The sequence below is a fragment of the Caenimonas sp. SL110 genome (assembly GCF_001044395.1).
Taxonomy (GTDB): domain Bacteria; phylum Pseudomonadota; class Gammaproteobacteria; order Burkholderiales; family Burkholderiaceae_C; genus Ramlibacter.
The window spans coordinates 1-55,503 of sequence record NZ_JANU01000023.1; the positions used below are offsets into that span (position 1 = coordinate 1).

The 55,503-nt window shown below is 64.5% G+C and carries 55 protein-coding genes (1 of these 55 only partly in view); 30 read left to right on the top strand and 25 right to left on the bottom strand.

Annotation, left to right across the window (positions count from 1 at the left end; genetic code table 11):
* The first annotated feature begins 108 nt into the window (after positions 1-108).
* The 3 genes from tcuA to AQ12_RS12440 are packed head-to-tail and all read left to right on the top strand — an operon-like array spanning position 109 to position 3,333.
* Positions 109-1,542: an FAD-dependent tricarballylate dehydrogenase TcuA gene (gene tcuA, locus AQ12_RS12430; RefSeq protein WP_048440246.1), complete on the top strand. Its 1,434-nt coding sequence runs from the start codon at positions 109-111 to the stop codon at positions 1,540-1,542.
* A complete protein-coding gene (gene tcuB, locus AQ12_RS12435; protein ID WP_048440247.1) occupies positions 1,529-2,680 on the top strand; it encodes a tricarballylate utilization 4Fe-4S protein TcuB in 1,152 nt (383 codons plus the stop codon). The genes tcuA and tcuB overlap by 14 nt, the downstream gene beginning before the upstream one ends.
* Positions 2,681-2,700: 20 nt before the next feature.
* On the top strand, positions 2,701-3,333 hold the full coding sequence (locus AQ12_RS12440; RefSeq protein ID WP_048440345.1) for a glutathione S-transferase: 633 nt from the start codon (positions 2,701-2,703) through the stop codon (positions 3,331-3,333).
* Here AQ12_RS12440 and AQ12_RS12445 read toward each other — a convergent pair.
* The 9 genes from AQ12_RS12445 to AQ12_RS12485 are packed head-to-tail and all read right to left on the bottom strand — an operon-like array spanning position 3,320 to position 13,215.
* Positions 3,320-5,107 (bottom strand): response regulator, encoded by a 1,788-nt coding sequence (locus AQ12_RS12445; protein WP_048440248.1) that lies wholly within the window; start codon positions 5,105-5,107, stop codon positions 3,320-3,322. The genes AQ12_RS12440 and AQ12_RS12445 overlap by 14 nt on opposite strands.
* The gene (locus AQ12_RS12450) at positions 5,104-5,493 is read right to left on the bottom strand and encodes a response regulator (RefSeq protein ID WP_048440249.1); all 390 of its coding nucleotides are present in this window, start codon (positions 5,491-5,493) and stop codon (positions 5,104-5,106) included. The genes AQ12_RS12445 and AQ12_RS12450 overlap by 4 nt, the downstream gene beginning before the upstream one ends.
* A complete protein-coding gene (locus tag AQ12_RS12455; RefSeq protein WP_048440250.1) occupies positions 5,490-7,244 on the bottom strand; it encodes a transporter substrate-binding domain-containing protein in 1,755 nt (584 codons plus the stop codon). Before AQ12_RS12455 ends, AQ12_RS12450 begins: the two co-directional genes overlap by 4 nt.
* Positions 7,245-7,286: 42 nt before the next feature.
* On the bottom strand, positions 7,287-8,063 hold the full coding sequence (locus tag AQ12_RS12460; protein WP_048440251.1) for an enoyl-CoA hydratase/isomerase family protein: 777 nt from the start codon (positions 8,061-8,063) through the stop codon (positions 7,287-7,289).
* A 17-nt stretch (positions 8,064-8,080) separates the two neighbouring features.
* On the bottom strand, positions 8,081-9,328 hold the full coding sequence (locus tag AQ12_RS12465) for a CaiB/BaiF CoA-transferase family protein (RefSeq protein WP_048440346.1): 1,248 nt from the start codon (positions 9,326-9,328) through the stop codon (positions 8,081-8,083).
* Entirely contained in the window at positions 9,325-10,251 is a 927-nt protein-coding gene (locus AQ12_RS12470; protein ID WP_048440252.1) for an acyl-CoA dehydrogenase family protein, read from the bottom strand. Before AQ12_RS12470 ends, AQ12_RS12465 begins: the two co-directional genes overlap by 4 nt.
* Positions 10,248-11,405 (bottom strand): acyl-CoA dehydrogenase family protein, encoded by a 1,158-nt coding sequence (locus AQ12_RS12475; protein WP_048440253.1) that lies wholly within the window; start codon positions 11,403-11,405, stop codon positions 10,248-10,250. Before AQ12_RS12475 ends, AQ12_RS12470 begins: the two co-directional genes overlap by 4 nt.
* On the bottom strand, positions 11,402-12,223 hold the full coding sequence (locus AQ12_RS12480; RefSeq protein ID WP_082151566.1) for an SDR family NAD(P)-dependent oxidoreductase: 822 nt from the start codon (positions 12,221-12,223) through the stop codon (positions 11,402-11,404). Before AQ12_RS12480 ends, AQ12_RS12475 begins: the two co-directional genes overlap by 4 nt.
* Positions 12,220-13,215, bottom strand: coding sequence for a tripartite tricarboxylate transporter substrate binding protein (locus AQ12_RS12485; RefSeq protein WP_048440254.1), 996 nt, complete (start codon positions 13,213-13,215; stop codon positions 12,220-12,222). Before AQ12_RS12485 ends, AQ12_RS12480 begins: the two co-directional genes overlap by 4 nt.
* 178 nt (positions 13,216-13,393) lie before the next feature.
* Between AQ12_RS12485 and AQ12_RS12490 the strand changes: the two genes are divergently transcribed.
* Positions 13,394-14,203 (top strand): IclR family transcriptional regulator, encoded by an 810-nt coding sequence (locus AQ12_RS12490; protein ID WP_048440255.1) that lies wholly within the window; start codon positions 13,394-13,396, stop codon positions 14,201-14,203.
* Positions 14,204-14,284: 81 nt separating this feature from the next.
* On the top strand, positions 14,285-14,533 hold the full coding sequence (locus tag AQ12_RS12495) for a hypothetical protein (RefSeq protein WP_048440256.1): 249 nt from the start codon (positions 14,285-14,287) through the stop codon (positions 14,531-14,533).
* A gap of 33 nt (positions 14,534-14,566) precedes the next feature.
* Here AQ12_RS12495 and AQ12_RS12500 read toward each other — a convergent pair whose 3' ends face one another.
* The gene (locus AQ12_RS12500) at positions 14,567-15,013 is read right to left on the bottom strand and encodes a hypothetical protein (RefSeq protein WP_152682779.1); all 447 of its coding nucleotides are present in this window, start codon (positions 15,011-15,013) and stop codon (positions 14,567-14,569) included.
* Positions 15,014-15,116: 103 nt separating this feature from the next.
* Positions 15,117-16,025 (bottom strand): LysR family transcriptional regulator, encoded by a 909-nt coding sequence (locus AQ12_RS12505; protein WP_048440258.1) that lies wholly within the window; start codon positions 16,023-16,025, stop codon positions 15,117-15,119.
* Between the two features lie 74 nt (positions 16,026-16,099).
* On the opposite strand from AQ12_RS12505, the gene AQ12_RS12510 reads away from it, so the two are divergent.
* From AQ12_RS12510 to AQ12_RS12530, 5 genes are read left to right on the top strand one after another with little or no spacing between them, the layout of a single operon-like run.
* On the top strand, positions 16,100-17,035 hold the full coding sequence (locus AQ12_RS12510) for a hydroxymethylglutaryl-CoA lyase (RefSeq protein ID WP_048440259.1): 936 nt from the start codon (positions 16,100-16,102) through the stop codon (positions 17,033-17,035).
* Positions 17,032-18,252 carry a CaiB/BaiF CoA-transferase family protein gene (locus tag AQ12_RS12515; RefSeq protein ID WP_048440260.1) on the top strand — a complete coding sequence of 407 codons (1,221 nt, stop codon included), beginning with the start codon at positions 17,032-17,034 and terminating at the stop codon, positions 18,250-18,252. Before AQ12_RS12510 ends, AQ12_RS12515 begins: the two co-directional genes overlap by 4 nt.
* Before the next feature lie 25 nt (positions 18,253-18,277).
* Positions 18,278-19,276 (top strand): tripartite tricarboxylate transporter substrate binding protein, encoded by a 999-nt coding sequence (locus tag AQ12_RS12520; RefSeq protein ID WP_048440261.1) that lies wholly within the window; start codon positions 18,278-18,280, stop codon positions 19,274-19,276.
* A gap of 35 nt (positions 19,277-19,311) precedes the next feature.
* Positions 19,312-19,620: a DUF6516 family protein gene (locus AQ12_RS12525; protein ID WP_048440348.1), complete on the top strand. Its 309-nt coding sequence runs from the start codon at positions 19,312-19,314 to the stop codon at positions 19,618-19,620.
* A 1-nt stretch (position 19,621) separates the two neighbouring features.
* On the top strand, positions 19,622-19,975 hold the full coding sequence (locus tag AQ12_RS12530; RefSeq protein ID WP_048440262.1) for a winged helix-turn-helix transcriptional regulator: 354 nt from the start codon (positions 19,622-19,624) through the stop codon (positions 19,973-19,975).
* A gap of 45 nt (positions 19,976-20,020) precedes the next feature.
* Here the strand turns inward: AQ12_RS12530 and AQ12_RS12535 are convergent, their stop codons facing one another.
* Entirely contained in the window at positions 20,021-21,694 is a 1,674-nt protein-coding gene (locus tag AQ12_RS12535; protein WP_048440263.1) for a thiamine pyrophosphate-binding protein, read from the bottom strand.
* 68 nt (positions 21,695-21,762) lie between these two features.
* Here AQ12_RS12535 and AQ12_RS12540 point away from each other — a divergent pair, with 68 nt between their 5' ends.
* Entirely contained in the window at positions 21,763-22,692 is a 930-nt protein-coding gene (locus tag AQ12_RS12540; protein ID WP_048440264.1) for a LysR substrate-binding domain-containing protein, read from the top strand.
* Here AQ12_RS12540 and AQ12_RS12545 read toward each other — a convergent pair.
* The 3 genes from AQ12_RS12545 to AQ12_RS12555 all read right to left on the bottom strand — a co-directional run bounded on the left by AQ12_RS12545 (position 22,689) and on the right by AQ12_RS12555 (position 25,406).
* Positions 22,689-23,672 carry a tripartite tricarboxylate transporter substrate binding protein gene (locus tag AQ12_RS12545; protein WP_082151570.1) on the bottom strand — a complete coding sequence of 328 codons (984 nt, stop codon included), beginning with the start codon at positions 23,670-23,672 and terminating at the stop codon, positions 22,689-22,691. The genes AQ12_RS12540 and AQ12_RS12545 overlap by 4 nt on opposite strands.
* Before the next feature lie 48 nt (positions 23,673-23,720).
* Complete coding sequence (locus AQ12_RS12550; RefSeq protein WP_048440265.1) at positions 23,721-24,653, bottom strand: TauD/TfdA family dioxygenase; 933 nt, start codon at positions 24,651-24,653, stop codon at positions 23,721-23,723.
* Positions 24,654-24,758: 105 nt separating this feature from the next.
* Positions 24,759-25,406 carry a helix-turn-helix domain-containing protein gene (locus tag AQ12_RS12555; RefSeq protein ID WP_053076705.1) on the bottom strand — a complete coding sequence of 216 codons (648 nt, stop codon included), beginning with the start codon at positions 25,404-25,406 and terminating at the stop codon, positions 24,759-24,761.
* A 217-nt stretch (positions 25,407-25,623) separates the two neighbouring features.
* On the opposite strand from AQ12_RS12555, the gene AQ12_RS12560 reads away from it, so the two are divergent.
* The 5 genes from AQ12_RS12560 (at position 25,624) to AQ12_RS12580 (ending at position 31,400) form a co-directional block, all read left to right on the top strand.
* Positions 25,624-26,373: an acetoacetate decarboxylase family protein gene (locus AQ12_RS12560; RefSeq protein ID WP_048440266.1), complete on the top strand. Its 750-nt coding sequence runs from the start codon at positions 25,624-25,626 to the stop codon at positions 26,371-26,373.
* A gap of 69 nt (positions 26,374-26,442) precedes the next feature.
* Positions 26,443-27,492 (top strand): ABC transporter substrate-binding protein, encoded by a 1,050-nt coding sequence (locus AQ12_RS12565; protein ID WP_048440267.1) that lies wholly within the window; start codon positions 26,443-26,445, stop codon positions 27,490-27,492.
* Positions 27,493-27,551: 59 nt separating this feature from the next.
* Positions 27,552-28,601, top strand: coding sequence for an ABC transporter ATP-binding protein (locus tag AQ12_RS12570; protein WP_238587712.1), 1,050 nt, complete (start codon positions 27,552-27,554; stop codon positions 28,599-28,601).
* On the top strand, positions 28,598-30,388 hold the full coding sequence (locus tag AQ12_RS12575) for an ABC transporter permease subunit (protein ID WP_053076706.1): 1,791 nt from the start codon (positions 28,598-28,600) through the stop codon (positions 30,386-30,388). Before AQ12_RS12570 ends, AQ12_RS12575 begins: the two co-directional genes overlap by 4 nt.
* 25 nt (positions 30,389-30,413) lie before the next feature.
* A complete protein-coding gene (locus AQ12_RS12580; RefSeq protein WP_048440268.1) occupies positions 30,414-31,400 on the top strand; it encodes a 3-hydroxyacyl-CoA dehydrogenase NAD-binding domain-containing protein in 987 nt (328 codons plus the stop codon).
* A 9-nt stretch (positions 31,401-31,409) separates the two neighbouring features.
* Here the strand turns inward: AQ12_RS12580 and AQ12_RS12585 are convergent, their stop codons facing one another.
* From AQ12_RS12585 to AQ12_RS12595, 3 genes are read right to left on the bottom strand one after another with little or no spacing between them, the layout of a single operon-like run.
* Complete coding sequence (locus AQ12_RS12585; protein WP_048440269.1) at positions 31,410-32,921, bottom strand: aldehyde dehydrogenase family protein; 1,512 nt, start codon at positions 32,919-32,921, stop codon at positions 31,410-31,412.
* Positions 32,918-34,153, bottom strand: a complete 1,236-nt coding sequence (locus AQ12_RS12590) for a PLP-dependent aminotransferase family protein (protein ID WP_048440270.1) — start codon at positions 34,151-34,153, stop codon at positions 32,918-32,920. The genes AQ12_RS12585 and AQ12_RS12590 overlap by 4 nt, the downstream gene beginning before the upstream one ends.
* Entirely contained in the window at positions 34,150-35,433 is a 1,284-nt protein-coding gene (locus AQ12_RS12595) for a VOC family protein (RefSeq protein WP_048440271.1), read from the bottom strand. The genes AQ12_RS12590 and AQ12_RS12595 overlap by 4 nt, the downstream gene beginning before the upstream one ends.
* 106 nt (positions 35,434-35,539) lie before the next feature.
* Here AQ12_RS12595 and AQ12_RS12600 point away from each other — a divergent pair, with 106 nt between their 5' ends.
* The 4 genes from AQ12_RS12600 (at position 35,540) to AQ12_RS12615 (ending at position 37,992) form a co-directional block, all read left to right on the top strand.
* Complete coding sequence (locus AQ12_RS12600; RefSeq protein ID WP_048440272.1) at positions 35,540-36,457, top strand: LysR family transcriptional regulator; 918 nt, start codon at positions 35,540-35,542, stop codon at positions 36,455-36,457.
* An 11-nt stretch (positions 36,458-36,468) separates the two neighbouring features.
* Positions 36,469-36,699: an HNH endonuclease gene (locus AQ12_RS12605; protein ID WP_048440273.1), complete on the top strand. Its 231-nt coding sequence runs from the start codon at positions 36,469-36,471 to the stop codon at positions 36,697-36,699.
* 369 nt (positions 36,700-37,068) lie between these two features.
* Complete coding sequence (locus AQ12_RS12610; RefSeq protein ID WP_048440274.1) at positions 37,069-37,461, top strand: hypothetical protein; 393 nt, start codon at positions 37,069-37,071, stop codon at positions 37,459-37,461.
* 99 nt (positions 37,462-37,560) lie between these two features.
* A complete protein-coding gene (locus AQ12_RS12615) occupies positions 37,561-37,992 on the top strand; it encodes a hypothetical protein (RefSeq protein ID WP_152682780.1) in 432 nt (143 codons plus the stop codon).
* 101 nt (positions 37,993-38,093) lie between these two features.
* Here the strand turns inward: AQ12_RS12615 and AQ12_RS22145 are convergent, their stop codons facing one another.
* From AQ12_RS22145 to AQ12_RS12640, 4 genes are all read right to left on the bottom strand, one after another.
* Positions 38,094-38,945, bottom strand: coding sequence for a glycine zipper domain-containing protein (locus tag AQ12_RS22145; RefSeq protein ID WP_053076708.1), 852 nt, complete (start codon positions 38,943-38,945; stop codon positions 38,094-38,096).
* Positions 38,946-39,092: 147 nt separating this feature from the next.
* On the bottom strand, positions 39,093-39,497 hold the full coding sequence (locus AQ12_RS12630) for a group III truncated hemoglobin (RefSeq protein ID WP_048440275.1): 405 nt from the start codon (positions 39,495-39,497) through the stop codon (positions 39,093-39,095).
* Positions 39,498-39,512: 15 nt separating this feature from the next.
* Positions 39,513-41,816 (bottom strand): nitric-oxide reductase large subunit, encoded by a 2,304-nt coding sequence (locus tag AQ12_RS12635; protein ID WP_048440276.1) that lies wholly within the window; start codon positions 41,814-41,816, stop codon positions 39,513-39,515.
* A gap of 13 nt (positions 41,817-41,829) precedes the next feature.
* The gene (locus AQ12_RS12640) at positions 41,830-42,345 is read right to left on the bottom strand and encodes a hemerythrin domain-containing protein (protein WP_053076709.1); all 516 of its coding nucleotides are present in this window, start codon (positions 42,343-42,345) and stop codon (positions 41,830-41,832) included.
* A 138-nt stretch (positions 42,346-42,483) separates the two neighbouring features.
* Between AQ12_RS12640 and norR the strand changes: the two genes are divergently transcribed.
* Positions 42,484-44,040, top strand: coding sequence for a nitric oxide reductase transcriptional regulator NorR (gene norR / locus AQ12_RS12645; protein ID WP_048440277.1), 1,557 nt, complete (start codon positions 42,484-42,486; stop codon positions 44,038-44,040).
* Here norR and AQ12_RS12650 read toward each other — a convergent pair.
* The gene (locus AQ12_RS12650; protein ID WP_161799028.1) at positions 44,030-44,926 is read right to left on the bottom strand and encodes an NAD(P)-dependent oxidoreductase; all 897 of its coding nucleotides are present in this window, start codon (positions 44,924-44,926) and stop codon (positions 44,030-44,032) included. The genes norR and AQ12_RS12650 overlap by 11 nt on opposite strands.
* Before the next feature lie 121 nt (positions 44,927-45,047).
* Here AQ12_RS12650 and AQ12_RS12655 point away from each other — a divergent pair, with 121 nt between their 5' ends.
* Genes AQ12_RS12655 through AQ12_RS12675 form a run of 5 tightly spaced genes read left to right on the top strand, consistent with a single transcriptional unit; the run spans position 45,048 to position 49,726 of the window.
* Positions 45,048-46,154, top strand: a complete 1,107-nt coding sequence (locus tag AQ12_RS12655) for an acyl-CoA dehydrogenase family protein (protein ID WP_161799029.1) — start codon at positions 45,048-45,050, stop codon at positions 46,152-46,154.
* Positions 46,151-47,365, top strand: a complete 1,215-nt coding sequence (locus AQ12_RS12660; RefSeq protein ID WP_238587713.1) for an acyl-CoA dehydrogenase family protein — start codon at positions 46,151-46,153, stop codon at positions 47,363-47,365. Before AQ12_RS12655 ends, AQ12_RS12660 begins: the two co-directional genes overlap by 4 nt.
* Positions 47,362-48,528 (top strand): thiolase domain-containing protein, encoded by a 1,167-nt coding sequence (locus AQ12_RS12665; protein WP_048440280.1) that lies wholly within the window; start codon positions 47,362-47,364, stop codon positions 48,526-48,528. The genes AQ12_RS12660 and AQ12_RS12665 overlap by 4 nt, the downstream gene beginning before the upstream one ends.
* Positions 48,525-48,935 (top strand): Zn-ribbon domain-containing OB-fold protein, encoded by a 411-nt coding sequence (locus AQ12_RS12670; RefSeq protein WP_048440281.1) that lies wholly within the window; start codon positions 48,525-48,527, stop codon positions 48,933-48,935. Before AQ12_RS12665 ends, AQ12_RS12670 begins: the two co-directional genes overlap by 4 nt.
* Complete coding sequence (locus AQ12_RS12675; protein WP_048440282.1) at positions 48,932-49,726, top strand: enoyl-CoA hydratase/isomerase family protein; 795 nt, start codon at positions 48,932-48,934, stop codon at positions 49,724-49,726. The genes AQ12_RS12670 and AQ12_RS12675 overlap by 4 nt, the downstream gene beginning before the upstream one ends.
* A gap of 244 nt (positions 49,727-49,970) precedes the next feature.
* Here AQ12_RS12675 and AQ12_RS12680 read toward each other — a convergent pair whose 3' ends face one another.
* Positions 49,971-50,780 (bottom strand): SDR family oxidoreductase, encoded by an 810-nt coding sequence (locus AQ12_RS12680; protein ID WP_048440283.1) that lies wholly within the window; start codon positions 50,778-50,780, stop codon positions 49,971-49,973.
* Positions 50,781-51,165: 385 nt separating this feature from the next.
* Here AQ12_RS12680 and AQ12_RS12685 point away from each other — a divergent pair, with 385 nt between their 5' ends.
* From AQ12_RS12685 to AQ12_RS12700, 4 genes are read left to right on the top strand one after another with little or no spacing between them, the layout of a single operon-like run.
* Entirely contained in the window at positions 51,166-51,963 is a 798-nt protein-coding gene (locus tag AQ12_RS12685; RefSeq protein ID WP_048440284.1) for an SDR family NAD(P)-dependent oxidoreductase, read from the top strand.
* A 21-nt stretch (positions 51,964-51,984) separates the two neighbouring features.
* Positions 51,985-53,190, top strand: coding sequence for a CaiB/BaiF CoA-transferase family protein (locus AQ12_RS12690; protein ID WP_238587714.1), 1,206 nt, complete (start codon positions 51,985-51,987; stop codon positions 53,188-53,190).
* A 27-nt stretch (positions 53,191-53,217) separates the two neighbouring features.
* The gene (locus tag AQ12_RS12695) at positions 53,218-54,192 is read left to right on the top strand and encodes a tripartite tricarboxylate transporter substrate binding protein (protein ID WP_048440286.1); all 975 of its coding nucleotides are present in this window, start codon (positions 53,218-53,220) and stop codon (positions 54,190-54,192) included.
* A complete protein-coding gene (locus AQ12_RS12700) occupies positions 54,189-55,436 on the top strand; it encodes an MFS transporter (protein WP_048440287.1) in 1,248 nt (415 codons plus the stop codon). The genes AQ12_RS12695 and AQ12_RS12700 overlap by 4 nt, the downstream gene beginning before the upstream one ends.
* Here AQ12_RS12700 and AQ12_RS12705 read toward each other — a convergent pair.
* Positions 55,433-55,503, bottom strand: partial view of a hypothetical protein gene (locus tag AQ12_RS12705; protein WP_048440288.1) — the end only. Its footprint extends 274 nt past the window's final position; 71 of the gene's 345 nt are visible here — the last part of the coding sequence; its start codon lies off the right edge, out of view — the gene reads right to left on this strand; its stop codon occupies positions 55,433-55,435. The two genes, AQ12_RS12700 and AQ12_RS12705, sit on opposite strands and share 4 nt — an antisense overlap.

Consider the following 55,503-nt stretch of genomic DNA (forward strand, 5'->3'; position numbering starts at 1 on the left):
CGCGGTCGCCGCTTCGCGGTGGATGCCGGATCGAGTCCGGCATGACAGCCGTAGGGGCGAGCACCGATGACAAGTTCCATGACAGCCGCAGGTGAAAGGTCAACAGCCATGCAATCGCGTGACCCGGGTGAAATCGATGTACTGGTCGTCGGCGGCGGCAACGCCGCATTGTGCGCAGCGCTCATGGCGCGCGAAGCGGGTGCGAGCGTGCTATTGCTGGAAGCCGCGCCGCGCGAGTGGCGGGGCGGCAACTCCAGCCACACGCGCAACCTGCGCTGCATGCACGATGCGCCGCAAGACGTGCTGGTCGATGCCTATCCCGAAGAGGAGTACTGGCAGGACCTGCTCAAGGTCACCGGCGGCCGCACCGATGAGCATCTCGCGCGACTGGTGATTCGTGCATCGTCGACCTGCCGCGACTGGATGCGCAGCCACGGCGTGCATTTCCAGCCGCCGCTGTCGGGCGCGCTGCATGTTGCGCGCACCAACGCATTTTTCATGGGCGGTGGCAAGGCACTGGTCAACGCTTATTACCGCAGCGCAGAGCGGCTGGGTGTGCAGATCAGGTATGACACCCCGGTGGTGTCGGTCGAGATGGACGGCGACCGCTTTGTTGCCGTGCACACAGCCGGTGGCGAACGCATCGAAGCCAGGACCTGTGTGCTGGCCTGCGGCGGTTTCGAATCGAACCGCGAATGGCTGCGTGAGGCCTGGGGCCAGAACGAACGCGGCGAGTGGCCCGCAGACAACTTCCTGATTCGCGGCACGCGCTTCAACCAGGGCGTGCTGCTCAAGCACATGATCGCGGCTGGTGCCGACTCCATCGGCGATCCGTCGCAAGGGCACATGGTGGCTATCGATGCGCGCGCACCGCTCTACGACGGCGGCATCTGCACCCGCATCGACTGTGTCTCGCTGGGTGTCGTTGTCAATCGCGACGCCCATCGCTTCTACGACGAAGGCGAGGACTTCTGGCCCAAGCGCTATGCGATCTGGGGCCGCCTCGTCGCGCAACAGCCGGGTCAGATCGCGTACTCCATCATCGACCAGAAGGCGGTGGGCCGGTTCATGCCGCCGGTCTTTGAAGGCACTGTTGCCAACACGCTGGCAGAGCTCGCGCAGATGCTGGGCCTGGATGTCGATACCTTCGTCAAGACCGTCAGCGACTACAACGCCGCCTGCCGCGTCGGCAGCTTTGATCACACCGCCCTGGACGATTGCCACACGCAAGGCCTGGCCCCTGCCAAGACCCACTGGGCGCGCCCTATCGACAAGGCGCCTTTCTACGCCTACCCGGTCAAGCCGGGCCTGACCTTCACCTACCTCGGGCTGAAGGTGGACGACACGGCGGCCGTGCGCTTTGGCGGACGGCCCAGCCCCAACCTGTTTGTCGCGGGCGAAATGATGGCGGGCAATGTGCTGGGGCAGGGCTACACCGCAGGCGTCGGCATGAGCATAGGCACGGCCTTCGGGCGCATCGCCGGAACGCGAGCCGCAATGGCTGCAACCTCTGTCAGGACGGGCGACCATGCAACAGCCTGAATCCCGTTCGCGCGTGATCCCTATCCTCACGGCGCATGAGGCCGAGGTCGGCCGGCAGATGCAGATCTGCAATTCATGCCGCTATTGCGAAGGCTTTTGCGCCGTGTTTCCCGCCATGACGCGCAGGCTCGAATTCGGCAAGGCCGACATCCACTTTCTGGCCAACCTTTGCCACAACTGTGGTGCTTGCCTGCACTCATGCCAGTACGCGCCGCCGCACGAGTTCGCGGTCAATGTCCCGAAGGCGATGGCGCAGGTGCGCGGCCAGACCTATGTGGATTACGCATGGCCGCCGGCCCTGGGCAAGCTCTATCAACGCAACGGGCTCACCTTGTCTGTGGCGCTGGCTGCAGCGCTGTCGCTGTTCCTGGTCATGGCGGTTGCGATGAACGGCACGCTCTGGAACGCCCAGCTCGGCGGCAACTTCTACCGCCTGTTTCCGCACAACCTGCTGGTCGGCCTGTTCGCGCCGGTGTTTCTGTTTGCCACATTTGCGCTCGCGATGGGGGTGATGCGTTTCTGGCGCGACATCACATCTGCGACCAGTGGGGCGCCGCTGTCCGCACCGGCAGCCGCCGAGGCCGCAGACGCCGTGCTGCGCCTGAAGTACCTGGGCGGCGGACACGGCGAAGGCTGCAACAACGAGGACGATGCGTATGCGCTGTCTCGCCGCCGCTTTCACCACCTCACGTTCTACGGATTCATGCTGTGCTTTGCAGCCACCAGCGTTGCGACCGTTTATCACTACGCGCTCGGCTGGGTCGCGCCGTATGAATTTCCGAGCTTGCCCAAGCTGTTGGGCGTGGCCGGCGGCATCAGCCTCACGCTGGGCACCATCGGCCTCTGGCGGCTGAACCGCAAGCGCCATCCCCTGCACGGCGACCTTGCGCAAAAGCCCATGGACCTGGGCTTCATCGCGTTGCTGTTTCTCACCAGCGTGAGCGGCCTGGCGCTATGGCTGGGTCGCGCGACTCCCGCACTCGCCGTGCTGCTGTGCCTGCATCTGGGCGCGGTGATGGCGCTGTTTGCCACGCTGCCCTATGGCAAGTTTGCGCACGGCATTTTTCGCACCGCCTCGCTGCTGCGCCATGCCGTCGAAAAGCGCAGGCCCAACCCGATCGGCCTGGGCGCCGATTGAAGCTCAGGCCGATGAAGTCCATGCAACGCCCGCTGCTCTACACCTACCGCCGATGCCCGTATGCGATGCGCGCACGCATGGCGCTGCTGCAGGCCGGCATCGAATTCGACGCGCATGAGATTTCGCTGCGCGACAAGCCCGCAGCCATGCTGGAGCTGTCACCCAAGGGCACGGTGCCGGTGATGTTGTTGCCCGACGGCCGGGTGATCGACGAGAGCCTGGACATCATGCGCTGGGCTCTTGAAGCCAGCGATGAGGGCGGCTGGTGGCAGCGTGCACAAGCCGCGAGTTGCCGCGTGCTCGTCGACATCAACGACGGCCCGTTCAAGCAGTTGCTCGACCGGTACAAATATCCCGAACGCCATCCATCGGGCGAGGGCCAGGCCTTTCATCGCGCAGAAGCTGTGAAGTGCCTGTTGATTGCGCTCGACCATGCGTTGGGCCGGCAGGCATTCCTGGGTGGCGACGAGCCGTGCGCAGCCGACATCGCCATCTTTCCGTTCGTGCGGCAGTTTCGCGCCGTCGACGAGGCCTGGTTCGATGCGCAGGGCTTTCACGCGTTGCAGCGGTGGCTTCGAGGCTGGCTCGAAAGCGAACTGTTCGAACGCTGCATGAAGAAGCCCGCGAAGGCTCCAGCAGCTAACCCACCGTGAATCGAATCGTCGCGCCGAGCCCGGGTGCGGCCTGCGCCCAGACGCGGCCCTTGTGCCTTGTCACGATGCGCTGGACGATGCTCAGGCCAATGCCGGTGCCGCCGAAATCTTCCATGCCGTGCAGGCGCTCGAAAGGTGTGAACAGCTTGCCGGCATAGGCCATGTCGAAGCCCGAGCCGTTGTCGCTCACGAAGTAGCAGTGTTGCCCGGCGATCGTTTCATGGCCGAACTCGATGCGGCCCGCTTCAGTGCGCGATGTGAACTTCCAGGCATTGCCGATCAGGTTGTCCAGCAGGATGCGCGCAAGTCCGGGGTCCATCAGTGCCTTCACGCCCGGCGCTATCACGACATCGACCCTGCGTTCGGGCTGCTCGTGGCGAAGTGTCTCCACCACCTGCGAGGCCAGTTCGCTCAGGTCGCATTCACGCGATCGCATGGGCTGGCGCGACACCTGCGCAAGGTCGAGCAGGTCATCGATCAGCCGTGACATGCGTGCGGTGTTGGCGAGCATGCGCTGCAGCATCGCGCGCGAAGCCTCGTCCAGCTTTTCTCCCAGGTTGCGAAGCAGCACCTGGCCGAATCCCGTCACCGATGTCAACGGTGCCCGCAAGTCATGCGAGACCGAATAATTGAAAGCTTCGAGCGCACGGTTGGCTTCGACCAGTTCGGCCGTGCGCGCCTGCACACGCTCTTCGAGTTCGGCGTTCAGGCGGCGCAGCTCGTCCTCGGCCTGCCTTCGCACATCTTCCTTCTCGAAATTCTCCAGCGCGAATGACACATCGCCTGCCATCTCGGCCACCAGGTCGCGCAGCGAATTGTTGAAGTACCCCGGCTCTTGCGCAAACAGGGTGAGCACGCCCACCACGTGCTGCCCCATGCGAAGCGGACAAGCCGCAGCCGCCCGCAAGCCCGACTCGCTCATGTCGGCGTGCAGGGAGGCCAGCGCCGGGTCTGCGAGCAAGTCATTGGAGATGTACACCCGGTCCTCGCCCACGGCGATTTCTGCGGGCGTGCGGCGCGGGCCTTTCAGGCTGAATTTGCCGGTGCGCGCAAACCACTGCGGTCCCGGCCCGTGCCAGGCCACCGGCACCACTTCACCGCTGGCGATGTCCAGCATGCCGATCCACGCCAGCCGAAAGCCCCCCAGTGTCACCGCCAGGCGGCACACGGCCTGGAACAGCTCGTCCCGCGATTGGGTCTGGACCATGGCCTGACTGGTCGCGCTCAGCAGCGCGTAGTGCCGGTTCAGCCGCTGCACATGGGCCTCGGATTCGGTGAGCGCGGCAACGCGCTGCTCCAGCTGCGCACTGCGTGTTTCCAGCTTGTGCACCAGCACCTGGCTGTACAGCCTGAGCGACTCTTCATCGTCCAGCGTCTGCTTGCGAGTGGGCTCGCCGCGCTGCGCCGTGCGCTCGAGCACCTCCAGGACGCGCGCCATCAGGGCCTGCGGTTCGGTCGGCTTGAGGAGGAACGCATCGGCGCCCAGATGCAAGGCAAGGGCCTCGTCCTGGGGCTCGGTGTAAGTGGCGGTGTAGACGATGAACGGAATCGGGCTCAGCCTGCTGTCGGCCTTCCAGCGCCGCAGCAGGGTGTAGCCATCCATTTCGGGCATCAGGAGGTCGCTGATGACCACGTCCGGCAGGTGCAGCAGCGCCGCGTCCAGGGCGCGCGTGCCGTTGCCGGCCTCATCTACCGTGAAGCCGTTGCCCTGCAGCAGCATCCGCAGCAGGTACAGGTTCTGTGCGTTGTCATCGACGATCAGGGCGCGCTTCACGGGCCGGCTCCGGCTGGTTGCGGCAACACGAATGATTCAACCGAGTCCACGAAGGTCAGCGGATCGATGGGCTTTTCGAGGTAGCCGGTGCATCCCGAGGCCATGCAGCGCTCGCGGTCGCCCGGCATGGCGTACGAGGTGACGGCGACCACGGGTGTGTGGCTCAATGCAGCAATGGCGCGCAGGGCCCGCACCACTTCGTAGCCATCCATGCCTGGCAACTGGATGTCCAGCAGCACCACGGCAGGGGCGACCTGGCGAGCCAACTCCAGGCCGGCAGGTCCGTCGCCAGCGTGCACGACCTCCCAGCCGCGCGCCTGCAGCAGGAATGTCACGAGGTAGCGGTTCTGCTCGTTGTCCTCGATCAGCAGGATCTTCCTGTTCATGCAGAACCTTGCGCCTTTTGCGCCCTTTGCGGGCTGAGTGGCAGTATCACTTCGAACACGCTGCCTTGCTGCCACACGCTATCCAGGCTGATCTTACCGCCCATCAAGCCCACGAGACGCTCGCAGATGGCAAGCCCCAGGCCTGTGCCATCGTGGTTGCGCGAGAGCGCCGAGTCGACCTGGCGAAACGGCCTGAACAGCAGCGCCATGTCTTCCTCGCGGATGCCGATGCCGGTGTCGGTCACCCGCATTCGCACGGCGGTTTGCGGCTCGGCACCGGCGCCCGGCCCGGCCTGCCACTGTCCAACCAGCGCCACATCCAGCGCGACGTGGCCGCGCTGTGTGAACTTGACTGCATTGCCCAGCAGGTTCAAAAGGATCTGCTCGACCCGGCGTGCATCGCCCGTCATCGCGTGGACGTCGTGCGCCACAGTGGCCGACAGTTCCAGTCCCTTTCTGGCGGCCAGCGGCTCCACGATGCCTGTCACCTTGCGAATGGACGCGGCCAGGTCGAAAGGCGCGCAGCCAACGGACAACTCGCCCGCCTCGATCCTGGAGATGTCCAGCACATCATTGATCAGCGCCAGCAGGTGGCGTGCCGATTCGCGCACCATGCCCAGTTGCTTGGCCTGTTCGGCATTGACCGGGCCGGCCATGCCTTGCAGCACGATGCCGGTGAAGCCGATGATCGAGTTGAGCGGTGTGCGCAGTTCGTGGCTCATCGTCGCGAGAAAAGCCGACTTGATGCGGTCGGCGGCTTGCGCGGCATCGCGGGCCAGCGCCAGTTGCTGCGAGCTGCGTTCCAGCGCATCGGCCCTGATCTGCACTTCATCGAGCAGCCGCCGGCGCTCGGTCGCCAGGTCTCGCTGGCGCAATTCACTTTCCTGCAATCGCCGCGCTGTGCGCCGCAGGATCACGGCCCAGCCCCAACTCACCAGCAGCAGCAAGGCCGCGACCGGAGCAGCCCATTTGAGCCAGGGCGGCACGACGATTCGTTCGTCACCGGCTGTCCAGTGCGCGATCGATCGGTAGTAGACCGAGCCTGAATCGCTCTTGAAGGCGATCAGGTGTTTGTCGATGGCGTCCAGCAGCGCGCGGTCGGCTGTCCTGGGCGCCGCGAAGTACAGGCGCGACGGATTGAAAATGATGGAGGTGTCTTCCAGGTCGCTCGCGGCTGCGTGACGCACCCCGTAGAAGCGGTTGGTCACCACCGCATCGGCCCGGCCCTGCGCAACCGCCTGGAATGCCGCTGCGAAGTCCGGCAACGGCACCAGCGTCACGATCATCGCAAAGGCCGATGCGGTCTGCCGGATGTAGTCCTGCTGCATCGAGCCCTCGACCACGGCCACGCGCTTGCCATCGAGGTCCACCAGGGAGCGGATGCCGCTGCCGCGCCGCGCATAGACCTGGTTCCAGCTCGACAGCACCATCTCGCGGCCGAAGGCATAAGAGCCTTCGCGCTCGCTGGTCAGCGCCACATCGGGCATCAGGTCGATCTCGCCGGCGGCCAGCCGCGCCATGCCTTCGCCGAACGAGCCGGGCACGTATTGAAGCGTCCAGCCTTCCTTGCTGGCGATCGCCTCGATCACGTCGATGAACATGCCTTCGGGCTTGCCGGCGGCGGTGTAGCCCAGCTTGGGGCTGTTCTGGTAGATGCCCACGCGTACCGTCTGTGCTGCCCATACAGGCCCGGCCAGAAGGTAGATGCACGCAAAGACGAAAGCAGGCAGGCAGGACTTGATGCGACCCATGGCGGTGGAAGATGAAAACTCATCCTACACGCACCAACCGCCTTATTTCCTGACGAACGCCTGCGCCGCCAGATGATGCTGCGGACTTGTCAGGGCGACCGCCTGTCCGGCAGCCTCCAGGGCCAGCATGGTTGACAGGTCGCTTTGCAGCGATGCGTCGAGCGCCTGCTTGGTGAGCGACAGCGCGATGGGCGAGCCTTTGGCGATGGACTGCGCCAGTTGCAGGGCGCGCGCATGCAGTTGCTGCCAGGGCACGACCTCCAGCGCCAGCCCCATCGCGTGCGCTTCGCAGGCATTGATCTCGCGGGCGGTGAGAGCCAGGGCCTTCGCCTGTTGCAGGCCCACGAGACGCGGCAAGGTATAGAGCGCGCCACAGTCGGGGATGAGCCCCACGCGCTGGAACACCATGCACAGCCGTGCACGGTCGCTCAGCAGCACCAGGTCGGCCAGCAGCGCGATGCTCATGCCTGCGCCAAAAGCCACGCCGTCCACAGCGGCAATCACCGGTTGCCTGAATTCATGCAGCGCAAGTGTCATGCGGCGATAGCGCTCCATGCCCTGCAGCGATTCATCGGCGCTGCGCGGACCCGCGCCTGCCATGTCGCGCACGTCGCCGCCCGAGCAAAACGCATGGCCTGCGCCGCGCAACACCAGCACGCGCACGCTGGCGTCTGCCGACAGTTGGCCCAGCGCATCGGTCAGCTCATCGGCCATGCGGCGGCTGAGTGCGTTGAGCGATGCCGGGCGGTTCAAGGTGATCGTGGCGATACCGCTGTCGGCTTGCGGCATTTCGCAAAGAATCGTTTCGTATTCGATCATCGTGCGTGCCTGCGCGCTCAGATCACGCGCTGCTCGCGCAGCGATGCGATCTGGGTCTCGTCCAGGGACAGCACGTCGCGCAGGATGCCGTCGGTGTGTTGGCCGATGGTTGGCGGCGCGGTGGCTGGCGGTGGCTCGGTGCCGGTGAAGCGGATCGGGTTCGCGCACAGCGTTACCTCACCGGCTGTCGGATGCGGCACGCGCTGCGCCACGCCGCGATGCACCACTTGCGGATCGGCAAACACCTCGGGGTAGCGATTGATCGGTCCGCTCGGAATGCCTGCCGCCTCCAGCGCCGCGAGCAATTCCCGCGCAGGCCATTGGCGCGTGAGGGCGTTGAAGACTTCGGCCAGCTCGCGGCGATGCGCCAGGCGGTGCGAGTTGGTGACAAAGCGCGGATCGTCCGCCAGCTGCGGCTGCCGCAGCACCTCGCAAAAGGCGCGGTACTGCAGTTCGCTGCCGCAGATCACGATGACGCCGCCGTCCGCGCATTCGAATGCCTGTGACGGAAGACCGCCGTTGCCTTCGGTGCCCCGGCGCGGCGGGATCACGCCGGCAGCCAGGTAGGTCATGACCGAATGCGTCTGGGCGGCGATGGTGCAGTCGAGCAGGGCGATATCGATGTGCTTGCCGATGCCCGTGCCGCCCCGGCCGTCGCGTTCATACAGCGCAGCCAGCACGCCCGACGCCGCGTACTGCCCCGCGATGAAGTCCGCGAGGCTGGGCCCGGTCTTCATCGGGCCGCCGCCGGGAACGCCATCGGGCAGTCCGGTCACGCTCATCATTCCGCTCATCGCCTGGAACACGGTGTCGTATCCGGGCAGATGGGCCTTGGGCCCGGTCTGGCCGAAGCCGGTGATCGAGCAGTAGATGAGGCTGGGGTTGAGCTCGCGCAGCGATACATGGTCCAGCCCATAACGCGCCAGGTCGCCGACCTTGAAGTTCTCCAGCACCACATCGGACCGCGCCGCCAGCCGACGCACCAGCTCCTTCCCCTGCGCAGATGCGATGTCGATGGTGATCGACTGCTTGTTGCGGTTGGCCGAGAGGTACATCGGCGACTCGCGCGTGTCGTTGCCATCCTGATCTTTCAGGAAGGGCGGGCCCCAGCGGCGCGCCTCGTCGCCATTGCCGGGACGCTCGACCTTGATGACCTCGGCGCCGAGATCGGCCAGGGCCTGGCCCGCCAGCGGACCTGCCAGGATGCGGCTCAGGTCCAGGACCTTGATGCCTGTGAGCGGCATGCGGGTGGGTGTATTGCTCATGCGCTTGCCTCTGTGGCCCACGTGGCTGCTGCGAGCGCCAGTTGCTGGGCATGTGCGCCGCCCAGATCCGCGCGCAGCATCTTCACGCGCGTGGTCCATCGATGCAGCGGATGCTCCAGTGTCAAACCCATCGCGCCCATGAACTGGTGCAGGTCGTAAACGACGGTGGATGTGCATTGCTGTGCGTGCGCGAGCGCACTGGCGGCATCGGCATGGCTTGCGCTGTGCGCGGCTTGCAGTGCCAGCCAGCGCGCGGCTTCGACTTGCACTGCCGCACCGGCCAGGCGGTGCTGAATCGCCTGGAACGCGCCCAGCGGACGGCCGAACTGGCGGCGGTCGCGCACATGCGTCACCACAGTTTGCAGCCCTGCGTCGAGGCAGCCTGCGATCTCGGCAGCAACGCCAATTCGCCAGAGCCGGCGCAACTCGTTCGCATCGACATCCAGCGTTTGCCACGCAAGGGCGTCAGCTGCGGTGAGCCGTCCGACCGGGTAGCCGTACGGGCTGTCTACCTGCGCCACATCGCTGTTGTCGAGCGCAGTCCATTGAACCGAGTCCCCGCGAACGCAGATTGCTGCGCGCGCGCCGGGTAACCACCGCGCAGGACGCTCGCGGTGGTCCCACAGCACAGCGCAGGTACGCGGCACTTCGGGTGCGAGCAGTGGCAGCACCAACGCTGATGCAACGAGTTCCACGCATTGCGGCAGCCGTGCCAGCCGCAGGATCATCGCAGTTGCGGCGACGGGGCCCAGCTCGTCGATCGATGCTGCTTCGAAGATGCCCACGCCATCGAGGTCGGCCTGCAGCGAGGATGAAATCTCGTAGTGGCTTTTGCCGAGAACAGCGAGGCCTTCGTGGTGCTGCGCGATGCGCTCCACCGCATCCAGCAGTGCCCGCTGGTCGGGATTGAAATCAAGGTTCATGCGCGCTCCAGGCGGGGTTCGCGTGGCAGCTGCAGCCACTCCTGCGCGACGAGGTTGAGCTGGATCTCCGCCGCGCCTGCGGCGATGCCGGCGGCAATCGCGCGTTCATGGTGAGCCAGCGCAAGAGGCCACTGGTCGCCGCAGAGTTCATCGCCGAAATGATCCAGCGCGAAGTCCGATACGGCGTGGTCGGCGGTGACCACTGCCACGCGCGCCAGGTTCGATTCGGCGCTCGGCGGCAGGCCGCGCGCGCGCTGGTCCACCACGCGGTACACCAGCACGCGCGCAGCTTCGCAGGCAGCCAGTGCCCGCGCTGCCTGGGCACGCACCGCGTTATCGCTGAACCTGCCCTGTGATTGCAGCTCGCCGACCATGCGATCGAGCACCCGCCGCGAGAACGCATAGCGGGCCAGCCCCACCCGTTCCAGCGACAGCGCGTAGCTGATGATGGACCATGCCTGGCCTTCTTCGCCCAGGCGTGCCGTGGCGGGCACCACCACATCGCTGAAGAAGACCTCGTGGATATCGCCATGGCCGATCAGCGAAGGAATCGCGCGCACGGTGATGCCCGGTGTATCCATCGGCACGAGGAAGATCGCGATGCCGCCCTTGCCCGAGCCGGTGCGTGCCAGCAGAAAGCAGGTCTGTGCCATGCCCGCATAGGAGGTCCATACCTTGCTGCCGTTGATCACATAGTCGTCACCGCGTGGGACGGCGCGCGTCGCCAGCGATGCAAGGTCCGAACCCGCGGAGGGTTCCGAGAATCCCTGGCACCACACCGAGCGGCCGGCAGCCATGTCGGGCAGGTAGCGCGCCTGCTGCGCAGGGCTGCCGTACTTCATCAGCGTCGCGCCGATGAAATTGACGTTCATGTATTGCGGGCCGCGCGGCTCGCCTGCGGCAAAGAGTTCTTCACCGACGATGAAGTGCTCCCATGCCGGTGCACCTCGCCCGCCATGTTCGACGGGCCAGTGCGGCACCAGCAAGCCTTCGGCGGCGAGCTTGGGGCAGAACGCCATCGAGAACGCAGTTTGCTCTGGCGAGCCGGGGCCGTGACGGCTGATGTGTTCCCAATCGGCGGGCAGCTCGCGTGCGAGCAGGGCGCGCACACGGCTGCGCAGTTGCGCCTGCTCATCGGTCCAGTTGAAATTCATGTGTTGTTGCCCTGCGCATTGACGCGGTGCAGGTAGCCCAGGTAGCCCATGGGGACGAAGCTGCCGCCATTGACGGGTATCAGCGCGCCGCTGGTCCACGACGACTCATCGCTCACCAGGTAGGCGCACAGCGGGCCGATGTCATCGGGCGTGCCCAGGCGTTGCAAGGGCACGGTTTCGACTTGCCTGCGGATGCGCGACTCGGTGTTGAAGACCTTGGCGAGTTCATCGGTCATCACCACACCGGGCGCGACCGCGTTGACGCGGATGCCGCGATGACCCCACTCGGCGGCCATGGTTCGCGTGAGGTTTTCAAGTGCGGCCTTGGCCGCGCCGTAGTGCCCGGTGCCGGGGTTGGGATACGACGCGCTGCGCGAGCTGATGTTGACGATGGAGCCGCCCTGGGTCATCGATCGCGCTGCAGCCTGTGCCGCAAAGAATGCGGCCTTGAGGTTCAGGTCCACCACACGATCCCATTGACCTTCGTCGATGGTGTCCAGCGGGCCTACATCGGAGGGTGCAGCGCTGCCGGCGTTGTTGATCCAGCCGTTGATGACGCCGAAGCGTTCGAGCGTCGCCTGAATCAGCCGCTGCCGATCGTCGGCGCGCGTGATGTCGCCTTGCACCGTGAGTGCTTCAACATCGAGTGCGCGAAGCTGCGCGGCAACCGCATCCAGCGCTTGCGCGTCGCGTCCGCTCACCACCACCTGCGCGCCGCAACGGGCCATCGCCAGCGAGATGCCGCGGCCGATGCCCTTCGCGCCGCCGGTCACCACGACGGTCTTGCCCTTGAGCGAGAACATGGATGCCTGCGTCACTCCGGCTTGTAGCCGATCTTGCTGGCCGCCTGCGCCCACATCTGCTGCTCGGCCGAGACCTGGCGCGAGTGGACTTCGGGAGCGCCGCCCACCGGCACCACGCCGGCCTGCACGAGGCGGGCGCGGATGTCGGGTTCTTTCAGCACTTCGTTGAATGCGACGTTGAGCCGGTTGACGATGGGGTCGGGCGTGCCTGCGGGTGCCCAGAAGCCGAACGAGAACGCGAATGCCAGGTCGGGTACGCCCACTTCGGCCAGCGTGGGCACGTCGGGAAGCGATGGCGAGCGCTCGGCCGCACCGTGCGCCAGCGCCTTGATGCGGCCTTCCTTGATCATGCCGACGTAGAAGAGCGGCACGTCGATGCCCATCTGGATCTCACCGGCAACCAGCGCGGTGGCGACCTGCGTGGAGCCCTTGTACGGAATGGCGACTGCATCGAAACCTGCGCGCGACTTGAGCATTTCGGCGGCCAGGAGAATGCTGCCTGCGGTGTAGCTGAAGTTGACCTTGCCGGGGTTCTTCTTCGCGTATTCGACGAACTCGCGGAAGTTGTTGACCGGCAGGGTGCCGGGCACCATGAGCGTCATGCCGCCGCGCGCAACGCACACCACAGGGCGCATCGACTTGAGCAGGTTGAACTTCAGGTCCTTGATGAGCACGGGCGTCAGGCTGCCGCCGCCCAGGAACAGGATGGTGTGGCCGTCGGCGGGCTGGCTCGCAACATATTCCGAGCCGATCAGGGCTGCGGCGCCCGGCTTGTTTTCGACCAGGACCGGCTGCTTGAGTTGGGCGCTGAGTTTTTCGCCGAGTGCGCGTGCGAGCGTGTCGGAGCCACCTGCGCCGAACGGCACCACGATGCGCACCGGCTTGTCGGGGTAAGCCGATTGCGCCGAGGCAGTCCACGGCGACATGCCGGTGATTGCAGCGCCTGTGGCAGCCAGCACCAGACCGCGGCGGCGGCTCGAAAGCGGTTGGGAAGAAGGTGGGCGCATGGTGTCAGTCCTCTGGGTGAGTGGATGATGGAGCAACCACATGGTGGGATACTGTTGATCCCGAATCCTGCGACTGCCGATGCCGGATTTTCGGACAAGGTGCAGCACGAGGGCTAGCCGATCGCTACAGGCCCAAGGGAAATCACCGCACTATTTGTTCCACATCATGGACACTTTTATGAATGCTCCCATCGACGAACCCTCGACTGACGCTGCCATCGGCGGCACCCAGGCCATTCGCCGGGCTGCAGCCGTGCTGCGTGCATTGGGCAAGGCCGGACCCCAGGGCTGCACGCTCGCGGAGGTTGCGCGCGACTGCGCACTCGCGCGCTCGACTGCCCATCGCATCCTGAGGTGCCTGGTCCAAGAGCGCCTGGCCAGCGAGCCGGGCGCAGACAAGCGCTACAGCATGGGCGAACTGGTTCATGAGCTGAGCCTCGCGCCATCGGCCAGCGTGCTGGAGGTCGCGCACTGGCGACCTGTCATCACCGCGATCTCGCGTCGCACCGGGGCGACGGCCTACCTCATGCGAAGAAGTGGCGTAGAGGCCGTGTGCCTTGCCAAGGCCGATAGCCAGGCGCTCATGCGATTCGTGCCGGTGGAGGTCGGCCAGCGTCGCCTGCTGGGTGTGGGGGCCGGTGCGACCACGCTGCTGGCCGCGCTGGACAAGGAGCACTGCGAGCAGGTCATCGCGCTGGTCACGCCAGGCCTGCGGGCTTATCCGCGCCTGAACCCCGACAGCCTGCGTCACGCGGTGCGCGTCGCGCGCAAGACGGGCTTTGCGGTGAGCCAGGGAACGGTGGTGGCCGATGGCTTCGGCATGGGCATCGCAGTGCCGAGCGCAAGCGGCGCGCCGCATCTGGCGCTGAGTATTGCGGCCCATGCGTCGGTCGTCACCGAGTCGGTCATCGCCGAGTGGAAACGCATCCTGTCGCAGGAACTCAAGGATGGGTTGGCGTCCAGTGGAGCAGGGCGAATTTCTGCGTGATTCGTGCTGCTGATGAGCCCCATTTGCGAGCGGATCACCGTATCCTGAATGCTGGATTGACATCATCACGAAGGACACACCATGCAAGAAAAAGCTTCCGACCCGCATCCCCTGAGCGACCTCGCGTACGACTGGATCACGCTCATGCAAAACAACGCGCAGGCCCTGCTCGCGTACGACCAGTACATCAAGGATGCAGAGGCGGCTGGCTCAGCCGAATGCGCTGCGTTCTTTCGCAGGGTTCACGATTCGGACAAGGCGCAATTGGCCGAAGCCAAGCACCACCTGGTGGCGGTGCTGCAAGGCAAGATGGGCATAGCAGCGCGCTGATTGCCTGCAATCGAAGGCCGCTGCGAGTCCTGCTCAGGACTTGTCGGCGGCCTTTGCCTTTTCGACTTTCACTTCGGCGTTGGCGTGTGCGGCAGCGGCCTGCTTCTGGCAGATCGACTTTTGCGAGCTGTCTTCCATCGAAGCGCACTTGGCCCGCGCCGACCTCAGATCGGCATCGGCCTTCTTTTGCATCTGCGCCGCAGCGGTGCCATTGCCCGATGCTGTTCCCGATGCGCCACTGGTCCTGGTGTTCTTGTCCGAATCGTCGGACTTCGCCTTGTCGGCGGTCTCCTGGGCCTTTTCTTTCATCTTGTGCGCAGCTTCCTTCGTCTTTTCGCCGATGTTCTTCGCGGCCTCCTTCACCTTTTCGGTAAACGTGGGGCCTGATGGCTCTGATTTGGGAGTCTGTTGCTGCTGGGCGAAGGCGGCAGTTCCGGTCAGCGCCAATGCGCATGCCAGAGTCGAGAGTGAAGTCTTCATGAATGTTCTCCTGATCGATTGCGAACAGGCCATCAGACAGCGGCATGGCGCAGGCAAGATGTCGGACTGAACCGGATATCTCCGTGGGACCTTCGTTGTGTCTTCATGTTTCAGGTGGCGCATGCGTGGCCAGGTGATCCACCAGCAGCTTCGCAGCCGGGGACAGCGCCTGCTCATCGCGAAAGCAGACGATGAACCGCCGCTGCGCCCACGCTTCAGCCAGCGGGATCACATGAAGCCCATACGCTGCCGCCTGCAGCTCAGCCACTTCGCGCGGCACCACGCTGATGGCGAGCCCGGCACGCACCACGCGCAGTGCCGCCTCGAAGTTGGAGACCACCACGCGGTGGATGACACTGCGACCGAGCCGGCCCGCTGCGCGTTGCAGCATCACCTGCACAGCGCTGTTGACCGGCAGGCTCACATGCTCGAAGGCCAGCGTCTGCTCGAAGCGCAGCGTCTTGCGCGATGCCAGTGCATGGCCTGCCGGCACAACGATGCACAGCTGGTCCGTGCGATAGGGGCGGCTTTGCAGCGCGCCGAGTTCGACCGCGTCCCAGCACACACCCAATGAAGCCATGCCATCGCGCACGCCGCGCACGATCTCGGGGCTGACGCGCTCTTCCATATCAACCTGGATGCTGCGATGCGCGGGCATCTTCAGGAATGCGGCCACGTCGTCGGCCAGCGACTCGGTCATGGCCGACACGCTGGCGAGGATGCGAACCTGTCCGCGCGCGCCGGCCACATAGCTTTCCATGTCGCGCTCGATGCGCGAGGCGCTGTCCATCATGCCGCGCGCGTGCTCCAGCAGCGTTTCGCCAGCCGCTGTGGGAATCACGCCATGTCGCTTGCGAACCAGCAGCGGCGTGCCGACCTGGTGCTCCAGTTGCGACAGCCGCTTGCTGATCGCCGAGCCGACGATGCTGGCGCGCTCGCCCGCGCGGGCGATATTGCCGGTTTCGCAGACGGCGATGAACAGGCGCAAGGTGGTGAGGTCGAGGTCGCGCAAGGTATTCCCGATTGGAACGTTGCAGTTCTTGAATTGATCCGTTAGCTCCGTTCGGAAATTCTAAACTCCGCCTCATGACTACTGCCAATGTTGTGATCCGCGAGGTGGGCCTGCGCGATGGGCTGCAAAGCATCGCCCGGGTGGTGCCCACCGCCGACAAGCTCGAATGGATTCGTCTTGCTTATGAAGCGGGACAGCGCGAGATCGAGGTCGGCTCGTTCGTGCCTGCACGCCTGATGCCGCAGCTGGCCGACACTGCCGAGCTGCTGGCCTTTGCCCGGACGCTGCCCGGCCTGAAGGCCTCGGTGCTGGTGCCCAACCTCAAGGGTGCCGAGCGCGCGATGGAATGCGAAGCCGAGCTAATGCTGCTGCCGCTATCTGCCAGCCATGCCCACAGCCTGGCCAACCTGCGCAAGACGCCTGACGAAGTGGTGCAAGACATCGCGCGCATCCGCGATGCACGTGATGCGCGCGGCTCGAAGACGAAGATCGAAGTCGGCATCAGCACCGCGTTCGGCTGCACGATACAGGGCCGGGTCGAGCCTGATGAGGTGGTGCGGCTCGTGAAGGCCGTGCTGGACGCAGGCGCAGAGGCCGTGGGCCTGGCCGACACCGTGGGCTATGCCGATCCGGGCATGGTGCGTTCGCTGTTCGAGCGGGTGCTGCCCGTTGCAGGCGACAAGCTCAACTGCGGCCACTTCCACGACACGCGAGGGATGGGGCTGGCGAATGTCTATGCGGCGCTGCAGCTGGGCATCACCCGCTTCGATGCATGCCTGGGCGGCATCGGCGGCTGCCCTCACGCACCGGGCGCGAGCGGCAATGTCGCAACAGAAGACGTGGCCTACATGATGGCCAGCATGGGCATTGCGACAGGACAGGATTTCGACGCGCTGCTTGAACTGCGCAAGAAGGTCGCGCACTGGCTCGAAGGCGAGACGCTGCACGGCAGTATCTGGCGCGCGGGCTTGCCAAAAACGATGCTGCAACGCGCGCAGGTGACTGCATGAACGAAGCCGTCAACGCAACGCAGACCACGGATGTGCCGCAGCCCCTGAAGGGTCTGCGCGTCATCGAATTCACCCACATGGTGATGGGCCCGACCTGCGGCATGGTGCTGGCAGACATGGGCGCCGAGGTCATCAAGATCGAACCGATTGACGGCGACCGCACGCGCACCCTGGTGGGTGCGGGTGCGGGATTTTTTCCGATGTTCAACCGCAACAAGAAGAGCATCGGCATCGACCTGCACAGCCCGCAGGGGGCAGAGGTTGCGCGCAAGCTGTGTGCCACGGCGGACGTGGTGGCCGAGAACTTCAAGCCCGGCACCATGGGCAAGTACGGGCTCGACTACGCAGCGCTGCGCGAGGTGAATCCGCGCATCATCTACGCAAGCCACAAGGGCTTTTTGCCCGGCCCCTACGACCATCGCACGGCCCTGGATGAAGTGGTGCAGATGATGGGCGGCCTGGCCTACATGACCGGGCGCCCCGGCGACCCGCTGCGCGCGGGCACCAGCGTCAACGACATCATGGGCGGCCTGTTCGGTGCCATCGCCGTGCTGGGCGCGCTGATACAGCGCGGCATCACCGGCAAGGGCATGGAAATCCAGTCGGCCCTGTACGAGAACAACGTGTTCCTCATGGGCCAGCACATGCTGCAGTTCGCGATGACTGGCAAGCATCCCGCACCCATGCCCGCGCGAGACAACCCCTGGGCGGTGTACGACGTGTTCACGGTCAAGGATGGCGAGCAGATCTTCCTGGCCGCGGTGAGCGATGCGCAGTGGCTGACGTTTTGCGACGCGCTGGGCTTTGCCGACCTCAAGGCCGAGCCGGAGCTTGCGACCAACAACCTGCGCGTGGGGCAGCGTCCGCGCCTGCTCAAGGCGATCGCCGAGCGCATCCGCGATCGCAGTGCGGCAGAGCTTGCATCGGTGATGGAAAAAGCTGGCTTGCCATTCGCGCCGATTCGCCGGCCGGAAGATCTCTACGACGACGAGCACCTGCTGGCGACCGGCGGTCTTGCCGACGTGCGGCTGCCCGATGGACCCAAGGCGGGCGAGACGGTCAAGACCACGCTGTTCCCCATCACGATGCAGGGCCACCGGCTTGGCGTGCGGATGGATCCGCCCCGGTTGGGTGAACACAGCCGTGAGTTGCTGGCGGGCGCGGGCTTCGCAGCGAGCGAAATCGACCGGTTGCTGGGCGAATCGGTCATCGCCTGAACATCAAAAATCAAAGGAGACATTCATGAACGCAAAGACTTCCAACGCGCCTTTCAGGTTCACTCGTCGTGATGCGCTGCTCATGCTGGGCGCGCTCGGCATCGCCGGTGCTGCACCGCGTGCACTCGCGCAGGCGGGCACGGTGCGCTTCATCCTGCCCAACGCCACCGGCTCGGGCGTGGACGCGATCACGCGCGCTGCGCAACCGGCGCTGTCGAGAGCGCTGAACGCTTCAGTCGTCGTTGACAACCAGGCCGGCGCAGGCGGTGTTGTCGGACTGCAGGCGCTGGCCCGATCACCGGCCGATGGAAGTGCGCTGTCGTTCGTCTCGAACAACGTGGTGATCTTTCCGAGCGTGCTCAAGTCGTTGCCGTTCGACATGCCCGGCGACTTCACGCCGATCGCTGTCGTGGGCGCCACGCCGATGGTGCTGGTGGTCAATCCGGCCAAGGTGAGTGCCACCAACAGCCGCGAATTCATCGCGCTGCTCAAGAGCAGGCCGGGGCAGTTCAACTTCGCGTCCGGCGGCAACGGCACGATCTTGCACCTGGCTACCGAGATGTTCCTCGAAGCCGCAGGCGCAACCGCCAAGCACATCCCCTACAAGGGCGTGGGACCAATGGTGACCGACCTGATCGGCGGCCAGGTCGAATTCGGCACGGCCGCGCTGCCGAGCGTGCAGGCCCACATCAAGAGCGGCGCATTGCGGCCCATCGGCCTGCTCACCGCGCAGCGCACGCCCGCCGCGCCCGAGATTGCAACGTTCGTGGAACAGGGCCTGCCCAACTTCGTGGTCGAGGCGTGGTTCGCGCTGATCGGGCCCAAGGGTTTGAGCGCAGCGAACGTGAAGAAGGCCCACGACGCCGTGGTCAGCGCGTTTGCCGACCCGGCCGTGAAAGAGGCAATGGCCAAACAGGGCAACACCATCAACATCAGCACGCCCGAGCAGGCCCAGGCCGCGTTTCGCAGCGAGCTGGCCAAGTACGCGGCGCTGGTGAAGAAGGTGGGGCTGGAGCCGCAGTGATATGATTCTTATCAACAGATGATAAGGCTGTGGGTTTGAAGCAATCTGACGAGGCGATAGCGACTCTCCTGGACCTGGACGGTAGCGTTTTTGAGCATGGAATCCGCTATAGCCTGACTCTGCATAACCGCTACGGGATCCGTGTGATGGGTTACGACAATGCACATGCAGTCAGACCGCCGGGCAAGTTCAAGTTTGCGGGACAACGCTTGCCTTATGACCACAAGCACCGGAGTGCGAGCGACAAGGGCGTGCCTTATATCTTCGGGTCAGCGCAAGGATTGCTGGAAGATTTTTTTGCAGAGGTGGACAAGGTCATCGCTATCGCGATTGCAGGAGATTGAGATGAAGACGATTGTCATTGGCGTCATGTCGCAGGAGAAGATACGGGCTCGTGCGATTGCCATCGCCAAGGGTGAGTACAAGCCCAAGCCGGGCGAGCCCAAGATATGGTTCAACTCCATGCGTTCCGTGGCGGAGGTCCTGAGCGATTCAAACCGGGCATTGCTCAAGGTGATCCAGGAAACCGACCCTCACTCGATGGCCGAGTTGGCGCAGGCGACGGGACGGCAGCCCGGCAACTTGTCGCGCACGCTCAAGACCATGGAGCGCTACGGTCTGGTGTCATTGCTTCGCGAGAAGCAACAGGTGCGGCCGGTCGCAAATGCCACCGAGTTCAGGATATGGGCGACTGCCTGAGCAGAGAGTTGGAACGCGCACCAGGACGCATTGGACCCTTAGCGACTAGTTAATCCGCACCGTCGGCAAAATCTGCAGCGGATCGGTCACCAGTTCCAGCAGCGCCAGCCCCGCATGTGCCTGCGCCCGACTGAACGCCCCTGCGAAGTCTTCCGTGCGCGTGACGCGCTCGGCCTGCGCGCCGAACGACTGCGCCAACGCAACGTAATCCGGCCCGACGATCTTCGTGCCGCTGATGCGGTTGGGGTAGTGCTTTTCCTGGTGCATGCGGATGGTGCCGTACATGCCGTTGTTGACAACGATGACGATGAGTTGCGCGCCGTATTGAGCGGCCGTCGCAAGCTCCTGCGGATACATCAGAAAGCAGCCGTCGCCCGCCACGCAGACAACCTTGCGTCCGGGATGGCGCAGTGACGCAGCGATGGCGGCGGGCAACCCGTAGCCCATCGCGCCGCAGGTGGGCGCAAGCTCGGTTCGCGGTGCGCGGTACTCGAAGAAGCGGTGCAGCCACACGGCGTAGTTGCCAGCACCATTGGTCACGATGGCATCGATCGGCAGCGCCTCTCGCATCTGCCGCATGGCGACAGCCAGGTCAACGCCGGTTGCCTTTGCGTCGCGCGGGGGCACGGCGCTGAAGGTCAGGTAGGCGTCACGCGCGGATGCGGTCCAGCCATCCCATGCGGGCGCTGCAGGTGCAGGCAGTGCGGCCAGTGATGAAGCTGCGGCAGCGACGCTCACCTCGAAGCCGATCTCGGGCCGGAACACGCGCCCGACCTCTTGTGCCTCGGGGTGGAAGTGAATGAGGGTCTGCTGTGGGTTCGGCGCAGCAACGAGCGTGTAGTTGTCGCTTGCCACATCGGTGATGCGTGTGCCGACGGCCAGCACGAGATCGGCCGCGAGCAGCCGCTCGCGCAGCGCGGGGTTCATGCCCAGGCTCAGGTGACCCGCGTACTGCGGCAGGCGGTTGTCCACGATGTCTTGCCGGCGGAAGGTGCAGGCCACCGGCATGTTCCACCGCGCCGCAAAGTCCTTGATGTCCCTGATCGCGTCGTCGGTCCAGCCACTGCCGCCGACCATCAACAGCGGCTTGCGCGCTGCAGCCAGCCGCGCATGGACCTTGTGCATCGATGAGGCAGAAGCTTGCGCGGCTTCAAGCACCGTCGACCGGTGCGCGGCAATCGTGGCCTGCGCAACCAGCACATCTTCCGGCAACGCGACCACGACCGGACCGGGCCTGCCAGAAACTGCGACGTGGAACGCCCGCGCAACGATCTCTGCCATGCGAGAAGCGTCCGAGACTTCAACCACCCATTTCGCGAGCTTGCCGAACATCGAGACGTAGTCGACTTCCTGGAACACGTCGCGCCCTGTCTGGTCGCTGGCGATCTGGCCGATGAACAGGATCATGGGCGTGGAGTCCTGCTGCGCGGTGTGCACGCCAACGCTGGCCTGCGTCGCGCCCGGTCCGCGCGTCACCATGCAGATGCCGGGCCGGCCGGTGAGCTTGCCGTCGGCTTCGGCCATGTTGGCCGCGCCGCCTTCGTGCTTGGCCACGACCAGTTCGATCTCGTGCGACACATCGTGAAGCGCATCCAGCACTTCCAGGTAGCTCTCGCCGGGCACGCAGAACACGCGGTCCACGCCGTGCAGTCGCAATGAATCGACCAGTACGCGACCGGCGGTAGGGGAAGGGGATTGGGAAGTGTGGGTGAGTGTCATGGGATGGGTTGTCTGGATGTCTGAGTGCGCGCCTGCATAATCAAAAACGCCCTCTCGAATCAATTGCCGTGGACCTTCAGAAGCTTGAATTTTTTGTGTGCGTCAGCCAGCTCGGCAACCTGAGCAAGGCTGCGGTCGCGCTGGGCACCTTGCCTTCCATCGTCAGCCGCCAGATCGCGGCGCTGGAGCGCAGTTGCGATGGAAAGCTGTTCCATCGCACCGGGCGCGGCATGATCCTGACCGATCTTGGCGAGCGCCTCTTGCCGCGCGCGCAGGCCACCCTGGCTGAATTTCGCAACCTGCAGGCCGAGATCAAGTCGCAGCAAGGCGTGATCAGCGGCGACGTTCGCATCGGCCTGGTCCCGTCGCTGGCACAAGCGGTTTCCGCATCGCTGTTTCGCACGGTGCAGCAGCTGTATCCTGCCGTGCGGCTGATCGTCATGGAAGGGGTCAGCGCGCAGCTGGACACCTGGCGCTCCAACGATGAAGTGGACATCACGATCCTTTTCAGGGCGGGGCAGTCGGAGCTGCGCAATGAAGACAGCCTGGGCAGTGTCGATACGTATCTGGTCGGCGCGCGCGGCGACGCCTTGACCGCCGGCCCCGCCGTCCGGTTCAGCGAGCTGGCGGGGCTGCCGCTGGTGCTGGCCTCTGCGCCGAACGGGCTTCGCGCCGATGTCGAGCGGCAGGCGCAGCGACTGGGTATTGCGCTCAGCATCGTGCTGGAGACCAATTCGCTGGCCGTGCAGACCGAGCTTGCGGCCAGCGGCGGCGCGTACACCATCATGGCGGGCCACGCCGCGAGCCAGCGGCTGGGCGCGGGGCTGCAGGCATCACGCATCGTCGAGCCGACGATTGTTCGCACGATCGCGATGGGCATTGCATCGCACCGCCCTGCGAGCGATGCAACGCGCCATATTGCGCGGCATGCGCGAATGCACATCATCGAAGCCTTCAAGACCATGGGCATGCCCGAAGACTCCGTAGCGTCGAGTTAATCGAGCGTGATGTTGGCCGAGCGGATCACGCCGCCCCAGCGCGTGATTTCCTTCTGGATGTAGTCGTTGGCCATGGCCGGTGTGCCGGTCATCGTCTCTGCGCCCAGGTCGTTCAGGCGTGCAACGAACGCGGCGTCGTTCACCACGGCATTGAGTGCAGCGTTGAAGTCGCGCACGAGTGCCGGCGGTGTCTTTGCGGGTGCGAGCAAGGCGAACCAGCCCTGGATCTCATAGCCGGGCAGGCTCTCGGCCACGGTGGGCACGTCGGGCAGCAGCGGCGAGCGCTTCGTGCTCGTGATCGCCAGCGGACGCAGCGAGCCCGAGCGGACGTGCGGAACCATCAGCGCCACGTTGTCGAACATGATGGGCGTGCGGCCGGCCATGAGGTCGGGGAATGCCGCGGCGCTGCCCTTGTACGGAACCTGCGTCATCTCCACCCCAGCCATCTTCTTGAAGAGTTCGGCTGCCAGGTGCTGGCCCGTTCCCTGGCTTGCGGTCGCGTAGTTGAAGGTGCCCGGTTTCGATTTGAGCAAGGCGATGAATTCGGAAACGGTCTTCGCCGGAATCTGCGGATGGACCACCAGCACATAGGGCGTCGTTGCAACCATGCCGATCGCGGTGAAGTCCTTCTCGGTGTCGAACGGCAGCTTCTTGTAGAGGCTGGCATTGGTCGCGTGGCTGCTGGGAACGAACAGCAGGTTGGTGCCGTCGGGGTTGGTCTTGGCGGCGGTTTGGGCAGCGATGTTGCCGCTGGCACCGGCGCGGTTTTCCACGATCACCGAACGGCCCAGCTTCTGGCCGAGGTTGATGGCCACCAGCCGCGCAATCACGTCCGTGGTGCCGCCGGGCGGAAAGCCCACCGCGATGCGGATCGGCTGGTCCTGCGCGAACGCCGGGGGCGCACCAAGGGCACCAAGGGTGCCAAGGGTCGAAGCTGCGGCGGCCCCGATGATGAGTTGTCGGCGGGAGGGTTGGAACATGGTGTCTCTCATGAATTTTTCAGGCAGTCGTTTTTGTGGGGGAAGTGTTCAGTCGTGCAGCAACGAGGCAGCTGCGGCCGCTTGCTTGTCTGTCGTCGCTGCGGCCTTTCTCGCGGCCTCGACCGCCTCCGGGTTCTCGAAGCGCCCGTAGTAGTCGCCCATGGTCGATGTGCGGATCATGTGGCGGATCTCGGACGGGTCGTAGTCGCCCACGGCCAGGTGCGTGAGGCAGCGGTTGTCCCACAGCACGAGGTCGCGAACCGACCAGCGATGGCGGTACACAAAGCGCGGCTGCTGCGAGTGCTCGCACAGGAACCTGATGATGGGCTTGCTCTCGGCGTCGCTCATGCCCACGAAGGTGCGGACCCGGTCGTTGACGTACAGCGCGGGCTTGCCCGATTCCGGATGGATGCGCACCGCCGGGTGAACGACCGGCGGGTTCAGCCGCTTGAATGCTTCGAGGATGGCGGGGTCGCGCCGCGCCGAGATCAGGCTGACATCGTTGACGCCTTCCAGGTCATCGAGAAACGCCTGCATCTTGGGCGACAGGGACTCGTACGCCGCATACATGTTGGCGAACATCGTGTCGCCGCCCACCGAGGGCTTCTGGATGCAATACACCATGGTCGCCTTTGCGGGGCGAGGTGTGTAGGACAGGTCGGTGTGCCAGTTCTGTCCGTTGTAGGCGCCTGCAGGCATCTTGCCGTTGACCGGCTTGTTCGACAGCAGCATGACCTCGTCGTGTTCGGGATGCCGGTTGAAGGGCTGCGTTTCGTAGTTGTCGAGTTCGCCGAAGTGGCGGGTGAAGGCGATCAGCGTTTCGGGGTCCAGCTGCTGGTCCGGGAACACGAGCACCAGGTGTTTTGTCCACGCGGCCTTGATCTGTTCGATGGTGTCGGCGGCCAGCGGTTTGGAAAGGTCAACGCCGGTGACTTTGGCACCCAGCGCATAACCCATGGGTTGAACTTCGATGTTTGGCATTTCTGGAACCTGTTGATAGTGCGCGGCCAGTTTATTGACGCAGATCAAAAGATGCGACCACCTTGCAGGCAATCCAGAGTTGCGTTTTTGCGAAGGCGCGGCTGACTAGGCTGCCATCACGACCCACAGTACGACGGTGGGTATATCGCCCGGGTTGCGCGACGAGTGGGGGACGCTGCTGAGAAAGGTATAGCTGTCGCCCTTGTCCAGCAGGAAGTGGTCCTTGCCGATCCACATTTCGAGCTGGCCTTCCATGATGAAGCCGGTCTCTCTTCCCTTGTGGTTGGCCACGCGGTTCTTCAGGGCCGTACCCGGCTGGAATGTGGAGATCAGCATCTCCAGTTCGTCTCCAAGCCGGGGTGAGAGAGCTTCGGTCGTGATGCCTTCTCCTTCGTAGCGCCGGCGTGCGTTGGCGCGGACCACGATGCCGCGTTCGTTTTCGGGAGGCGGCACCTGGTCCAGCATGAACCAGCCGATCTGCACGCCCAGGCTCACGCTGATCGCGTAGAGGTCCTTCAGCGATGGCTTCGATTGGCCCCTCTCGATCTGGCTCAGGAATCCGACCGACCGGTTGATGCGATGCGCCAGTTCGGCGATGGAGAGCCCTCGTGAGCGCCGGAGCTGGCGAATCTCTTCGCCCACGCGATCGACGGCGTGCGAGCTTTCCCGTGGCCCTGGTTTTGCTGGTTCTTCGTTGACCCGCGTGGCGGGTGTTGACTTTTTGGGGCGGGCGGGCTCGGCTCTTTTTTTCATGTTGGCCCGATTTTGACGCGCTTTCGTTTCCAAGGCGAAGACATGTTGACATTCATTCAAATGCGTGAATAAAATTCATCAAATTTTCACGTACAAGAAAAATTAATGGATCAAAGTTCATTCCTGCTGACTGACCCGAACCTGCAGCAGCCCCTTTGCCCCGGTACGCAGAGCGCCGCCTGCCGGCCGGTTTTTTCCATCACTTTCAGGACCCCTCATGGCCTTTTTTGATTCCGCCCCTTTTGCCCTTCCGGAGCGCTCGCCGCTGTTCAAACCCGCACCCCGTTTTTACAAGGGGTATCGCAAGCTCGGCATCCTGTGCGAAGGCTCGCTCGAAGGAATCCAGAAAGCCTTGCCTGCCGACTTCGAGGCCATGAGCAACATCTTTGAAGTGTTCGTGATGAACAGCCCGGAGGTTCACGATGTGTCCCGGCCGGAGATGGGTCCTCGCAGCTACCTCGAAGGCGGGATCGTCGTGCCGGTTCGCTATGGCGACCTGGTGGGCGGACACGTGCTCTATGAATTCGTCACCACCGATGATTCGCTTGCCAGTGGCCGCGAGGTGTGGGGTTATCCCAAGAAGATGGCTGATGTGACCTTCAGTGAAGAAGGCAGCGGCGCCATCACCGCCACCGTGAGCCGCCTGGGCCGCACGCTGATCGACGCGCGATTCACGCCGGGTGACAATTCGTTCGACAAGCCGCAACTCAATCCCCGCATCCAGCGCAAGCGCATTCCGCGCGCCGATGGGACCGGCTATGACGTGGACCAGATCATTCGCAATGAACTTCGCGCACCCAAGGTGCATTCGATGGTCCGGGGCACGGCGACTGTCAATCTGGGCGGCAGCCCGTTGATGGATCCGTTGTTCGAACTGGATATCCAGCGCGTGATCGGTGCCGAATTCCTCATCGCGGAGTTCTTCCTCGATTGGGGCACAGTGCACCGCGATCTGCTGGCTACCTGACAGCACTGGTTTTTTTGTTTCTTCGCCGCCCCACAGGGCATTTCAACTTCACACAGCCGGGAAATACTCATGAAAGATCTCAGTCGTCGTCGCTTTCTGTCCGCCGTTTCGGCCGCCGCCGTCGCTTCTCCCGTGCTGAGTGCCCGGGCGCAGGGGCGACCCACCAGCATCACCGTGCGTGACCCTGGGTCCACTTATGTGGAGGCCTACCGAAATGCCTTCTATCTGCCGTTCGAGCAGAAGACCGGGATCAAGGTGATCCCCGCTGCGGCGGCCCACGAGCCAACGGCGCAGATCAAGGCCATGGTCGAGGCCAAATCGTATATCTGGGACGTAGCCCTGCTAAGCCGGTCCGCCGAGCAGTCGCTGGTCGCGGGAAACCTGCTGGAGATGCTCAATATCCAGGGCTCTGCCATTGACGATCTGCCTGCCGGCTATCGGACGCCGTATTTCGCGGGCGTGGACATTTATGCGACCGTGCTTGCCTATCGCACGGACAAGTTCAAGACCGCGCCGCAGGGTTGGCGCGACCTGTGGAACACAAAGGACTTCCCGGGGCGCAGGGCGCTTCGCAACCACCCGTTCGACACGACCGAGATTGCGCTGATGGCCGACGGTGTGCCACAGAACGCGGTCTATCCGTGCGACTTCGACCGCGCCTATCGCAGCCTCCAGAAGATCAGGCCGGATGTGAATGTCTGGTGGACCTCGGGCGCGCAGTCCGCGCAGCTGATGCAGTCCGGCGAAGTGGACATGGCGCAGATGTGGAACGGCACGGCGCAGCGCGCGATCGATGCCGGCGCGCCGGTGGCAATCCAGTGGAACCAGAACATCCACGACGTTGAAGGCTGGACGATTCTCAAGGGAACGCCCAAAGTCGAGGCGGCACGCGAATTCGTGGCGTTCACCATGGCACCTCGCCAGCAGGCAATACTTGCTAAATACATGACATACGGTCCCGCAAATCCAAAAGCCTTCGAGTTCATCGACCCCAAGCGCGCCGCGCAGCTGAGCACCTACCCTGATTACCGCAAGGCCGGCCTGCAGATCGACAACACCTTCTGGGCAACCACGAAGGACAAGGCTATCGAGCGGTTTGGCGCGTGGATGCTCAAGTGATAGCAGTGCACCCGAATCCACCACAAGGTGCCTGCGGGGGATCGCGCCTCAAGCTTGAAGTGCGCGGTCTCACCAAGCGGTACGGCAACACCGTGTCGCTGGCTGCGGCAGATCTGGCGATGCGCGACGGCGAGTTCCTCACCCTGCTGGGCCCGTCGGGCTCGGGCAAGACCACACTGCTGTCGCTGATCGCCGGACTGGTGGAACCCGATGAGGGCGAGATCTGGATCGACGGCCGCAACGCGACGCACGTGCCCAGCGAAAAACGGGGCATTGGCGTCGTCTTCCAGAGCTACGCGCTGTTTCCGCACCTGTCGATCTACGAAAACGTCGCCTTCCCGCTTCGCATGCGCAGACGCAGCGAAGCCGACATCAAAAAGCAGGTCGACGAAGTGCTGGAGGTGGTTCGCCTCTCGGGCTTGGTCGACAGGTTGCCCGCAGAGCTCTCGGGCGGTCAGCAGCAGCGGGTTGCGCTCGCGCGGTGCTTTGTCTATGAGCCGGCGATCATCCTGATGGACGAACCGCTGGGCGCGCTGGACAAGCGCTTGCGCGACCACATGCAGATCGAGATACGCCGGCTGGCCCAGGCCCGGCGCGCGAGCGTTGTGTATGTCACTCACGACCAGGAGGAGGCGCTCGTCATGAGCGACCGCATCTGCCTGATCAACGAGGGTCGCATCGAGCAGATCGGCACACCGCACGAACTCTATTACTCGCCCGCTTCGTTGTTCGCAGCGGGATTCATCGGCGAGTCGAACAAGATCCGTTTGATGCGCGCTTCGGCTGGCCGTGTATTGCTCGATGGCGTTGAAGTCAGCAGTCGCACTGCAGTGCCCGATGCCGGGACCGACGCATGGCTGATCGTGCGTCCCGAAAGCCTGCGGCTGCTGTCCCCGGGCCAGGGTGCAGACAACCAGATCGAGGCCAGCGTCGATGTGGTCGTGCTGACCGGCGCCCTGACACGGGTGCATGCGCACCTGGCTGACGGTACCCCCGTGATCGCTGCGCTGCCCAGTTCGTTCGGCGGGATCGCCGTGCGCGCCGGCGACACAGTGCGCCTGGGGTTCGACCGCGATGCCGCTGTCATTCTGGGCGGGCCTGCATCGTGACTGCGGCTGTCCCCAGCTCCCTGCGTGCATGGCGCACGCGACTGATGCACGGCGTGCCTGCACTGCCGGTACTCGTGTTCCTGGCCGTCACCTATTTCGTGCCATTGGCGCTGCTGCTGTCCAGAAGCGTCGTCTCGCCGAGCGGGCAATGGACGCTGGAGCACTTCATTCGCCTGTTCGAAACAAGCGCGTATGTCAGCAGCCTCTTGCTGACATTGAAGATGTCTCTTTCGACTGCGGCGTTGTCCGTGGCTATTGGCTACCCACTCGCCTTTGTCATCGCGCGCGCCGGCAAGTCGCTGGCGCTGTCGCTTGTGATGGGCGTGTTGGCCGCGTACTGGGCCGGGGTTCTGGTGCGCACGTTTGCATGGCTGGTTGTGCTGGGTCGCAACGGGCCGATCAACAGCGGCCTTGCCTGGCTGGGGATCACCGAGCGACCCCTGGAGTTCCTGTATCACTACGGTGGTGTGATGATGGGCATGGTCAACGCCTGGACGCCACTTGCAGTGCTCGTGATGGTTGCCACCATGCAGACCATCGACCAGCGCCTGATCCGTGCTGCGTCCACCCTGGGCGCGGGCGGCGGCCAGGCGTTCTGGCGCATCTTCTTTCCACTGTCCATGCCCGGGCTCGTGTCGGCCTTCCTGCTGGTGTTCATGGGATGCCTGGGGACCTTCGTGGTTCCGGCGCTTCTGGGTTCGGGCCGCGATGTGATGGTGGCCCAGGTGATGATCGTGCAGGTCGAGCAGTTGCTCAACTGGGGCTTCGCCGGTGCCATTGGCGTGCTCATTCTTCTGGCGACGCTGCTGGTCCTGGCCGTCTTCGCGAAGGTGTTCGGCATGGATGCGCTGCTGGGACGCGCCGCCGCAGGCCGATCGGTGAACCACTCCGGCTTTGCGCGCGTGCTCGGGCGCAACCTGCTCGGGTTGCTGGGCAGCATGTCGGATGCAGTAGCGTCCCTGGCCGACACCGCGCGGTCGCGGCTGCGCCGCCAGCAAGGCAGGCATTCGCCTGTGCTGCTGGCAGCGGCCGTCATCGTGCTCGCGTTTCTCCTCACGCCTACCTTGTTCCTGGTACCCATGTCCATTGGAAGCGGTGCCTTCATCGAGTGGCCGCCCAAGGGCTTCTCGCTGCGGTGGTATGAACTGGTGCTGGGTTCAGGTGCCTGGGTGCGAGCTGGCGTCCATTCGATCTATGTCGCGGTGCTGGCGGCCGCGTTCTCTGTGGCGCTGACCCTTCCGGCGGCCATCGCATTGACGCGCCGCAAGATCGTGGGCCAGAAGCTGATCATGGCCGCCATGGTGGCACCGATGATCATCCCGCACATCCTGCTGGCCGTGGCCCTGTTCCTGGTCTTCGCGCCGCTGGGCCTGGTCGGCACCGATCTCGGCCTGGTGACCGGGCACACGCTGGTCTGCGTTCCGTACACCTTCGTGACCCTGATGGCGATACTGAGCGGCTATGACCAGCGCCTGGACCAGGCTGCCTGCACGCTGGGTGCACGTTCCTGGCAGCGGCTCTGGCACGTGACCTTGCCCTTGATCAGGACGGGCCTTCTCGCTGCATTCCTGATTGCATTCATCACCTCGTTCGAAGAGCTCACGATTGCGCTGTTCGTGACCGGCGGGCTCAGTGCGACGCTGCCCAAGCAACTCTGGTCCGAGATGATCCTTGCAGCCAGTCCGGCGCTCGCGGCAGTCTCGACGTTGATGCTTGTCTTTGTACTCACGATCGTGGCTGTGGTGCACATGCTCAAGCGCCGCAGCCCGATAGCAGCAGGGCGTTGACCATGCGGTCCTGCGGTCCAGCGCGGTGACTACAGCGTCACCATCCACTTGCGCAGCAGCATCCCGCACATCGTTGCAGGGCCTGCTGGGCCGCCCTGTTGCAGTCGTCGGCCTGGGGCAGATCGGCATGAGCTGGGCCGCCTGTTTCCTGGCAAGGGGCCTGGCGGTGGCAGCCACTGATGTGGATCCGCTTGCAGAGCATCGCGCCCGTGCCTATGTTGCGAAAGCATGGCCCCAGCTGGAGGCGATGGGCCTGGTTGTTCCGGGTGCAGACCCGGACAGGTTCACCTTCCATTCGAGCATCCCGGATGCGGTCAGCGGCTGCGGCCTGGTCCAGGAAAACGGACCGGAGGTGCTGTCGATGAAGGTCGCGCTGCTCGAACAGATTGATGCAGCGACCGCCCCCGATGTGCTGATCGCCTCCAGCACATCGGCGCTGGCGATGTCGGACATGCAGGTGCGCTGCCAGTATCCGGGTCGCTGTTTCACGGCCCATCCGTTCAACCCGCCGCACCTGATCCCGCTGGTGGAGCTGGTGGGTGGAAGAGCAACGGACCCTGGCTCGATTGCGATCGCCCACGAGTTCTACACCGCGATCGGGAGAAAGCCTGTGCGGCTGCATCGCGAGGTCTACGGACACGTGGCCAACCGGCTGCAGAACGCGCTCTTCAACGAGGCAGCGCGGCTGGTGCTGGAAGGCGTCACCACGGTTGAAGACATCGAGACGGCGGTCAACTGGGGACCGGGGATGCGCTGGCCTTTCGTCGGACCGTTCATCAACTTCCATATGGCCGGCGGTGCGCAAGGGATGGCCGGGACCTTCGCCAAATTCGGAGCCGAGGAAGCAACGAGCACCGACCGCGTTGCACGAATCCAGTTGAGTGCCGAACAGCGCGCGAGCCTGATCGAAGGTGTCGCCCACTGCCAGGGCGCGCGCTCTGTCGAAGAACTGGAAACGATGCGTGACCGGATGCTGGTGGCGCTTTATCGCCTGAAGCATCCGGTGGGTTGAGCCGGGGCGCTACACGTCGAACCGCACGCCCTGCGCGAGTGGCAGGTCCCGCGAGTAGTTGACCGTGTTGGTGGCCCGGCGCATGTAGGCGCGCCATGCGTCCGATCCCGATTCGCGCCCGCCGCCGGTTTCCTTTTCGCCGCCGAATGCACCGCCGATCTCTGCGCCCGAAGTGCCGATGTTCACATTGGCGATGCCGCAGTCCGAGCCCGCAGCCGAGACAAAGAGTTCGGCTTCGCGCAGGTCGTTGCTGAAGATGGCGGACGACAGGCCCTGCGGCACGTCGTTTTGCAGCGCGATCGCTTCTTCGATCGTGTCGTACACCATCACATAGAGGACGGGCGCGAATGTTTCGTTGCGCACCGTCTGGGTCTGCGAAGGCATCTCCACGATGGCGGGCGGCACGTAGTACGCATCGGGAAATTGCGCAGACAGCGCGCGTTCGCCTCCGGTGACGCGGCCACCTTCGGCGCGCGCGGCCGCCAGCGCGGCCTGCATCGCATCGAACGAGGCGCGATCGATCAGCGGGCCGACAAGATTGCCTTCGAGCGGATTGCCCACAGGAAGCTTCGCGTACACCGCCTTCAGGCGATCCAGCAGCGCTGGCGCGATGCTGCGGTGGACAATCAGGCGGCGGGTGGTCGTGCAGCGCTGGCCCGCAGTTCCTGCCGCCGCGAAAGCGATGCCGCGCACGGCCAGGTCGAGGTCAGCGCTGGGCGCGACGATGACCGCGTTGTTGCCGCCCAGTTCCAGCAGCACCCGCCCGAAGCGCTGCATGACGCGCGGCCCTACGGCGCGGCCCATCCGGGTGCTGCCCGTGGCCGACACCAGCGCCACCAGCGGATGGTCCACTAACGCCTCACCGACATCGCGCTCCCCGAGCATGACCTGCGACAGGTGGGCCGGTGCGTCGCCGAAGCGCTGGATGGCGCGCTCGAACAGCGCCTGGGTTGCCAGTGCGGACAGGGGCGTCTTTTCCGAGGGCTTCCAGATGACGGGATCGCCGCACACGAGGGCCAGGGCGGCATTCCAGGCCCACACCGCCACCGGAAAGTTGAACGCACTGATCACGCCGACCACACCCAGCGGATGCCAGGTTTCCATCATGCGGTGGCCGGGGCGCTCGGAGGCGATGGTCAGACCGTAGAGCTGCCGGGACAAGCCGACAGCGAAGTCGCAGATATCGATCATTTCCTGGACTTCACCCAGACCCTCGGAAAGGATCTTGCCGGTTTCGACGGACACCAGTTTGCCCAGTGGTTCCTTGGCCGACCGCAACTCGTCGCCCAGGAGCCGCACCAGTTCGCCGCGGCGCGGCGCGGGTACTGTTCGCCAGGTCGCGAATGCCTGCTGCGCGCGTTGCACCACGGTGTCCACTTCGGTAGCGGGCAGGCAGTGCAGGCGTGCAATCGTCTGGCCGTCGATGGGGCAACGCACCGTCAGCGGGCCGTCGTGCAGGCCCTGGGCGGGAACGCCCAGCGTGGAAAGTAGTGTGGATACGGTGTCGGCGAGCGTGGTCATGTGGGTTGCTCCTGAAGTTGGCGAAACACACCGGCCAGGCGATTGACGCCTTCGCCGATGTCGTGGATGTCGGGCGCTGCATACGACAGGCGCATTGCATGGCGGTCGGGCTGCGCTGCGAAGAACGCCTTGCCGGGGACGAAAAGCACACCCGCTTTGACGCATGCGTGGAAGAGCCGGTCGGGATCGACCGGCGCGACCGTACGGGCCCAGATGAACATGCCGCCCAGGGGCCGCAGGTACGTCAGCTGGCCGTGCAGGTGGTTGTCGATGTGCAATGTCATTGCCTGCATGCGTGCGCCGTAGGTTGCGCGGCTGCGCAGCACCGCCGCCTCGTAGCGATCAAGGGCAAGGTAGGTTGCCGCGATGCGCTGGGCCAGCGGCGATGTACACAGGTCCATCGTCTGCTTGGCAACTACACTGCGGCGCAGCACCCGGTCCGGCGCCACCATCCAGCCGATTCGCAGGGAGGGCGCAACTGTCTTGGACAGGCTTGACAGGTAAATCACCGGGTTCGATGCACCGGCGCAAGTGCGGCCCACGGCATGCAGGCTGTCGCCTGGCGGCTCATCGAAGTACAACTGCCCATAGGGGTCGTCCTCGATGATCAGGAAGCCATGCTCGATCGCCAGGGCGACCAAAGCCGTGCGCCGCTCGGCAGACAGCAGGGTGCCCGACGGGTTGGAATAGTTCGGCACTGTGTAGAGCAGCTTTGGACGGCCTTGGGTGCCGCGAACGGCCAGCATCTCGCGCAGCATGTCCACCTGCATTCCGTGCTCATCGACAGGTACTTGCAGGATGCTCGCGCCGGCCAGTCGCAGGGCTTGCAGTGCGGCGGGGTAGGCGGGTGCTTCGACGACCACCGCGTCGCCTGGCTCGATGAAGATGCGCACCAGGATGTCGAACGCCTGTTGCGAGCCGGTTGTGACCAGTACGTCGCGCGCGTCGCACGCCACGCCGCGCCCGCGCGACAGACCGGCAAGCGATTCGCGCAGGTCGGCGTTGCCTTCGGTGGGTCCGTACTGCAGCGACGCGGCTGCGTCCCCCCAGCATTGCGCACAGGCCTGCTCAAGGCCTTCTGCGTCCAGCAGGGCGGGCGATGGATAGCCTCCCGCGAACGAGATCATTGCGGGTTGCGCCAGATGGCGAAACAGTTCCCGGATCGGGGAGCCTTCGGGGTCGGCAAAGCTTCGGGAGAAGGCGACCGGTGCGATGCCCGTGCTGGGTGTCATGCCTGCTCCTGTAGCGCTGCGCAAGTCGTTGCGAGCAAGGCTTGCGCCTGCCGCAGCGACGTTTCGGACTCGTCCTTGTAAAGGGCCATCTCGTCCAGGACCGGACAACCCAGTGCCAGCTCGAATGCATCCCTGGCCGAGCCGGTCATGAAGCTCGGCGGATCCGCGCTGCCCAGGTTGGACTGGAAGATGCCAGCAGCGCTGACCGGAAGGAAGTCCTCGTACACCAGCGGCTCGCAACGAAGGGTCGTACCCTCGGCCCAGTAGCGGAAATAGGCCAGACCGTCGTCGCGCAGCGTTTGAAGATCGTCGGGAAAACCGGCGAAGACATCGTCCGACCGGTTTGGCGCGTCACCTTGCGCAAGCAGCCTGTCGTAAAAGGCGCGCCCTTTGGGCGTCAGCGCCATGCCGCGCTGCTCGACCTCGCCAAAGCGCGCGGTGTGAGAGCCGGTGATGCCGTCGCTGAACGCGACCGCCTCCTCCAGGGCCTTGAAGCTGGTCTGGCGCAGCAGGATGGGGTGGCGCCGGCGTGGCGGCCCTTCGATCGACTCCTTGACGTCGATGCCCCGCGCGCGCATGCAAGCCTGCACCGCATCGATGTCGCAAGTGCGAGGCGTCAGGTGATTGATGTGCGGGCCTTTGAAGCACACGACGTCGGCGATGAGTCGATGGGCGCGGTGCAGGGTCTCATAGGTTGCATGCGACACCGCTGCCGTGCGCTGCCACCGGAACACATCCAGTGCATGCTGCAGGAATTCGTCGGCCTGCGCGCCTGACAGCTCACCGTTTTTTTCATGAAGCGCCACAAGCGCAAGCAGGCGATCACTGAAGATCTGGCGCCTTGCGAGGATCGTGGCTGCCTGCTGGCGCAAGCCCGCGTCTGCGATCAGTTCAAGCCGCAAGAGCGAGGTGAAAAGCCGGAAAGGACTTCGTCCCAGCGAGTCAGCCCCGACCGGCCTGAAGGCGGTGGAATGAACGGGCACCCCGGCAGGGGCAAGGTCGTAATAGCCGACCGGCTGCATGCCCAGGACTGCCAGTACGCGCCGCATGGCCCGCAATTCCTGCGGCGTTCCAAGCCGGATCGCGCCGTGGCGCTCCACCGGCAGTCGTTCATCCAGGGTGCCTGGCGCAGTGGCACTGGCACCGGCGCGGTTGCAATCGGCCACGATTTCGAGCAGTTCGCCGTAGAGCGGAACTTCGGCGCGGTACAGGTCTGACATCGCCTGCGAAAAGCGCGCCCGCAAGAGGTCACTGGAGACGGTACGGTGGGAAGCGTTCATGAGCAGGGAGCAGGATGTTCGGCGGGATTGATGCAATTTTCGGCAGTAGCTCATTGGTGAGCAAACGACAGTTTGGCCCGCAGGTCATTCCAAAATAGAATGACACATGGCTCTCATGCGACGCTTCATTCCATCCACCGGTGTGTTGTGCGCCTTCGAGGCGTCTGCGCGTCTGCAAAGTTTCACTGCCGCAGCCGCAGAGCTCCATCTCACGCAAAGCGCAGTCAGCCGCCAGATTCGCTCACTTGAGGAAACACTCGGGTCGCAGCTGTTTGTGCGAGAGCGGCAGACCATCCGGCTCACCACGGCGGGCGAGGCGTATGCGCGCGATATTCGTGGCGCGCTGGATCGCATTTCACAGGCGACCCTGGGCTTTCGGGCCAGCCCGCACGGCGGCACCTTGCAGCTCGCTGTGTTGCCGACATTCGGCACGCGGTGGCTGGCGCCTCGGCTTGCGAACTTCTTTGCTGCGCACCCGGGTGTGACGGTCAACCTCACAACGCGCCTGGAACCGTTCGATTTCCGCAGCGAAGGCCTGGATGCGGCGGTACATTTCGGCACGGCTGTCTGGCCGGGTGCGCAGTTCGAGACGCTGATGAGCGAGACGGTCGTGCCCGCATGCAGCCCGGCGTTCAGGCGTGCACTCAAGCTGGCGCGCCCGGCCGACTTGCTGGGTGCACCGCTGTTGCATTTGTCCACCCGGCCGGGCGGATGGCGCGACTGGTTCCATGCAAAGGGCGTGGTGACAGACCACGTGCCAGGAATGCTCGTGGACCAGTTCGCCATGGCAGCGCAAGCCGCGACAGCGGGCCTGGGTGTGGCGCTGCTTCCGCGGTTCCTCATGGAGCCAGAGTTCAGCGGCGGTCACCTGGTTCCAGCCATTGCGCGCGGCGAGGTCGAGAGTTCATCGCGCTATCACCTGGTATGGCCGACGAGTCGGGCCAGCTATCCGCCGCTCGTGGCTTTCGCAGCCTGGTTGAAGCAGGAAGTGGCGAAGGCAGGCGAACCCCACATTCCGCGATAACCTCCCGCACCATGACCAGCCTCTCCCTCACCCGCGTCAAGATCTGGCGCACCGTCGCCCGTCAACTGCATGGCGTCGTGCCGTGCTGGATCTGCCGGGAGCCGGTGCTGCTGGAAGATGCGACGCTCGAACACATCCTGCCGCTGGTCGATGGCGGCAGCAGCCACATCGAAAATCTCGCGATCAGTCACAGCGCGTGCAATCACGCTCGGCATGCAAAGCCGGCGAGCCGCGTTGGCTAGTTTGTCGAGAGACTCGGGCGGCCGAACCTGATACGCGGGCGAACTGCAGCTGCAACCGGTGGCGCAGTTCGCCCGCCGTGTGTTCAGTGGGCCTACGAGCGAGAGTGTGTATCGGGACCATTTAATTCACAAGAGTAAAGGTAACCTTTTCACTGGATGATCGAGATCCAGCGGCCTACAGTCCTGCCTCGTGACATGCGGTTCAAGGTTGTTGTCGATCCACAGCGATTGCAGCAATTGCAGCGAACCTCATGTCAGCCGAATTTGCGGGAGACGCTTGCACCAATGGTGCAAGCGTCTCCCTTCGAGTTCCTCGACACGGTGTCGAGTGAAGGTGGCCCAACGTGGGCATTTACAGGGAAATAAAACATGCAAATTGAACTCATAGGCGGTGATTACGGGGACGGCGGTGGCTACGCGATCCCGAATTTCTACGATCCAGGTCAGGGCGGCGGCGGCCTAGGTGGACTCGATGGCGGCAGTCCGTGGGACTATGTTTCGGAGGTCTGGACACCAAGCATCGAGCTATATAGCGGCGATGATTGGTCCGGTAATTTCTACGCTGTCGAGACCGTAGCGCCCGCTGATCGTGATGTCGTTGCTGGAGATCTTGGATCCTTCCTGGTTCGAGAGATCGGCTTTGAGTTACTCAAGGAGGGTGGCAAGATGTACTGGAACTGGCTGATTAAGGACGGGGCACCAGTGCAGAACAACAATGGCGTCAATTGGGAACTCAGCCCCATCTTCACGCAAGGCGCATAAGCGCTGACACGCCAGGCGACGGCTGAGCCGTCGCTCACATTTATGCAATTGTTCAGGCGAATTCTGTTCGATGCGATGTCTCCTCTCTGGAGGCATATCGTGTCGCTGTGGGCGATCGTCGTAGGGGGGTCCTTCGTGATCGGCGGATTGGTTCACGGGGCCATATATGTATTTGGGATCGAGCGGACTGCGCGCTTTGCGAGTACCGGGAACTCGTGGGCATCCTCACTCCAGTCGATAGTCTTCGTGCCCTTTGTGGAGACGTTGCTTCTCTGCATCTGGGTTGAACTCCTGAGACTGGGCTCGTCGAGCAAGTTGTTTATCGCGGTCACTGCAGGCGTGATTGCCGGGTTGCTCCATTCGATCGCTAGCCCCACCTGGGGTTTCACTGCTGCCTGGGGCTTCTTCGTCTTCGCGTCTGCCTATCTGGCCTGGCGACCATCCTCCTTGCCGATCGCGTTCACGGCAGCGCTCGTGCCGCACGCCCTCAACAACGCCACGGGGTTGGCGCTTATCTTCTTTCTCGACTGACGACAAAATGCCCCGGTTTGACGGGGCACTTTGTCTGGAACTCTCTCCAGGCTTGTTTAGCAGCCGCAAGGCGCGGCCCTGGAGAGGAAGAACTCGTTTACTTAGCGGCCATCGCCATCCAAGTCACCCGGAATCGCGCGCTCGACGCGGTGCCAGGCCGAGCGGCTGGCGTGCTTGGCCTCTTCCCACGAAAGACGCGATGCGCCCTTGGTGCGTTCCCAGTCCGAGCGCAGGCGCGCTTCATGGGTTTCGTAGGCCGCGCCGGGTGTGTAGGCGGTATAGCCCGAACGGTACGCGGGTGCGTAGTCGTCGTAGGTGTAGCCATCCACATAGCCGGGCGTGCTGCGGTAGTTGTCGCGCCAATAGCCGTCTTCGTCGGCAGGGTTGACCAACTGCGCGGCACCCTTGCCGGCCATGTTGCCGGCGACTGCGCCGATCGCTGCGCCTGCGGCCATGCCGATGGGGCCGCCGATTGCGCCAACGGCGGCACCGGCCACTGCGCCAGCTCCCGTGCCCGTGCCCGATGCGAGGTTGTGCTCGTGCAGCTCATCGTCTGCCTTGGGGTTCACCACTTCGGCAGCGCCGCGTCCGGCAGAGCCACCTGCAGCTGCGCCGATGGCAGCGCCGGCGACAGCGCCGATCGGGCCGCCCATCGCGCCACCGACTGCTGCACCGGTGAGCACACCGCCGGTTGCGCCGACGCCGGTGCCCAGCTTGTGCTCGCTGGGCGCGCCGCCCACGGTGGGGTTCACGTTCTCTGCGACTTCCTTGCCGGCAAGACCGCCTGCGATCGCGCCGACGACAGCACCAGCGACGGTGCCGACAGGGCCGACCACGGAGCCGATGGCGGCTCCTGCAACTGCTCCGCCTGCAGCGCCGGCGCCGGTGCCCACTGGATGGGCGCCCGGTGCGCCGCTGATGGGATCTTTGTTGGTTGGATTGCTGTCTGACATTGTTTTCCTCGAATGGTGTTGTGGAGCAAGGCTTGCCTTGCGCTGCGCCATCAGATGCGATGAAACAGTCTCATCAGTATCTGAATGCCGATGAGACTGTCTCGTAGGGAAAAGTCGATTGCGCAAGTAGTTGCGCCAAGCGCGTTGCTAAAGCAGAGATGCAATCGGCGACTGCGATGCGTTCGCGTCGCGATTCATCTGATAACCCAGCCACAGGCTTTGCGCGATGCGCTCGGCCATCGCGCAGGCCTGGCTGGCCATCGCCTGGTTGCGCTGCGTTGCGGCCACTTCGCGAAACAGGCCCAGCCACCGCTGGAACAGCTCGGCTGTCAGGCCGGGCAGGGCGGCATGCTTGGGCATGGGCGCACCGGTGAAGCGACCGGTGCGCAAGAGGATCGCCGACCAGAAGTCGACCAGCCGCGCGAGGTGCCGGTCCCAGTCGCTGATGTGCGCGTTGAAGATCGGGCCGAGCACTTCGTCCTTGCGCACACGGGCGTAGAAGTCGTGCACCAGGCGCGTGACTTCTTCTTCGGTGCAAAGATCGTTTGCCATCTGTTCCAGGCTCCGTTATTTCACTTCAGCCAGTTGCGCGTTGTCTGCAAAACCCACGGGCGCAACACCATGCGGCCTTGCAGCCGACTTGCCCGCAAGGCCCAGCACCACCTGCGCAGCCATCGCGATGGCGCCCACGATGAACACCACGTCACCAAAGGTGCGTACCCAGCGCAGGTTTTGCAAGAGGGGCTGCTGCATGAATTCCTCGCTGCGCGCATACCAGAGACCTTCGCTCACGCTCGCATGGAACTGGATGATGCCAATGGGCAGCAGGCTGGTGAAGATCATCAGCACGAGGCCCGCATTGAGCCCCCAGAACGCGGTCTTCATCAAGGGCGCGCTGAACGCCAGGTTGGGCCGCAGGTAGCGCAGCACCAGCAGCGTGAAGCCGAGCGCCAGGAAGCCGTAGACCCCGAACAGCGCGGCATGTGCGTGCACGGGCGTGGTGTTCAGGCCCTGCACGTAGTACAGCGACATCGGAGGGTTGATCATGAAGCCGAAGACGCCAGCGCCCAGCATGTTCCAGAACGCCACCGCCACGAAGCACATCAGCGGCCATTTCAGGTTGGCCATCCACGGTGCGCGGTCGCGCAGGCGCCAGTTCTCCCAGGCCTCGTGCCCGAGCACGATGAGCGGCACGACTTCGAGCGCGCTGAAACTCGCGCCAATCGCCATGACCGGCGTGGTGGTGCCTGCGAAGTACATGTGGTGGAAGGTGCCGGGAATGCCGCCGAGCATGAACAGCGATGCAGATGCCAGGCTGGCCGTTGTCGCCATGCGCGCGGTCACGAGTCCCAGCGTGGCGAAGATGAAGGCCAGCGCCGTGGTTGCGAACACTTCAAAGAAGCCTTCGACCCAGAGGTGCACGACCCACCAGCGCCAGTACTCCATCACCGACAGGTGCGTGCGTTCGCCGTAGAACAGGCCCGCGCCATAGAAAAGGCCGATCGCGCCCACCGATGCGGTGAGCAGTGCGAGCAGGTTCTTGTCGCCCCCCCTGGTCATGAGCGCGGGCACGACGCCGCGCAGCATCAGCACCAGCCACAGCAGGATGCCGATGTACTTGCCGATCTGCCAGAAGCGGCCCAGGTCCACGTATTCATAGCCCTGGTGGCCCAGCCAGAAACTCCACTGCGGCGGCATCACCTGCGCGATCGCCAGGAAGTTGCCGATGAACGAGCCGACCACCACAGCGACCAGTGCCCAGAAGAGCACGTCAACGCCGATGCGCTGGAACTTCGGGTCCTTGCCGCCATTGATCAGCGGCGCGAGAAACAGGCCCGCGGCGAGAAAGCCGGTGGCGATCCAGAACAGGGCCGCCTGGATGTGCCATGTGCGCGTGAGCGCGTAGGGAAACCATCGCGAGACATCGATGCCGTAGAACTGTTGCCCCTCGACGGTGTAGTGCGCGGTGAACCCGCCCAGCAGCACCTGGAAGGTGAACAGGGCCACCACCAGGAACAGGTATTTGCCAAGGCCGCGTTGCGACGGCGTCAGCGCGAATGTGGTCAACGGGTCGCGCTCGGCAGGCGCGGGCAGGGGCTCGTCGTGCTTGCCCAGAAATGCCCAGGCCCACACGAGAAAGCCGACACCGGCCAGCAGCACCACGATGCTCGCAATCGACCAGACGACATTCTCCGAACTCGGCTGGTTGCCGATCAGCGGCTCGTGCGGCCAGTTGTTGGTGTAGGTGACCTTCTGGCCGGGGCGCTCGGTAGCGGCGGCCCAGGCCGTCCAGAAAAAGAACTGCGTCATCTGCTTGCGGCGCTCGGCGCTGGGCAAGGTGTTCTCCTTCATGGCGAAGTGCTCGCGGCTCTTTTGCAGCGAGGGCGCGTCGGAAAACAGCAGGTCGTAGTAGCTCGCGGTTTGCGCGATGGCTTGCACGCGGCGCGGCGACAGTTTGAGCACCTGCGCCTGGTCAACGCCGTTGCCCCGGTACTCGGCGCGCAGTTGCTCTCGCAGGGCAGCTTGCGCCGGTCCGTCGAGTGCGGTGTACGCCTTGCCGTGCGTTTGCTGCGCAGCGATTTCCAGCCACGCCACCAGTTCGCGATGCAGCCAGTCGGCGGTCCAGTCGGGGGCCTGGTAGGCGCCGTGTCCCCAGATGGAGCCCAGCTGCATGCCGCCCACCGATTGCCATGCGGTCTGGCCGTCCAGGATGCCTTCGCGATCGAACAGCACCTGGCCGTCCTGTGTGGTGACCTGCGCCGGAATCGGCGGGGCCTTGCGGTAAACCTCGGCGCCGAAATAGCCCAGCAGCGAGAAGGTCACGATCATCACGCCGATCAGCGTGAACCAGAGTTTCTTGTAGGGACCCATGAGTCGTTTCCTGTCAGTTCACCACGGCCGGCGCGCAGCGCTCGAACATGATGTTGTTTTCGATGTGGATGTGCGCGATGAGGTCTTCGCGAAATGTCCGCAGGCCCGCATAGAGCCCGCGCCAGGTCTCGCATGCCGAGCGTGGCGCTGTCATGTCGTGCGTGAGCTGCGCGAGTCGGCGCAGCGCAGCGCCTTGCTGCTCATGCTCGCTGCGCAGCACCATGATCGGCGCACCGGCGCTCGCGCCCTGGCCCAGCGAGACCAGCGGAAACAGCACGTCCTCTTCCTTGCGCATGTGGCTTTCCAGCTCTTGCGACAAAGCCCCCAGTGCGTCGGCCAGACCGTGCGGGCAGTCAGGGTGTCCCGCGTGCGCCTGTTCGACCAGGCGAGCCAGCCGGATCAGGTCGGGCAATTGCTCGCGATGGGCTGCGTGGTAGCGGGTCAGCACATGAACGCTCAACTCGGGCCATGTGGCGGTGCTCCAGTCGCGCTGGCCCGGCGGCGGATCTATGGGTTTGATGGATTGCACGGTCGTCCTCCTTTTGAATATGCAAAGAAGTGAGCGAGCCGCGTGCCAGATAAAAGATGAGCTGAATCAAAGACTTGCAAATCAGACGGTCAAAAATACCGTGATTGCGCCGGGTCTGAAATACCATGCGGGGTTGATATGACCATCTCCGCGATCCAGCTTCTTTTGCTCACCGACCTCGTCGCCGACCTGCCCGTGGCGGTGCGATTGCAGCGGCTGGTCGGCAGCTTGCGGGCGCACTTCGGATGCGGCGCGGTGGCCTTGCTCAAGCTCGAAGAAGAACAGCTGCGTCCGGTTGCCGTGGACGGACTGGTCGACGACGCGCTCGGGCGCCGCTTCGCGGTGAAGGACCATCCGCGGCTGGCAGCCATCCTGCAGCGGCGCGGCGTGACCTGCTTTCATCACGACAGCGTGCTGCCCGACCCCTATGACGGCCTGATCGATGAACGCATCGGTGAGCCGCTGGCGGTGCACGACTGCATGGGCATGGCGCTGGACGTGGAGGGCAAGCGCTGGGGTGTGGTCACGCTCGACGCCTTGACGGTCGGCGCATTTGACGGCGTCGCGCAGGGCGAGCTTGCCCATCTGGCCTGCGCGATCGAAGCGGCTGTGCGCGTCACGCGAATGGAGGCTGAAATTCGCGCGCTGCGATTAAGTGGTGTTGCCGTGCCATCGGGCAATGCGCCGCCGGGCGAAGACAATGAGATCGTCGGCCAGAGCGAGGCCATCACGCATCTGCTGCACGAGCTGCAGGTGGTGGCGGACTCGGGGCTGCCGGTGCTGCTGCTGGGCGAGACTGGCGTCGGCAAGGAGTTGTTCGCGCATCGGCTGCATCGGCTGTCGCGCCGCTCGGGCAAGCCGCTGGTGCATGTGAACTGCGCGGCATTGCCCGAATCGCTGGCCGAGAGCGAACTCTTCGGTCATGCGCGCGGCGCGTTCTCGGGTGCGGTGAGCGACCGGCCGGGTCGCTTCGAGGCAGCCGACGGCGGCACGCTGTTCCTGGACGAGGTGGGCGAGCTGCCGCTGTCGATACAGGCCAAGCTGCTGCGGACCTTGCAAAACGGCGAGATCCAGCGCCTGGGCGCAGACCGGCCCCGCCGCGTCGATGTGCGCGTGATCGCCGCGACCAATCGCAGCTTGCGCGACCATGTACGCGACGGGACTTTTCGCGCCGACCTGTATCACCGGCTGTCGGTGTATCCCATCCTGATACCGCCGCTGCGTGAGCGCGGCAATGACGTGTTGCTGCTGGCCGGCCGCTTCCTCGAACTCAATCGCGCGCGGCTGGGCTTGCGCAGCCTGCGGCTGTCCGGTGGTGCAGAGGACGCGCTGCGTCGCTATCGCTGGCCCGGGAACATTCGCGAACTGGAGCATGTGATCAGCCGTGCCTCGCTCAAGGCGGTGAGCCGGGGCGCGAGCCGCAAGGAGATCGTCACGCTGGAAGCGGACATGCTGGACCTGGATGCGCTGGAACTATCGGCGGGCGCCTCCATGCCTGAGCGCCCATCTGCTTTGGTTGGCATCACGGTGCCCGAACTCGCGTCCATGAATGAGGTGGTCGAGGCGAGCCAGCGTCAGGCGATACGGCAGGCCCTGGAATTGCACGGGCAGAACTGGGCAGCTGCCGCGCGGCACTTGCAGCTGGATGCCAGCAACCTGCACAAGCTGGCGCGCAGGTTGGGCATCAAGGCCTAGTCGTCAGCCCCTGCTCGCGGTAGAGCCGCAACACGCCCGCCATTCCACCCAGGTGATGCCCCTGGCCCGCCAGCATGCGATGAAGCGACGTCAGCAGCGCAGTCATCGGAATCGGCGCAGCTGCCTCAGCAGCCAGGTCCGAGATGATTTCCAGGTCCTTCAATGCGGTGAGTGCAGAGCCTGTGAGTTCGCCGCTCAACATCATTGGCGCGTAGCGCCTGAGCACGGCTGAATCGGCGAGCCCGCCTTCCATCGCTTCGGGCAGATGCGCCACATCGAGGCCGAGCTTCGCGGCAAGGTTCAGCGCCTCCGCAAGAACCGCCGCTGTGCCGAAGCTCACCATCTGGTTGCAAGCCTTCGCGGCCTGGCCGCTGCCGACGGGGCCCAGGTGCGTCATACGTTTGGCGAAGCTCATGATGACCGGGCGCACGCGTTCGACATCGCTTGTTTCGCCACCGGCAAAGACGGTGAGCGTGCCTTGCTGCGCCCCGGAAGGCCCGCCGGTCACAGGCGCATCGACCCATGCGTTTCCAGCTTCTACGACGCGCTGTGCAAATTGGCGCGTGGCTGCGGGGTGGATCGTCGAGTGATCGGCAATGACCAGCCCTTGCCGGCCTGCGCAGGTGATTGCGTTGTCGCCAAAGACGATTTGCTCCAGTGCTGCATCGTCCGTCACGCAGACGCAGATCACCTGTGCGTTGCGAGCCAGGTCGGCCGGTGAGGCTGCGAGCTTTGCACCGGCTGCCACCAGCGGGGCCGCCTTGTCCGCACTGCGGTTCCAGACGTGGAGTTCAAAGCCGGCGTCCAGGATGCGCCTGGCCATCGGAAGGCCGATCACGCCAAGGCCGGCGTAGCCCACCTGGCGCACGGGCTGGTCATACTGCATGCTGGACATCGTGGCGGCCTGGTGAGTTGAATTGCGTTCGAGTGTTGCCAATAAAGGTCAATTGTCAAGGCGATACGCTTGTTGGATGCTCGGCACAGGAGACACAAGGCTTCAGGAATCCATGCGACCTCACAACGACCAACAACGCATGCTCGCCGATGCGGCGCGCCAGTTTGCACAGGGCCATTGCGAGTCCGCGCGGCTTCGTGCCTGCCGCGGGCGGACCCCCGACTTCGACGCCGGGGTGTGGGCCGAAATGGCTGCGCTCGGCTGGCTGTCGGTGCTCGTGCCCGAAGCCGACGGCGGACTCGGCAGTGGGCTGGGCGAGATGGGCCAGCTCGTTTATGAATGGGGCGCCGGCGGTGGAGCCGAGCCGCTCGTGGCGTGCGGCGTGCTGGCGTTGACGATGCTCGTGGATTGCGACGGCCCGGCTCGCGCAGCGCTGCTGGAACGCACGATGCAAGGCTCTGCCATGCCAGCGCTGGCATGGATGGAAGACGGCGCGAAGTGCGTGCCGCAGTCGGGCGGCTGGCGCGTCAGTGGCAACGCCCGCTTCGTCACACCGGCCGATGCGTCCGACTTCCTGGTCATGTTCCCCCGTCGCAATGAGCTTCCCGCGCTGCATGTGCGGGCGGGCGCTGCAGGCATCACCGTGCAGCGTGAACTGCGTGCCGACGGCACGGCGGCCTGCTGGCTGCAATTCGACGGCGTCGATGTGACGCCCGACTGCCTGCTTGCCAGCGCGGCAACGGCACGGCTTGCCGCAGAAAAGGCCCGCGACTTCGCTCTCATCATGGCTGCGGTCTCCATGGCCGGGACGATGCGCACCATCAACGCGTTGACACAGGAATATCTGCGCACCCGCGTGCAGTTCGGCAAGCCCATCGGCTCTTTCCAGGCACTGCAACACAAGGCGGTGGACATGCACATCGCCGAGCAGATGGCGCGCGATGTCGCGCAGCACGCCTGCACCAGGGTCGATGCAGGGTGCACGCCCAGCGAGCGGGCCTGCGCGGCCAGCCGCGCGAAAGCGCGTGCGGGTGATGCCCTGGACCGCATCGCACGCATGGCGGTGCAACTGCACGGCGCCATCGGCTTTACCGACGAATACGACCTGAGCCTGCACCTGGGTCGCGCGCTCACCTTCTCTGCATGGCTGGGCAATGCAGACGAACATGTGAGCCGCTACGCGAGGCATGCGGCACCGTTCGAGGCGGCGCAGGCATGAACGACATGACCCCACTCACGCCTGCAACACCAGCCGCACCAGCCGCATCAGCCGCACCAGTCCCCCAGGACTGGAACGCGCTTGCCGATGACGATTTCCGCCAGCAGGTGCGATCCTTCCTCGAAGCGAACTACCCTCATGAACTGCGCTATCCGGCGCGGCGCCTGTTCTGGACCGAGATCGGCTTCTGGTATCGCAAGATGTCCGATATCGGCTGGATCGCGCCCGCATGGCCGCGCGAGCACGGCGGCATGGGGCTCGATACCGCCAAGCTTTTGATCTTCTACGAGGAGCACGAGCGCTGGGGCGTTTCGCGCTTCGCCGACATGGGCATCCTGATGGTCGGGCCGTTGCTCATCCAGCACGGCACGCCCGAGCAGCAACAGCAGTGGCTGCCAAAAATCCTGTCGTGCGAACACCTGTGGTGCCAGGGCTATTCGGAACCCAATGCGGGCTCGGACCTTGCGGGCCTGCGCACCGAGGCCGTGCTCGATGGTGACGAATACGTCCTGAACGGCCAGAAAATCTGGACCACGCTTGCCACCGATGCGACGCACATCTTTGTCCTGGCGCGCACAAACAAGGAAGCGAAAAAACAGGCAGGCATCAGCTTTTTGCTTGCCGACATGAAAGACCCCGGCATTCGCGTGCGTCCGATCAAGGACGTGGCGGGCCATGACGAGTTGTGCGAAGTGTTCCTGGAAAACGTTCGCGTGCCGACTGCGAATCTGGTGGGCGGCGCCGATGCGGGCTGGGGCATTGCCAAGGCGCTGCTGGGTTTCGAGCGCATCTTCCTGGGCAGCCCCAAGTACCCGAACTACGCATTGGGCGTGCTCTCGCGGGTGGCGGATGCGCGCGGCCTGCACAAGGACCCGGCATTTGCATTGCGATTTGCGAAGCTGCGCATGCAGGTCGAAGACCACGCCGCCTGCTACGAGCGCTTCATCGAGATCGTCAAGCGGGGCGATCCGATTCCGCCCGATATCTCGATGCTGAAGGTGATTTCCACCGAGAGCTTCCAGGCGATTGCCGATGAGGTGATTCGCGCTGCCGGCCCGATGGCGCAGCTGGCTGGCATGGTGAAGGTGGGCGATGCCGAGATCGACGTGCTCGGCCCATTCTTTCGTGCCTTGCCCTCGACCATCTACGGCGGCACCAACGAAATCCAGCGCAATGTGCTGGCCAGTCAAGTCCTGAGGCTGCCTTCATGAACAAGACAGATCGCGCCTGCATCGTCGGCGCGTACGAACACCCGACGCGCCACGCGCCGGACAAGAGCGTCGCGCAATTGCATGCGGAGGTGATGCGCGGCGCGCTGCAGGATGCGGGACTGCAGGCGAGCGACATCGACGGCTATTTCTGCGCGGGTGATGCGCCGGGCCTGGGGCCGCTGTCGATGGTGGACTATCTCGGTCTGAAGCCGAAGTACTTCGAATCCACCGACACCGGCGGCTCCTCGTACCTGATCCACGTTCGCCATGCCGCGCAGGCCATCGAAGCCGGGCATTGCAGCGTGGCGCTGGTCACGCTTGCAGGCAGGCCACGCTCGGAAGGGTCGAGCGGCACACAGGCGCGCGCGTACAACCTGCTCGCACCCGAGGCGCCGTTCGAGACGCCTTACGGCCTGGTGCCGATCAACAGTTATGCGATGGCGGCGCAGCGCCACATGCACGAGTTCGCAACGACCGCCGAGCAGCTCGCATGGATCAAGGTCACGGCCTCGCACCATGCGCAGCACAACCCCAACGCCATGCTGCGCGATGTTGTCACGGTGCAGGATGTTCTGGCATCGCCGCTGATTGCCGACCCTTTGCACCGCATGGAGTGCTGCGTGGTGAGCGATGGCGGTGGGGCAGTGATCGTGGCGCGGCCCGAGATTGCGCGCGCGTTGAAGCGGCCGGTGGTGCGCCTGATCGGCGGCGGCGAAGCGGTGGGCTACGTCAACAGCGCGCGGATGGACATCACGACTTCCGCCGCGAAGGATTCGGGCGCAGCGGCATTTGCGCAGGCAGGCGTGACGCCGCAGGACATCCGCTACGCGTCGATCTATGACAGCTTCACGATCACCGTGCTGATCCAGCTGGAAGACCTGGGCTTTTGCGAGAAGGGGCAGGGCGGGCGCTTCGTGGCGGACGGCAAGCTGATCGCAGGTCAAAGCGGGCTTGCGATCAACACCGATGGCGGTGGGCTTTGCAACAACCATCCGGCCAATCGCGGCGGCATGACCAAGATCATCGAAGCCGTGCGCCAGTTGCGCGGCGAAGCCCACCCTGCGGTGCAGGTCAGGGACTGCGCGCTCGCGTTGGCGCAAGGCACAGGCGGCATGCTGGGCAGCCGGCACGCATCGGCAACCCTCATCCTGGAGCGCGCATGACCAGCGAAGCCCCTGTCCGCAAAATCCCTGCGCCGCTGGTGAACCCGGAAGCGCAACCCTTCTTTACGGCGGCAGTCGAGAGCCGTCTTTTTTACAAGCAGTGCAGCGCGTGCGGCCAGCCGCATCATCCGCCGCGCAGCATCTGTCCGCACTGCCATTCAGACGCCACCGAGTGGAGAGAGTCTGCGGGCAAGGGCCAGGTGTACAGCGCCAGCCTGTTGCGACGCGGTGTGCCCGTGCCTTATTGCGTGGCCTACGTGACGCTCGATGAAGGCGTGACGATGATGAGCGACCTGGTCGGCTTTGGCGATGTGACGCCGCCTGTCGGCACGCGGGTGCGGGTGCAGTTCGTGGCGGCTGAAGGCGGTGCGATGATCCCGATGTTTGGGCCGATGGAGAAGACATGAAAGACGCTTACGAAACCCTGCTGGTCGCGCCGCAGGACGAGCATGTATTGCTGGTGACGATGAACCGTCCCGACGTGCTCAACGCACTGAACACGCAGCTGGGCCTGGACCTGGTCGATCTGTTCGAATCGATCGCGATGAACCCGGCAAAGCTGCGCTGCATCGTGCTGACTGGCACGGGGGCCAAGGGCTTTTGTGCAGGTGGCGACCTCAAGCAGCGCGACGGCATGAGCAACGCCGACTGGACGCTGCAACACGTGGTGTTCGAGCGCATGGCACGCGCGTTGCTCGACTGCCCGGTGCCGCTGGTCGCTGCTGTGAACGGTGCGGCCTTTGGTGGTGGTTGCGAAATCGCGATGTGCTGCGACTTCATGTATGCGGCCGATCATGCGAAGTTTGCGATGCCCGAAGTCAAGCTGGGGATCATGCCGGGCGCGGGCGGAACGCAGACCTTGCCGCGTGCGGTCGGCGAGCGGCGCGCGAAGGAATATGTGATGACGGGCAAGCCCTTTACGGCTGCGCAGGCCGAGCAGTGGGGGCTTGTGAACGAGGTGATGCCGCTGGAGTCGCTGGTGCCGCGCGCGCTGGAGGTGGCGCAATTGATTGCTGCGAATGCGCCCTTGTCGACCCGCCAGGTGAAGCAGTCGGTGTCGCGCGGGCTTCGGATGTCGCTGGGCGATGGACTTGCCTTCGAGATCGAGGCGTACAACCGGCTGGTGGCGACGGAAGATCGTATCGAAGGGGTGCGGGCGTTCAATGAGAAGAGGAAGGCGCAGTTCAAGGGGCGTTGACCTGCCTTGCTCCCTCTCACTCCAGGAGACGGACCGGACTTGCTCCCTCTCCCTCTCCCTCTGGGAGAGTGACCGGACTTGCTCCCTCTCCCTCTGGGAGAGGGCGGGGGTGAGGGCGCTGGGCCTATGAACAGGGCGCGATCGATGCATGGGCCGCATGCCCTCACCCTAACCCTCCCCCAGAGGGAGAAGGGATAAATCCCGGAGGGAGAGTGGATAGAACCCAGAGGGAGAGGGGATAAATTCAGTCCCTCCGCGACGCCTGCGCCGCCGCCGAGAAATCACGCGGCCCCGTCAAGAACAAACCCCCATCCACCGCAATCACGGTCCCGGTGATGTACGAGCCCCAATCACTCGCCAGCATCATCGCCACGCGGCTCACGTCCTCGATCTTGCCCAACCGCTTGAGAGGCACACGGTCTGCCATCGCCTTCAAGGTCTCGGGTGTGGGCGCAAGGCGCCTGAGACCTTCCGTTTCCTGGATCGGTCCCGGGATGATCGAATTGATGCGAATGCCTTGCGCCCCCCACTCCAGCGCCAGCCCGCGCGTGAGCATGTCGATGCCCGCCTTGGCGGCCGACACATGCAGCTGGTAAGGCGTCGCCACGGAAGCCTGGCTTGCAGAAATCTGGATGATGCAGGCCCCCGGCTTGCGCAAATGCTCGTGCGAAAGACGAAGCACATTGAAGCTGCCCAGCAGGTCGATATCGACCACCGTCTTGAATGCATTGGGCGACATGTCCAGCGCCTTGGCCAGGAAGTTTCCGGCTGCGCCAGAGACGAGCACGTCAATCGGCCCGAACCTGGCTGCGGCCTGCGAGAACGCGCGCCCCACCGCGTCAGGCTGGCGCACATCCGCAGCGACGCCGATCGCATCAATGCCCAGTTCACGCAGACGGGACGCAGCCGATTCCACCCGGTCCGCCGAACGGCTGATCAGGCTCAAGCTTGCGCCCGCGCGGGCAAAGGCCTGCGCGATGCCGAAATTGATGCCGCCGGAACCACCGGCCACAAACACATGACGGCCGGAGAAATCGAAAGGATTACCTTGCATCGAATGCCTCGCTGTTCGTTCGCGCCTGTCATTGCGGGCTCGACCCGCAATCCATCTGTGATCAAGCGCAGTCGCCGCTGCGCGGTGGATGCCGGATCAAGTCCGGCATGACATCCCTCTGTCTTGGCTGTCATTGCGGACTCGATCCGCAATCCATGACTTCAACGGCCGTAGCCGCTGCGCGGTGGATGCCGGGTCAAGGCTCTCCTGAGCTTGTCGAAGGGCCAAGCATGACAACTCCAGCGCCAGTATCGGCCGCACTCACTCGCGCTGGCAACCGTGCTTGCCGCATTCTGGGACGAGAAATATTCAAGCACCGGCAAAAAATCTCCATTGGCGATTCGCCGTGACAGGCACACGATCGGTCGCAAATCACGGAGACAAGATGGACCTGGGACTGACTGGAAAAGTCGTGCTGATCACCGGCGCATCCGAGGGCATCGGACGTGCGACGGCTTTGGCGTTCGCGCGCGAGGGCGCACGCGTGGCGATCAACGCCCGGCGGGCCGATGTGCTGGAAGCCACCGCCGCCGAGATTCGGGATGTCACCGACGCCGAGGTCATTGCGCTACCTGCCGACGTGGCTGACCTCGATGCCTTGCCCGGGCTTGTTGCCGCAGTCATCGCGAAGTGGGGACGCATCGACATCCTGGTCAACAACGCGGGCACCGGCAATGCCACGCCCTTCCTGAAAGTGACGCCGGCGGAGCTCATCGCCAACTTCCAGCTCAATTTCTTCTCGATGTTTGTCACGACCCAGCTGGTGGTGCCGCACATGGTGGAGCAGGGCGCGGGCGTCATCCTGAACCTGGGTGGCACGACGGCCAAGCAGGCGCCCCGTTCGCCCTCTACCGTTTCAGGGCCGTCAAAGGCTGCGATGTTCAACTTCACCAAGGCACTCGCCACCGAGTTCGGCCGCCACAACATCCGCGTGAACTACCTGATGCCGGGCCTGACGATGACGCCGCGCTTCGACAGGAAGCTGCGCGATGCGACTGGCGGCGACATGGAAAAGTACGCGCTCGAAATGAAGAAGTGGGGCCAGGACATTGCGCTTCCGGGCCGCCGCTGGGGCAAGCCCGAAGAGATGGGCGACGCGATCGCTTTCCTGTGTTCCGACCGCGCGAGCTACATCACGGGCGCGAGCCTGGTGGTCGATGGCGGCGCGGTGCGTGCGCTGTAGCAACGTGAAGTGGAACGGCAAGTGACCGACGCCCACGGCCCCCTGCATGGCATTCGCGTCATCGACGTGACGACGGTGATGCTCGGCCCCTATGCCACGCAGGTGCTGGGCGACATGGGCGCCGACGTCATCAAGATCGAAGCGCCGCCCGCGGGCGATATCGCGCGCAACCTGGGCGTGGCACGCACGCCCGGCATGAGCGGCAGTTACCTCAACATGAACCGCAACAAGCGGTCGATGGCGCTGGACCTCAAGCATCAGGCTGCAAAGGATGTGCTGCGCCAGCTGGTCGAATCGGCTGATGTGTTCATCCACAACATGCGGCCTGCCGCCATCGCGCGGCTGGGGTTCGGCTACGACGATGTTGCGAAGATGAGGCCAGGCATCGTCTATGTGGGCGCTTATGGCTTCGGCCAGGCCGGACCCTACCGTGACAAGCCTGCGCTCGATGATGCGATACAGGCAGCGTCGGGCCTTGCCAGCCTGTTCCAGCGCCAGGACGGCGCACCGCGCTATGTGCCCAGTGCCGTTGCGGACAAGATCGTCGGGCTCACGGTGACGCAGGCCGTGCTCGCAGCGCTGGTTCACAAGGAGCGCACCGGACACGGCCAGTTTGTCGAAGTGCCCATGCTCGAATCGCTGGTCGCCTTCAACCTGGTCGACCACCTGGGCGCGGGCGCTTATGCAGAGCCGCCCAACCAGATCGGCTATGCCCGTGCGGCTTCGCCTTCACGCCGGCCGTTTCGCACGAAGGACGGTTACGTCTGCATGCTGCCTTATGACGACCGCCAGGTGCTGGCTTTCCTGAAAGCCATTGGCCGACCCGAGCTGATGGCGCACGAGCACATGTGCAGCTATGCAGCGCGCGCAAAACATCCCGAATCGTTCTATGACCTGATCCATGAAGTGTCGCCGGGCAAGACGACGCTCGAGTGGCTGGCGCTGTGCGACGCCGCGCAGATCCCTAGCATGCCCATCGTGGACATAGCGGACCTGCCGCAGGACGAGCATCTGGCAGCTGTGGGCATGTTCGAGCCGCACACGCACCCCACCGAAGGCAAGACCCGGCTGGTGCGTTCTCCCATTGGTTTTTCGCGCTCGCCTGCATCGATTCGCAGGCCCGCTCCGAGGTTTGGCGAGCACAGCATCGAGTTGCTGCGCGAGGCGGGTTGCGATGAAGCACAGATTGATGCGCTGCTTGCCGGTGGCGCGGTGTTGTCTGCCTGAAAAGGATTTGAAGAAGGAGTGAAAACCATGCGCAACTTGCAATGGCTCAAGCGATTTTTCCTGGCTGCATCTGTGTTGCCTGGCCTGGCCTTCGCGCAGGCGTGGCCCAGCAAGCCCATCAGGTTCGTGGTTCCTCTGCTGGCAGGCGGCAGCGTGGACCAGACGGCGCGCTTTTTCGCGACCGAGTTGGGCAAGACCATCGGCCAGGCCGTGGTTGTCGAGAACGTGCCCGGCGGCAACGGGGCGATCGGGCTGGATCGGGTGGCGAAGTCTGCTGCCGACGGCTACACCTTCGTCGTCACCGCCAACAGCTTCCAGACCATCAGCCCGCACCTGTCGGAGGCGCCGCTGCCCTACGACACCACGCGTGACTTCACACCCGTGGCGGGCTTTGTCACCGTGTCGCACATCATCCTGGCCAGGCCGACACTGCCTGCGAACACCTTGCCTGAACTGGTCGCGCTGGCCAGGGCAACACCTGCGGGCCTGAACCACGGGGCGGCATCGGCAACGGGTGCTTCGTATCTGGCTTCGGTGCTGTTCGCGCGCCGCGCCGGCATCAAGTTCACCGATGTGTTCTACAAGGGCGCAGGCGGTGTGTACAACGACCTGATGGGCGGGCATATCGATGTGTTCTTCGATTCGCTGGGTTCTGCCGTGCCGCTGATTGCATCGGGCAAGGTCAAGGCGATTGCGACCACGATGGAAAAGCGCCATCCGCTCACGCCCACCGTGCCGACAGTCGCTGAAAGCTATCCGGGCTTTGACACATCGGGCTGGTACGCACTCTATGGTCCTGCGAAGCTGCCGCCTGAAGTGGTGACCAAGCTCAACGCAGAAGTGCGCCGGATCCAGTCGTCGCCGGAGTTCCTGACGTTTGCGAAGACCTACGGCTACGAAGCGATGTCAGGCAATGCGGCCTCGCTCGCAGCGGTGCAGGCCAGGGAGCTTGCGCAGTGGGGCGAGATCGCCAAGGTGTTGACCGCACCAAAGGCGAAGTGACCAGGCGCGTCTTCTACGGCTGGCGGATTGCCGCAGCAGGCGCGGGGCTTCAGTTCCTCTACAGCGCGCTGCTGCTGCACGCCTTCGGCGCATACGTTGCCGTTCTGTCCGATGAATTGGGCTGGAGCAAGACCGCTCTGGCCGGTGGCGCTGCGATCCAGTCGCTCGAAGGCGCATTGATAGGCCCGCTGCTCGGCTGGCTGATCGACCGTTTCGGCCCTCGCCTGATGGTGCGCGCCGGTGTGCTTGTCCTGGCCCTGGGCTTTTTTCTTCTGGCGCGGGTGGAGACCGTCACCGGGTTTTATGTATCGATGGTGTCGGTCGCCATTGGCGCGAGCCTGTGCGGCTACTTTCCGCTGTCGGTGGCGCTGGTGCATTTCTTTCGCAATCGCAGGGCGCGGGCGCTGTCCGTCATGGCGCTGGGCATCGCAGCAGGCGGCCTGGCCTTGCCAGCCATCGGCTGGTCGATGGTGACCTTCGGCTGGCGCTCTACCGCGCTCGGCTCGGGCCTGATTGCCCTGGTGATCGGGTGGCCGCTGGCCAGCGTCGTTCGCGGCAGTCCTGCTGAAGTGGGCGAGCAGGTCGACGGTGTGCCTGCCGGTGAGCAGCGCAGTGAAGCCGCAGAGTCAGAAGCGCTGCGCCGCGAGTTCACCGCACCGCAGGCGCTTCGCACACAGGCGTTCTGGTTGCTGGGAGTCGCGCACGCGCTCGCACTGCTGGTGGTGACCGCCGTCAATGTGCACGCCATCTCGCACATGAAGGAAGGACTGGGCTATTCGCTGGCGCAGGCGTCGTTTGTCATCACGCTGATGACGGCGGCGCAGGCCGGTGGCATCTTGCTGGGCGCGCTGCTCGGTGACCAGTGGGAAAAGCGCCATGTGGCTGCGGCATGCATGGTCGGTCACATGGTCGGCCTGTTGATGCTGACCTTCGCGTTCCATCCGGCGATGCTGGTCGGATTTGCGTTGGTGCACGGCGTTGCCTGGGGGCTGCGCGGGCCGTTCATGCAGGCCTTGCGCGCGGACTACTTCGGGCTGAAGTCGATCGGGATGATCCTGGGGCTGTCGGCGGTGCTGATCGCTGTGGGGCAGGTGGCAGGGCCGCTGGTTGCAGGGGTGATGGCCGACCTGACGGGGTCTTATCGCAGCGGCTTTGTCCTGCTGGCCTTGCTCGCAGGATCAGGCTCGGTGATGTTCATGCTGGCAAAAAAGCCGGTGCTGGCAGAGCCGGCGACGAAGATTTAACCGACCAGTGGGCTGGGCCGCGACGACATGCCGCCGGGCAGGAGCCCGCGGAACTGCGCGGTGATGG

What these genes read in the sequence shown, in the direction of transcription:
- AQ12_RS12495 (WP_048440256.1), top strand. Translation starts at nt 14,285, where the DNA reads ATGCAAGAAAAAGCTTCCGACCCGCATCCCCTGAGCGACCTCGCGTAC.
- AQ12_RS12450 (WP_048440249.1), bottom strand. Translation starts at nt 5,493, where the DNA reads ATGAACAGGAAGATCCTGCTGATCGAGGACAACGAGCAGAACCGCTAC.
- AQ12_RS12535 (WP_048440263.1), bottom strand. Translation starts at nt 21,694, where the DNA reads ATGACACTCACCCACACTTCCCAATCCCCTTCCCCTACCGCCGGTCGC.
- AQ12_RS12650 (WP_161799028.1), bottom strand. Translation starts at nt 44,926, where the DNA reads ATGCAGTATGACCAGCCCGTGCGCCAGGTGGGCTACGCCGGCCTTGGC.
- AQ12_RS12685 (WP_048440284.1), top strand. Translation starts at nt 51,166, where the DNA reads ATGGACCTGGGACTGACTGGAAAAGTCGTGCTGATCACCGGCGCATCC.
- AQ12_RS12555 (WP_053076705.1), bottom strand. Translation starts at nt 25,406, where the DNA reads ATGAAAAAAAGAGCCGAGCCCGCCCGCCCCAAAAAGTCAACACCCGCC.
- AQ12_RS12515 (WP_048440260.1), top strand. Translation starts at nt 17,032, where the DNA reads ATGAACGAAGCCGTCAACGCAACGCAGACCACGGATGTGCCGCAGCCC.
- AQ12_RS12660 (WP_238587713.1), top strand. Translation starts at nt 46,151, where the DNA reads ATGAACGACATGACCCCACTCACGCCTGCAACACCAGCCGCACCAGCC.
- AQ12_RS12460 (WP_048440251.1), bottom strand. Translation starts at nt 8,063, where the DNA reads ATGATCGAATACGAAACGATTCTTTGCGAAATGCCGCAAGCCGACAGC.
- AQ12_RS12510 (WP_048440259.1), top strand. Translation starts at nt 16,100, where the DNA reads ATGACTACTGCCAATGTTGTGATCCGCGAGGTGGGCCTGCGCGATGGG.
- AQ12_RS12675 (WP_048440282.1), top strand. Translation starts at nt 48,932, where the DNA reads ATGAAAGACGCTTACGAAACCCTGCTGGTCGCGCCGCAGGACGAGCAT.
- AQ12_RS12490 (WP_048440255.1), top strand. Translation starts at nt 13,394, where the DNA reads ATGAATGCTCCCATCGACGAACCCTCGACTGACGCTGCCATCGGCGGC.
- AQ12_RS12605 (WP_048440273.1), top strand. Translation starts at nt 36,469, where the DNA reads ATGACCAGCCTCTCCCTCACCCGCGTCAAGATCTGGCGCACCGTCGCC.
- AQ12_RS12670 (WP_048440281.1), top strand. Translation starts at nt 48,525, where the DNA reads ATGACCAGCGAAGCCCCTGTCCGCAAAATCCCTGCGCCGCTGGTGAAC.
- AQ12_RS12475 (WP_048440253.1), bottom strand. Translation starts at nt 11,405, where the DNA reads ATGAATTTCAACTGGACCGATGAGCAGGCGCAACTGCGCAGCCGTGTG.
- AQ12_RS12560 (WP_048440266.1), top strand. Translation starts at nt 25,624, where the DNA reads ATGGCCTTTTTTGATTCCGCCCCTTTTGCCCTTCCGGAGCGCTCGCCG.
- AQ12_RS12635 (WP_048440276.1), bottom strand. Translation starts at nt 41,816, where the DNA reads ATGGGTCCCTACAAGAAACTCTGGTTCACGCTGATCGGCGTGATGATC.
- AQ12_RS12470 (WP_048440252.1), bottom strand. Translation starts at nt 10,251, where the DNA reads ATGAACCTTGATTTCAATCCCGACCAGCGGGCACTGCTGGATGCGGTG.
- AQ12_RS12695 (WP_048440286.1), top strand. Translation starts at nt 53,218, where the DNA reads ATGCGCAACTTGCAATGGCTCAAGCGATTTTTCCTGGCTGCATCTGTG.
- AQ12_RS12485 (WP_048440254.1), bottom strand. Translation starts at nt 13,215, where the DNA reads ATGCGCCCACCTTCTTCCCAACCGCTTTCGAGCCGCCGCCGCGGTCTG.
- AQ12_RS12680 (WP_048440283.1), bottom strand. Translation starts at nt 50,780, where the DNA reads ATGCAAGGTAATCCTTTCGATTTCTCCGGCCGTCATGTGTTTGTGGCC.
- tcuA (WP_048440246.1), top strand. Translation starts at nt 109, where the DNA reads ATGCAATCGCGTGACCCGGGTGAAATCGATGTACTGGTCGTCGGCGGC.
- AQ12_RS12500 (WP_152682779.1), bottom strand. Translation starts at nt 15,013, where the DNA reads ATGAAGACTTCACTCTCGACTCTGGCATGCGCATTGGCGCTGACCGGA.
- AQ12_RS12630 (WP_048440275.1), bottom strand. Translation starts at nt 39,497, where the DNA reads ATGGCAAACGATCTTTGCACCGAAGAAGAAGTCACGCGCCTGGTGCAC.
- AQ12_RS12530 (WP_048440262.1), top strand. Translation starts at nt 19,622, where the DNA reads ATGAAGACGATTGTCATTGGCGTCATGTCGCAGGAGAAGATACGGGCT.
- AQ12_RS12455 (WP_048440250.1), bottom strand. Translation starts at nt 7,244, where the DNA reads ATGGGTCGCATCAAGTCCTGCCTGCCTGCTTTCGTCTTTGCGTGCATC.
- AQ12_RS12595 (WP_048440271.1), bottom strand. Translation starts at nt 35,433, where the DNA reads ATGAACGCTTCCCACCGTACCGTCTCCAGTGACCTCTTGCGGGCGCGC.
- AQ12_RS12665 (WP_048440280.1), top strand. Translation starts at nt 47,362, where the DNA reads ATGAACAAGACAGATCGCGCCTGCATCGTCGGCGCGTACGAACACCCG.
- AQ12_RS12600 (WP_048440272.1), top strand. Translation starts at nt 35,540, where the DNA reads ATGGCTCTCATGCGACGCTTCATTCCATCCACCGGTGTGTTGTGCGCC.
- AQ12_RS12465 (WP_048440346.1), bottom strand. Translation starts at nt 9,328, where the DNA reads ATGAGCAATACACCCACCCGCATGCCGCTCACAGGCATCAAGGTCCTG.
- AQ12_RS12550 (WP_048440265.1), bottom strand. Translation starts at nt 24,653, where the DNA reads ATGCCAAACATCGAAGTTCAACCCATGGGTTATGCGCTGGGTGCCAAA.
- AQ12_RS22145 (WP_053076708.1), bottom strand. Translation starts at nt 38,945, where the DNA reads ATGTCAGACAGCAATCCAACCAACAAAGATCCCATCAGCGGCGCACCG.
- AQ12_RS12440 (WP_048440345.1), top strand. Translation starts at nt 2,701, where the DNA reads ATGCAACGCCCGCTGCTCTACACCTACCGCCGATGCCCGTATGCGATG.
- AQ12_RS12585 (WP_048440269.1), bottom strand. Translation starts at nt 32,921, where the DNA reads ATGACCACGCTCGCCGACACCGTATCCACACTACTTTCCACGCTGGGC.
- AQ12_RS12590 (WP_048440270.1), bottom strand. Translation starts at nt 34,153, where the DNA reads ATGACACCCAGCACGGGCATCGCACCGGTCGCCTTCTCCCGAAGCTTT.
- tcuB (WP_048440247.1), top strand. Translation starts at nt 1,529, where the DNA reads ATGCAACAGCCTGAATCCCGTTCGCGCGTGATCCCTATCCTCACGGCG.
- AQ12_RS12655 (WP_161799029.1), top strand. Translation starts at nt 45,048, where the DNA reads ATGCGACCTCACAACGACCAACAACGCATGCTCGCCGATGCGGCGCGC.
- AQ12_RS12545 (WP_082151570.1), bottom strand. Translation starts at nt 23,672, where the DNA reads ATGTTCCAACCCTCCCGCCGACAACTCATCATCGGGGCCGCCGCAGCT.
- AQ12_RS12565 (WP_048440267.1), top strand. Translation starts at nt 26,443, where the DNA reads ATGAAAGATCTCAGTCGTCGTCGCTTTCTGTCCGCCGTTTCGGCCGCC.
- AQ12_RS12610 (WP_048440274.1), top strand. Translation starts at nt 37,069, where the DNA reads ATGCAAATTGAACTCATAGGCGGTGATTACGGGGACGGCGGTGGCTAC.
- AQ12_RS12520 (WP_048440261.1), top strand. Translation starts at nt 18,278, where the DNA reads ATGAACGCAAAGACTTCCAACGCGCCTTTCAGGTTCACTCGTCGTGAT.
- norR (WP_048440277.1), top strand. Translation starts at nt 42,484, where the DNA reads ATGACCATCTCCGCGATCCAGCTTCTTTTGCTCACCGACCTCGTCGCC.